This window comes from Streptomyces sp. NPDC055239 (genome assembly GCF_053606205.1).
The window spans coordinates 1-57,671 of record NZ_JBSGRD010000013.1; the positions used below are offsets into that span (position 1 = coordinate 1).

Below are 57,671 nucleotides of genomic sequence, written 5' to 3' on the forward strand. Positions count from 1 at the left end.
GCACACCCCGCACACCCACCAAAAACCGCGCCACCACACCACCCAACACACCCGAACCACCCGACACCAACACCCAACCACCACCACCGTCACCGCCACCGCCACCGCCACCCTCCGACGGAGCAACAACCTCCGACGGGACAACAGCCGGAACACTCAACACCAACTTCCCCACATGCCCCGCCCGACTCATCAACCCAAACGCCTCACCAGCACGCCGCACATCCCATTCCCGCCTCGGCAGCAACTCCAGCGCACCGGCCTCGAACAGCCCCACCACCTCACGCAGCATCTCCCCCAGCCGCTCCGGCGCCACGTCCGCCAAGTCGAACGCCCGGTACATCACGCCCTCGTAGGCGGCAGCAACCTCGCCCGGGTCCCGCACGTCCGCCTTGCCCAACTCCACGAACCGGCCCCCCGGACGCACCAACCCCAACGACGCATCCACCAACTCCCCCGCCAAAGAATCCACCACCACATCCACACCCGACCCAAACACCTCCGCAAACCCCACCGACCGCGACGAAGCAATCCGATCCCCCGAAACACCCAACCCCCGCACCACCGACCACTTCGACTCACTCGCCGTCGCACACACCTCCGCCCCCAACCACCGAGCCAACTGCACCGCAGCCATCCCCACACCACCCGCAGCCGCATGCACCAACACCGACTCACCCGACCGCACACCCGCCACATCCACCAACGCATAAAACGCCGTCACAAACGCCACCGGCACCGAAGCAGCCTCAACAAACGACCACCCCACCGGAACCCCCACCACCACCCGCTCATCCACCACGACGGAGGACCGGAATCCGTCCTGCCAGACGCCCATCACCCGGTCGCCGACCGCCACACCCGTGACGGCGGATCCGACCCCGGTGACCACGCCGGCGCCCTCACTGCCCATCCGCGCGTTCTCCGCGTCCGGATACATGCCCAGGGGAATCAGGACGTCCCGGAAGTTGAGCCCGACGGCGCGGATCTCGATCCGCACCTCGCGCTCGCCCAGAGCGCGGTCTGCGTCGTTCTCCGGCGCCGGACCCCAGACGACCCCTTCCAGCGTGCCGTTCCCGGCGTGAGTGAGCCGCCGTTCCCCGGCCAGGTCCTCGTCGTGCGCCGAGGCGGAATCGTCGTGTCCCCGCGCCGGGGCGAGGCCGTGGTCCGACGTCAGCGGTGCGTCGCCACGCACCAGTCGAGGGGCGAGCAAGTCGCCTCCCCGGAGCGCGAGTTGGGGTTCGTCAGCGGTCAGGGCCCGCAGTACCGTGTCGGATGCCGTGGGGGTGTGGTCGAGTACGTCAAGGAGGACGAAACGTCCGGGGTGCTCGGTCTGCGCCGAGCGCACCATGCCCCATACGGGTGAGGCCGCGAGGTGGTCCATGCGCTCGCCGTCGTGGACCTGGACCGCTCCGCCGGTGACGAGGACCAGCCGGGACTCCGTGAACCGCTCGCAGGCCAGCCACCGCTGCACGAGCTGCAGCGCATGAAGGGCGGTGCGTTCGGCGGCTGCGGCCGTGTCATCGTCGGTGTCCGGGAATGCTTCGGCCCGCAGATCCACCACGACGTGTCCGGGGGCCGACAACTCCTCACGGGTCAGGTGTTCCTCCAGTGCTGCCAGGTCGGCACACCCGTCGTAGGCCGGATCCGTATCGGGCAGTCCGGCGGACGTCTCACCGAGCACCGCGACACACAGGGGTTCCGCGTCCTGGGCCGACGCCGGTACGGAGGTCCAGGCCACCCGGTAGGCGGCGGCGACGCCGTCCTCGGGCGGCGCGGGCAGGCGCGCCACGTCGAGCGGGCGGGTCAGCAGTCCGTCGGCGGACAGGACCGGCAGCCCCGCGCTGTCCGTGGCCCGTACCGAGAAAGCGCCCTCGGCGGTCGGCGTGAGCGTTGCCCGCAGTCGGGTCGCGCCGGTGGCGTGCAGGGTGACGCCGGTCCAGAGGAAGGGCAGCCGACCGACGTGCTCGCCGTCCGCGCAGGCCGGCCAAGCGTGGAGGGCCGCGTCCAGGAGCGCGGGATGGATACCGAAGCCCGTCACGTCCGCCTCGGGAAGGGAGACCTCGGCGAACAGTTCGCCCTCGGACCCGCGCCACACCTTCGTGAGGCCCCGGAACTGCGGTCCATACGTGAGACCTTGCTCGTCCAGTCGCTCGTAGAGCCCCGTGATGTCCACGTGTCGCGCGTCCGCGGGCGGCCAGATTTCCGGGCCGGCGGGGTCTTTGTGCCCGGCGCCGCTCACCAGCGTCGCGCGCGCGTGCCGGACCCAGCCCCCTTCCTGGAACGCGGAACCCTGGAGACGGGCATGGACATCCACCGCGTGGCTGCCGTCCTCCGCCGCCCCGGCCACCAGCACCTGGACATGGGCCGGCCGGGACGCGTCCAGGAGCAGCGGGGTCTCGAGGGTCAGTTCCTCGACCCGGTCGCAGCCGACCGCGTCCCCGGCGCGCAGGACCATGTCCAGCAGCGCCGTGCCAGGCACCAGCACGCGGCCACGTACGGCGTGGTCTCGCAACCAGGGCTGTTCCCGCAGTGACAGGCGCCCGGTGAACAGCATCCCACCGGTCCCGGGCAGTGGCACGGCGCTGCCGAGCAGGGTGTGCCCCGTGACCTCCATGCCGTCCTGGTGCCCGGGCGTACCGCGACGGACGGTGCCGCTGTCGGCCACCCAGTACCGCTTCCGCTGGAAGGCGTACGTGGGAAGCTCGACCCGCCGGACCGGGCGGCCGTCGTAGGCGCGGGCCCACCGCACAGGGACGCCGGTCACGAACGCCTCGGCGAGCGACCGCAGCAGGCGCGGCCGACCGCCGTCGTCACGGCGCAGTGTGCCCGTGACGGTCGCGTCCGTCCCGTGGTCCTCGGCGGTGATCTGGACGCCGGTGGTCAGCACCGGGTGCGCGCTCACCTCGACGAACCTGCGGAATCCCGCGTCGAGCAGGGCCCGTACGGTCTCCTCGAAGCGGACGGTGGACCGCAGATTGCGGTACCAGTACGTGCCGTCCAGTTCCGTATGGGCGAGCTCGCCTCCGGTCACCGTGGAGAAGAACGGCACCCGCCCCGGGCGCGGCACCACGTCGGCTGCCGCCTTTTCGACCTGGGCGCGGATGTTCTCGACCTGAACGCAGTGGGAGGCGTAGTCGACGGGGATGCGGCGGGCCCGTATGCCGTGGGGCTCGCAGTCCGCCATCAGGAGGTCCAGCGCCTCCACGCTGCCGGAAACCACCGTCGTGGCCGGGCTGTTCACGGCGGCGATCGTCGCCACGCCCTCATACGGGGCGATCAGTTGCTCCACCTCCGCGAGGGGCCGTTCCACCGCGACCATGCCACCGTGACCGGCGAGTTCGGCGGCGATCGCCCGACTCCGCAGCGCCACCACCCGCGCACCGTCCTCCAGACTCAGCGCGCCCGCCACCACCGCCGCAGCGATCTCACCCTGCGAATGGCCCACGATCGCGGCCGGACGGACGCCATAGGACTCCCACACCGCGGCCAGCGACACCATCACGGCCCACAACACGGGCTGCACCACATCAACCCGCTCCAACGCCGCTTCGTCCCGCAGCGCTTGCAACAGAGGAACATCCACATACGGCTCCAAAACCGCAGCACACTCCCCCATCCGCTCCGCGAACACCGGCACATCCGCCAACAACTCCACCGCCATACCCACCCACTGCGACCCCTGCCCCGGAAACACGAAGACGACGCGGTCGTCGGAGGTGGTGGCCGTGCCGTGGACGACGGCGGGCGTCTGTCGGCCCTCCGCGAGGTCGGTCAACGCGCTCGCCAACCCGGCGCCGTTCGCGCCGAGGACGACTGCCCGGTGGTCGAGTGCGGCGCGGGTGGTCGCGAGGGCGTGGCCGATGTCGTCGGCCCGGGCGGTGCCGGTGATGCCTTCCGCCAACGGCAACAGGTGCCTGGCCTGGTCACGCAGGGCCGCGTCGGACAGCGCCGACAGTGTCCAGGGTTCGGTCGTGCCGTCGGGACGGGGGGCGTCGTCGTGGGTCTCGGTGTCCGGGCCCTGTTCCAGGATGACGTGGGCGTTCGTTCCGCTGACTCCGAACGAGGAGACTCCGGCGCGCCGGGGCCGTCCCGTCTCGGGCCAGTCGCGCGGCTCGGTGAGGAGGGCCACGGTGCCGGGAGACCAGTCGACGTGCGCGGAGGGCTCTTCGGCGTGCAGGGTCCGGGGCAGGGCACTGTGCCGCAGGGCGAGAACGCTCTTGATGACGCCCGCGACGCCGGCGGCGGCCTGGGTGTGCCCGATGTTCGACTTCACCGACCCCAGCCACAACGGCCGCTCGGCATCACGACCCTGCCCGTACGTGGCCAGCAACGCCCCGGCCTCGATCGGATCACCCAGCCGCGTACCCGTACCGTGCGCCTCCACCACATCCACATCCGACGCATCCACACCCGCATCCGCCAACGCCGCCCGGATCACCCGCTGTTGCGCGGGACCACTGGGCGCGGACAGCCCGTTGGACGCGCCGTCCTGATTGACCGCACTGCCCCGCACGACAGCGAGGACCTGATGCCCGTTGCGCCGCGCGTCTGACAGACGTTCGACGACGAGGATGCCGACTCCCTCGGCGAACCCGGCGCCGTCCGCGCCCGCTCCGAACGCCTTGCTGCGGCCGTCGGGGGCCAGGCCGCCCTGGCGGGTGAACTCGGTGAAGATGCCCGGGGTGGACATGACAGTGACGCCACCGGTGAGGGCGAGGTCGCACTCGCCCTGGCGGAGCGAGCGCACGGCCAGGTGCAGGGCGACCAGCGAGGACGAACAGGCCGTGTCCACGGTGAGAGCCGGTCCCTGAAGTCCGAGCGTGTAGGCGATGCGGCCGGAGAGGACACTGCCGATGTTGCCCGTGGCTACGTATCCGGCGGTCTCCTCGGGGACGTCGGGGCTGACGGTGAGGTAGTCGCCGCCGTTGGTGCCGGTGAACACGGCGGTGCGGGTGCCGTGCAGGCCGGTCGGGTCGATGCCCGCCTGTTCGAGGGCTTCCCAGGAGGTTTCGAGGAGCAGCCGCTGCTGCGGGTCCATCGCCAGTGCCTCACGCGGTGAGATGCCGAAGAACTCCGCGTCGAAGTCGCCCGCGTCGTGCAGGAACCCGCCCTCATGTGCGCTCGACGTGCCGGTGCGCCCACCGGAGTCGCCCGCGCGGAGTGTGTCGAGGTCCCAGCCCCGGTCGCCGGGGAACGGGGTGATGGCGTCGCCACCGTCGCGGAGCAGGCGCCACAGGTCCTGCGGAGAGCGCACGTCCCCGGGGAAGCGACAGCTCATGCCGACGATGGCGATCCGGTCGTCCTTGTCCGCCGGGGTCGGGGCGGGTGCGGGTGCCGGGGCCGGGTCTGCGTTTTTGTCGTCGACGAGTTGGTCGCGCAGGTGGGCTGCGAGGGTCCGGGCGTTGGGGTGGTCGAAGACGACGGTGGAGGGCAGGCGCAGTCCGGTCACCTTGTTCAGCCGGTTGCGCAGTTCGACGGCGGTGACGGAGTCGAAGCCGAGATCCCGGTATGCGGTCGTGGGTTCGACGGCGTCGGGTCCGGAGTGGCCGAGGACCTTGGCGGCCTGTTCGCGGACGAGGGTGAGCAGGGCGGCCTGTTGTTCGGTCCGGTCGCCCAGCGCGGTGATGCGGGCGGCGATCCCGTCGGTGCCCGCGGTCGTGTCCGTGGCCGACCGCGGGGCCGCGGCGGTGAGCTGTCGTGTCTCCGGCAGGTCGGCGAGGAACGGGCTGGGGCGGGTTGCGGTGTAGGCCACGTGGAACCTGTCCCACTCCACGTCCGCGACCAGGACGGTCGGTTCGGTGTCACCGGCCACCGCGAGGAGGGCCGCGGCCGCCAGGTCGGGGTCCATCACGGGCAGGCCGTGGCGGCCGGCGTTCGCCTCGATGTCGCCCTGGCCGGCCATGCCCCGCTCGTCCCAGATGCTCCAGGCGATGGAGGTGGCGGGCAGCCCCAGGGCGTGCCGTTGCTCGGCGAGGGCGTCCAGATAGGCGTTGCCGGGGGCGTAGTTGCCCTGCCCGGAGGCGCCCAGGGTGCCGGCCAGGGAGGAGAAGAGCACGAAGGCGTCGAGGTCGGTGTCCTGGGTCAGCTCGTGCAGGTGCCAGGCGCCGTCGGCCTTGACTCGCAGGACCTGGTCGATCTGCTCGGGGGTGAGGCGTTCGACGACGGAGTCGTCGAGGACGGCCGCGGTGTGGACGACCGCCGTCAGCGGGCAGTCGGCGGACACCGTGGCGAGCAGGTCGGCGAGGGCCGCGCGGTCTCCGACGTCGCAGGCGGCAAGGGTGACGCGTACGCCGGTCTCCTCCAGCTCCGCGCTCAGTTCGGCGGCACCCGGTGCGTCGGGGCCACGTCGGCCGGCCAGCAGGAGGTGTTCGGCGCCCGTCCGGGCGAGGTGGCGGGCCACGCGGGCGCCGAGGCCTCCGGTGCCGCCGGTCACCAGGACGGTGCCACGTGGGCGCCATGCCGGGCGAGTGCCGGGGGCACTGGTGCGGGAGAGGCGGCGGACGAGGGCGCCGGACGGGCGCAGGGCCACTTGGTCCTCGCCGGTGTCGCCGGACAGGACGGCCGCGAGGAGACGGCCCGTGCGCGCGTCGGGCCGTGCGGGCAGGTCGATGAGGCCGCCGAACCGCTCGGGGTGTTCCAGAGCCGCGATCCTGCCGAGGCCCCACACCATGTGCTGGGCAGCGGCGTTGTCCCGGACGGTGCGCAGGTCCTGGGCTCCGACGGTGACGGCGTCGTGGGTCAGGCACCACAGGGGGCCGCCGGTCCCGGCCTCGCCGAGGGCCTGGAGCAGGGCGACCGTCGTGGTGAGGCCGGTGCGCGGGACGCCGTCCGCGGTTGCGGCGCCGTCGGCGGCGGTCAGCAGGGAAAGCACGCCCGCGATCGTTCCGTCGGGCAGCCGGCCCGCGATGTCGTCGCGCGTGGCGTTCGCGGTCAGGGTGAGCGTGGTGACGTCACCGCCGTGGTCGCGTACGGCGGCGGCGACAGCTTCGGCGCAGACGGTCGCCGCGGCGGAGTCGGCGGGCACGGCCAGCAGCCATGTGCCCTTCAGAACCGGGTTGTTAGGCAGGGCGGCGGGGGTCCAGCGCACGTGGTACCGCCAGGAGTCCACGGCGGCCGTGGCCGTACGGTTCCGGCGCCAGGTCCGCAGGGCGGGCAGCACGCCGTCCAGGGTGTCGCCGTCGACGTCGAGGAGCCCGGCCAGGGTTTCGGCGTCGTCGCTCTGCACGGCCTCCCAGAAGCCGCTGTCGTCGGCGGGACGCGAGGTGTCCTGCGCGGTGGCGGGCCTGCGGAGCGTGTCGGAGTCCCACCAGTAGCGCTCGCGCTGGAAGGCGTAGGTGGGCAGATCGACGTGTCCGGTGTCGGCGGCGGCGAGCATCCGCGCCCAGTCCACGGACACTCCGTGCGCGAAGGCTTCGCCGAGCGAGGCGAACAGGCGTCGCGCCCCTCCGTCGTCGCGGCGCAGCGTTCCGGTCACCGCGGCCTCGTGGCCGGCCGCATCGAGCGTGTCCTGCACGGCCGCGGTCAGCACCGGGTGGGCGCTGCATTCCACGAACGCTCCGGCATCCGTCGCGGCGAGAGCGCGTACGGCTTCTTCGAAACGCACCGTACTGCGCAGGTTGCGCACCCAGTAGGCGGCGTCCGGCACGTCGTCGCCGAGCCAGTCGGCGGTGACCGTCGAGAAGAACGGCACCTTAGCGCGGCCCGCCCGGATCGGGGCCAGGTCGGCCAGAATCCGGTCGGTCAGCGCGTCCACCTGCGCCGAGTGCGAGGCGTAGTCGACCGGGATGCGGCGGTAGCGTACTCCGTCGCGCTCACACCGGGTCCTGAGTGCGTCGAGTCCTTCGGGGGTGCCCGAGACGACGGTGGCGGTGGGCCCGTTGACCGCGGCGATGGTCACGGGGGCCGTGATGCCGTCCAGAAGGCGGCGCACGTTCTTCTCGGAGGATGCCACGGATGCCATGCCGCCGTGGCCGGCGAGTTCGGCGGCGATCGCCCGACTCCGCAGCGCCACCACCCGCGCACCGTCCTCCAAACTCAACGCACCCGCCACCACCGCGGCGGCGATCTCACCCTGCGAATGACCCACCACCGCAGCCGGACGCACCCCCACCGACTCCCACACCGCGGCCAGCGACACCATCACGGCCCACAGCGCGGGCTGGACAACCTCCACCCGCTCCAACGCCGCTTCATCCCGCAGCGCTTGCAACAGAGGAACATCCAGATGGGGCGCGAGCGCCGCGGCGCACTCGTCCATCCGCTGCGCGAACACCGGTGAGTCGTCCAGCAGTTCCACCGCCATGCCGGTCCACTGCGAGCCCTGCCCCGGAAACACGAACACCGTCCGCGCCACAGCACCATCGACCCGGACCACACCAACGTCACCCACGCCCCGGGCCAGAGCCCGCACCCCAGCAACCAACTCCTCCCGCGACCCACCCGCAACCACCGCACGATGCCCATGCACCGCCCGCCCGGACGCGAGAGCGGCGCTGACATCCGTGACGGAGGTGTCGGGCCGGGCCTCGACGCAGGCCGCCAGCCGACCGGCCTGCGCACGCAGCGCGTTGTGGCTGCGTGCGGAGATCACCCAGGGCACGACCGGGAGTTCGGTGCGTCGGGCCGCCCCCGACCCGGTCTGAACTGGTGCCTCTTCGAGAACAAGGTGGGCGTTGGTGCCGCTGATGCCGAACGAGGACACACCCGCCCGACGCACCCGCCCCGCCTCCGACCACTCACGCGCCTCGGCAAGCAACCGCACCCCACCAGAAGACCAGTCCACGTGCGCCGACGGCCGACCGGCATACAACGAAGCAGGCAACGCGCCATGCCGCAACGCCTGCACCATCTTGATGACACCGGCCACACCGGCAGCGGCCTGAGTGTGCCCCACATTCGACTTCACCGACCCCAGCCACAACGGCCGCTCCGCACCACGCCCCTGCCCATACGTCGCCAGCAACGCCTCCGCCTCGATCGGATCGCCCAGCCTCGTCCCCGTACCGTGCGCCTCCACCACATCCACATCCGACGCATCCAGACCCGCATCCGCCAACGCCGCCCGAATCACCCGCTGCTGCGCAGGACCACTCGGCGCGGACAGCCCATTGGACGCACCGTCCTGATTGACCGCACTGCCCCGCACCACCGCAAGCACGCGATGCCCATTGCGCCGGGCATCCGACAGACGCTCCAGGACAAGCACGCCGACACCCTCGGACATCCCGATGCCGTCGGCGTCGGCCGAGAAGGGCTTGCACCGGCCGTCGGCCGCCAGCCCCCGCTGTCGCCCGAACTGCACGAAGGGGGCGGGGGTGGCCATGACGGTCACGCCGCCGGCCAGGGCCAGATCGCACTCGCCCGACCGCAGGGCCCTGCCCGCCAGGTGTATCGCCACCAGCGACGACGAGCACGCCGTGTCCACCGTCACCGCGGGACCCTCGAAACCGAACGTGTACGCCACCCGGCCCGACAGGACGCTGCCCGCGCTGCCGGTCATGAGCAAGCCCTCGACGTGCCCCGGGGTCTGGTCCAGCGGCGGTGCGTAGTCGTGGTACACCTGTCCCGCGAAAACGCCGGTGCGGGTGCCGTGCAGGCCGTCCGCGTCGAGTCCCGCCTGTTCGAGGGCTTCCCAGGAGGTCTCGAGAAGCAGCCGCTGCTGCGGGTCCATCGCCAGCGCCTCACGCGGTGAGATGCCGAAGAAGCCGGCGTCGAAGTCGCCCGCGTCGTACAGGAATCCGCCCTCACGGGTGTACGACGTGCCGGTGTGGTCCGGGTCGGGGTGGTAGAGCCCGTCGAGGTCCCAGCCGCGGTCCGCCGGGAAGCGGCCGATGCCGTCCGCGCCGGTGGCCGTCAGCTCCCAGAGCTCTTCGGGACTGGTGACGCCTCCGGGGTAGCGGCAGGCCATGCCGACGATCGCGAGGGGTTCGTCGGTGGGTGCGGTCGGCGCGGCGGACTCCTCCTGCCGACCCGGTCCCACCAACTCGACCAGGTGGGCGGCCAGTTCGGATGGGGTGGGACGGTCGAAGACCAGTCCGGCGGGAAGGCGCAGTCCGGTCGCGTTGTTCAGACGGTTCCGCAGTTCGAGTGCGCTGAGCGAGTCGAAGCCCAAGTCCCGGAAGGCGCGGGTGACGGGGATCCGATCGGCCGAGGCGTGGCCGAGGACAGCGGAGGACAGGTCACGTACGAGTCCGAGTGCCAGGTCCATCCGCTCGTCCGGTGCCAGGGCCGTCAGACGCTCGGTGAACGTCTCGTCGGCACCCGCGGGCCGCGCCGGACGGACGAGTCCGCGCAGCAGCGCGGGTATCCCCTCGCCGGGCGCTTGTTCGCGTACCCGGCGCAGGTCCAGTTTGGTGGGGACGACGAGCGGCCCGCGGTCGGCGACCGCTCGGTCGAACAGCGCGAGGGCCTCGTCCTCGGGCAGGGGCGCCACACCGAGCCGGGCCAGCCTCGTGCGGTCGGTGGTGTCCAGGCCGGAGGCCATGCCGCCGCTGAGGTCGTCCTGTTCCCACAGGCCCCAGACCTGGCTCTGTGCCGGCAGACCGAGGTCGGCGCGGTGGACGGCGAGTGCGTCGAGGAACGCGTTGGCGGCGGCGTAGTTGGCCTGTCCCGCACCGCCGAGGACGCCGGAGACCGAGGACATGAGGACGAAGGCGGTCAGCGGCTCGTCGCGGGTGAGTTCGTGCAGGTTCCAGGCGGCGTCCACCTTGGGGCGCAGCACGGTGGTGAGCTGGTCGGGCGTCAGGGAGGTGACGACTCCGTCGTCGAGGGCGCCCGCCGCGTGCACCACGGCGGTGAGGGTGTGGTCGGCGCGGATGCCCGCGAGCGCGGTCTGCAGGGCGTCGTGGTCCGAAGGATCGCAGCCGAGTGTGGTCACCTCGCAGCCTGCCTCGGCGAGCTCTGAGGTGAGGTCGCCGGTGGCATCGGCTCCGCGTCGGCTGACGAGGACGAGTCGGCGTACGCCGTGCTCCTCGACCAGACGCCGGGCGATCAGGCGGCCGATGTGTCCGGTGGCGCCGGTGAGCAGGACCGTGCTGTCTGGTCCGAAGGGCATGGCGGTGTCGTCGGCCGGGCCCGTGACGCGGGCGAGCCGGAGGGTGTGGGCCTGGCCGGCGCGGAGCGCGACCTGGGGTTCGTCGCCCGCGGCGAGGGCGGGCAGGAGTCGCAGCGAATCGGGGTCCTGGTCGGTGTCGGCCAGGAGGAACCGTCCGGGAGTTTCGGTGTGCGCGGTGCGCAGGAAGCCCCAGACGGTGGCGGCGGCGACACCGGCCGCGGATGTCGTGCCGACGGCGGATGTCGGGCCGACCGCTCCCTCGGTGACGGCGAGGAGACGGGTTCCGGCCAGGCGTTCGTCGAGGAGCAGGGCGCGGGCGGTCTCCAGGGCCGTGGCCGCGTGGCCGTACGCAGCGTTCACCGTGTCGCTGTGCCGGTCGCGCACGGTCCACACGAGGACGTCGGGTGCGTCGGCGCCGACGTCGAGGGCGGCGCGCAGGCCGTCGAGGTCGCGGTAGGTGTCCGGTGCGGCGGCGGCTTTCCGCAGGGCGTCTGGGACCGGTGACGCGTCGTCGTCGGTGAGCACCGCCCAGTGGCCTGTGGCGCGCGCCTCGGCGGGCAGCGGCAGTGGTTCCCACTCCACGGCGAAGAGGGAGCGGCCCGCCGTGCCGTGCGACGCGGTGAGCTGTGTGGTGTCGGCGGGCCGCAGGGTGAGGGAGCCGATGCTCGCTACTGGCCGCCCCGACGGGTCGGCGAGGTCGAGGGCGACGGCGGAGCCGCCGGAGGGGGTGATCCTGGCGCGCAGTGTGCGGGCGCCGGTGGTGTGTACCGAGACCTCGTTGAAGGCGTACGGCAGGTGCAGTTCGCCCTCGGAGCGGCCGGTGGCAACCACGGCGTGCAGGACTGCGTCGAGGAGCGCCGGATGGAGGGCGAATCCCGCGCCCTCCGGGAATGCGGGCTCGTCGTGCTCGGGCAGGCGCGTCTCCGCGTAGACGGTGCCGTCGGGGGCGTTCCAGAGGCCGGTCAGGCGCTGGAAGGCGGGACCGTAGGCGTATCCGTCGTCGGCCAGTTCGTCGTAGAAGCCGGTGAGGTCGGTCCCGGTGGTGCCGGGGGGCGGCCAGGTGGCGGCCCAGTCGGGTGTGGCGGGGTCCGGTGCGGGGGCCGCCGTGCCGAGGGCCGCTGTCGCGTGGTGGGTCCAGGGCAGGTGGGAGTCCGGGGTGCCCGACGGGTCATCGGTTCCGGGGCGGCTGTGCACGGTCGCGGTGGCGCGTTCGGGGCCGTCGGCGGTGACGGTGACCTGGAGGTCCGTGGCGTCGCCGGCGGCGGGCAGCGGCAGCGGGGCGTGCAGGGTGAGTTCGTCGATGTGGGGGGTGCCGTATCGCGCGCCGGCGTGGGCCGCCAGTTCGAGCAGGGCGGTTCCCGGCAGGAGCGGGAGTGTGCCGACAGCGTGGTCGTAGAGCCATCGCTGGTTCTGCTCGGTGAGTCGTCCGGTCAGGACGAGGCTCTCGTCGACGGCGGTGCGCACTGCCGCGCCGAGCAGCGGGTGGCGGACCGGGGTGAGTCCGGCGGACGCGACGTCCGGGGAGCCGGTGCCGGTGTCGGGGGCGAGCCAGAAACGCTCTCGTTGGAAGGCGTACGAGGGCAGCGTGACGTGGCGGGCACCGGTGCCGGTGTAGATCTGGGACCAGTCCACGGGGACGCCGTGGGTGAAGACGGCGCTCAGCGAGGTCAGCAGGCGCCGCAGGCCGCCGTCGCCGAGGAGCAGCGAGCCGACCACGACCGCGTCCCGGTCGGCTTCCTCCAGTGTGTGCGTCACGTTCCCGGCCAGCACCGGGTGGGCGCTGCATTCCACGAAGGCGTCGAACCCGTCGGCGGCCAACTCCCGTACGGCTTCTTCGAAGCGGACCCGGTGACGGAGATTGCGCACCCAGTAGGCGGCGTCCGGCACGTCGTCGCCGAGCCAGTCGGCGGTGACCGTCGAGAAGAACGGCACCTTAGCGCGGCCCGCCCGGATCGGGGCCAGGTCGGCGAGAATCCGGTCGGTCAGCGCGTCCACCTGCGCCGAGTGTGAGGCGTAGTCGACCGGGATGCGGCGGGCCCGTATGCCACGGGGCTCGCAGTCCGCCATGAGGCTGTGGAGCGCGTCGGTGCCACCAGAGACCACGGTGGACGCCTGCCCGTTCACGGCAGCGATCGTCACCTCGCCCGCGTACGGGGCGATCAGCTGCTCCACCTCCGCGAGGGGGCGCTGCACCGCGACCATGCCGCCGTGGCCGGCGAGTTCGGCGGCGATCGCGCGACTGCGCAGCGCCACCACCCGCGCACCGTCCTCCAAACTCAACGCACCCGCCACCACCGCCGCAGCAATCTCACCCTGCGAATGACCCACCACCGCAGCCGGACGCACGCCATAGGACTCCCACACCGCGGCCAACGACACCATCACAGCCCACAACGCAGGCTGCACCACCTCCACCCGACCCAACGCCGCTTCATCCCGCAGCGCTTCCAGCAGGGGAACATCCAGATGGGGCGCGAGGGCCGCGGCGCACTCGTCCATCCGCTGCGCGAACACCGGCGAGTCGTCCAGCAGTTCAACCGCCATGCCGGTCCACTGCGAGCCCTGCCCCGGAAACACGAACACCGTCCGCGCCACAGCACCATCGACCCGCACCCCGCCAACCTCACCCACACCCCGGGCCAGAGCCCGCACCCCAGCAAGCAACTCCTCCCGCGACGCACCCGACACCACCGCACGATGCCCATGCACCGCCCGCCCGGACGCGAGGGAGAGACCCACGTCCGCGGCGGACACGTCCGGTCGGGCGTCCACGAATGCCGCGAGACGCTCCGCCTGGTCCCGGAGCGCGTCGGCACCGCGGGCCGAGAGGACCCACGGCACGACCGAAGGCACATCGCGACGGCTCACGGGCTCGATCGCGGCCGGGGCCTGTTCCACGATCACGTGGGCGTTGGTGCCGCTGATGCCGAACGAGGACACACCCGCCCGACGCTCCCGCCCCGCCTCCGACCACTCACGCGCCTCGGCAAGCAACCGCACCCCACCAGAAGACCAGTCCACGTGCGCCGACGGCCGACCGGCATACAACGAAGCAGGCAACGCGCCATGCCGCAACGCCTGCACCATCTTGATGACACCCGCGACGCCAGCGGCCGCCTGGGTGTGCCCAATGTTCGACTTCACCGAACCCAGCCACAACGGCCCCTCGCCACCACGGCCCTGCCCATACGTGGCCAGCAACGCCTCCGCCTCGATCGGATCACCCAGCCTCGTCCCCGTACCGTGCGCCTCCACCGCATCCACGTCCGACGCATCCAGGCCCGCGTCCGCCAACGCCGATCGGATCACCCGCTGTTGAGCGGAACCACTGGGCGCGGACAGGCCGTTGGACGCGCCGTCCTGATTGACCGCACTGCCCCGCACCACCGCGAGAACCTCGTGCCCGTTGCGTCGGGCGTCCGACAGACGTTCCAGGACAAGCACGCCGACACCCTCGGACCACGCCGTTCCGTCGGCGTCGGCCGAGAAGGGCTTGCACCGGCCGTCGGCCGCCAGCCCCCCTTGCCGGCCGAACTCGCGGAACATGCCGTCCGTCGCCATGACGGCGACGCCACCGGCCAGGGCCAGGTCGCACTCGCCCGACCGCAGGGCCTTGCCGGCCAGGTGCACGGCCACCAGCGACGACGAACACGCCGTGTCCACCGTCACCGCGGGACCCTCGAAACCGAACGTGTACGCCACCCGGCCCGAGATCACGCTGGGAGTGCTGCCGGTGAGGATCTGGCCTGCGAGGTGGTCCGGTGCCTGGTGGGCGCGTGGGCCGTAGTCGTGGGTGGTGGCGCCGACATAGACGCCGGTGGCCGAGCGTCGCAGACCGTCCGGGTCCATCCCGGCCTGTTCGAGGGCTTCCCAGGAGGTCTCGAGGAGCAACCGCTGCTGCGGGTCCATCGCCAGCGCCTCACGCGGCGCGATACCGAAGAACTCCGCGTCGAAGTCCGCCGCCGCGGCGAGGAATCCGCCACCGGGAGCGGTCTCCCCCGTGTCCGTTCCGTGCGAGGCCCAGCCACGGTCCGTGGGCCAGGTCGTGGCAGCATGTGCGCCGTCGGCGACGAGACGCCAGAGATCGTCCGCCGAGCCGACTCCGCCGGGGTACCGGCAGGCCATGCCGACCACGGCGACGGGTTCGTCGTCGGTGTGCCGCAGGCGCTTGTCCTGCTCGTGCGCCGGGCCAGTCGTCTCGCCGTCGGGACGAGCGGCGGGCGTCGTGGAACCCGGGTGGTCCGGGGTTGGGGTCGTCACGTGGGGCGACTTCGCGCGAGCGGCCAGTCCGGTGGCGGGTTCGCGGGAATCGAGGGGTTCGCGGGAATCGAGGGGCTCGTGAGACCCATCCTGCAGACCGGTGGGCCGGTCGACGGTGGTACGTGAGACGTCGATGTGCGCGGCCAGGGCCTGGGGCGTGGGGTGGTCGAACACCGTGCTCGCCTTGACGGGCAGTCCCGTGCACGCCGCGAGTATCGTGCCGAGTTCCTGGATCATGACGGAGTCGAAACCGAGATCCTTGAACGTGAGTGTCGGGTCGACGGGGCTCGTGTCCCGCATGACGAGGGCCGCCTGTTCGCACACGAAGGTGCGCAGGGCCGCCGTCCGTTTCGGTCCGGTGAGCGCGCTCAGCCGGGTGAACTCCTCACGACCGAGGCTCGCGGTGTCCGTGCCGCTGCTGGCCGCTGCGGTGTCGGGTGCCTCCGTGGTGGCCGATACCGGCTCGGCGTCGAGCCAGAAGCGACGGCGCTGGAAGGGGTAGGTCGGCAGGTCGACGCCTCGGGCGCCGACCAGCAGAGGGGCCCAGTCGACGTCGACGCCCGACACCCACAGCTCCGCCAGCGACTTGACCGATACGCGGTTCTCGGTTTCTTCAACCAGCGAGATGACGACGGGCAGGGTCTCGGCATCCGCGCCCGCAGCCAACGACGTGAGAGCCGCGTCCGGGCAGATCTCCACGAAGGCCGACATGTCGCTGTCCCGCAACAGCGCCGCCAGGCCGTCGGCGCATGGAGTCGTCTCACGCGCCTGTCGCACCCAGTGCGCCGGGTCCTGGAGCTGTGCGGGTTCCACCGCCCCTCCCAGCGCCGTCGACGCCACGGGCAGCCGCGGGGCTTCGGACTCGACCGAGGACAGCACCCTGAGGTAGGCCTCCGCCTCATCGGCCGACGAGGTCTCGCTCAGCCAGCCGCGCGCCAGCACCACCCGAGCCGCGTCCCGCAGCGACCACACGCCCGACACGTGCGCGGCCGTCAGCTCGCCCACCGCGTGTCCCACCACGGCCGACGGCACCAGACCCCACGACGCCAGCAGCCGCCACGAGGCCACGCCGAACGCGAAGGCTCGGGCCTGCGCCCGCCCCTCGCTCTCCGGCTCCTCGCCAGTCCCCCTGTCCCTGGCCCGACGCAGCTCCGCGCCGAACACCCCGTCCTCCAGCCCGAGCCGCGCATTCGCCCCCGTCGGCAGACCGAGCGTGTCGACGACCTCTGGGGCCACCTCGTCGAAGGCTTCGTACACCTCCGCCAACGCCTCGGCGAACACGGGGAAGACGGACAGAGCCAGGCCCGCGCCGCCGTCCTTCGGGGCCCGGCCCGAGAACACCACTCCCACCTCGCCCGACGTCGCCGGGCCGGACAACACGACGTCGGGCCCGGGGGTCCCGTCGGCGAGTCCGCGCACTGCGGTCAGCAGCTTTTCGTGCGAGGGCGCCACGACGGCAGCCCGCCGCTCGAAGCCCTTGCGGGACGCGGCGAGGGACCATGCGACATCCGTCGCTGACGCTTCCGTGTCGTTGACCGCGCCGCTGCCTGCCAGCCGGGACGCGGCGTCACGCAGGGCGGCCTCGCTGCGTCCGGACAACAGCCACGGCACTTCGGGAAGAGATGATGCCGACGCGTCGGCGGGCGCGACCGGGCGGGGGTCCCAGCCGGACAGGACCACATGACAGTTGGTGCCGCCCATGCCGAAGGAGCTGACGCCTGCGACGAGTTCGCCGTACTCGCCATCGGGCCCCGTGGAGCTGACGGGCCACGGACTCAGTTCCCGCTGCACACGGATGTTCAGTTCCTCGAAGGGGATCCGGGGGTTGGGGTTCTTGAAGTTGAGGCTGGCGGGCAGTCGGCGATGCTTGAGGGAGAGGACGACCTTGATGAGACCGGCTATACCGGCGGCCCCGCCGAGGTGACCGATGTTGGTCTTCACCGATCCGACGGCGAGGGGCCGGTCCGCCGGGCGGTGACGGCCGAGCGCATCGCCCAGTGCGGCGGCCTCGACGGGGTCCCCGGTGGGAGTGCCGGTGCCGTGCAGTTCGACGTAGCCGACGGCCCCGGGCGCGATGCCGGCGCTCCGGTAGGCGGAGGTGAGGACGTCGGACTGGGCCTCGGCGGTCGGGGCCGTCAGGGTCGCTCCGGCGTAATCGTTGTTGGTCGCGCTGCCGCGGACCAGGCACAGGATGCGGTCGCCATCGGCGAGTGCGGTGTCAAGGCGCTTCAGGACGACGGCGCCGCCGCCCTCGCCCGGTACGTAGCCGTCGGCGCGCTCGTCGAAGGTGTAGCAACCACCGCGTGTGGACAGCGCACCGAGGCGATCGGCGAGCAGCACGCTCTGCGGCAGCAGATGGAGATTGACTCCGCAGACCAGGGCGGCGTCGGACTCGCCCGCGCGCAGGCTCGCACCAGCGAGATGGAGTGCGACCAGGGAGGAGGACTGCGCGGAGTCGACGGTGATGCTCGGTCCGCGGGCACCGAGGAAGCCGGCCAGTCGGTTGGCGAGGACACCGCGTGCCACGCCGGTGAGCGCGTGCTGCGTAGCGAGCGTCTGGGCGTGCGGGGCGAGGAGTTGGGCGTAGTCGTCGCCGGTGACGCCGACGAATGTGCCGAGCCGGGTGCCACGGATCCGGTCCGGCGTGATCCGGGCGTCCTCCAGCGCCTCCCAGCCCAGTTCGAGGGCGAGCCGCTGCTGGGGGTCCACGAACGGGGCCTCCCGGGGCGAGATGCCGAAGAACGCGGCGTCGAACTCGTCGACGTGCTCCAGATAGGCACCGTGGCGAGGAGTCTGGCCGGCTGCGGCTCCCGTCCAGCGCCCGGGCGGCACCTCTCCGACACCGCTCCCGCCTGAGGCAAGGAGCCGCCACAGCTCGTCCGGGTTCTCCGCCCCGGCGAAGCGACACGAGACACCGACGATGGCGAGCGCCGAGTCCCGGCCGTCCGCTGCCCTCATGAGTGCGTCTCCTTAGATGTGCTGGATCACCCAGATTCCCTGGGTTCCCGATACCCCGAAATCTCCGCAAGAGGGGGCCGATAAACAGAATGAAAACCTGCATGCATTCCCCCGAAATCGGGTTACGGAAGAATACGAGCAGCACGCCCTACGAGCGTCCCACGCTTTCACCCGGCAGGTGCGGGACCATCGGCGAACTCCGCCGTTACATCTCCGGGCGATAAAATTCGTCGCGTCGTGGCGCACCGCTTCTCCCTGCACGCGGAAAGGCGGGATTGCCGACGGGCGTGGCAGGCCGGCCGCTCAGTCGAGGTAGTCCTCGGGCCCGCCGTCCCGCACGGTGTCGAGGGTGAAGCAGTGGAACCCGCCGCCGAAGAGGCGGCGGTGCCGGTGCCGTACCGGCACGACGGTGAACTTCGCCTGCTCCAGCGTCCGGATCAGCTCCGGGCTCGACTCGTTGACCAGGACGGTCTCCGGGTCGACGGACAGTACGTTCAGGTCGATGAAGGGGCTGGTCAGGATGAGCGCGTCGTCGTCGTACCGCGGAAAGCTGTTCTGCGTGGGGGTGGGGGCGACGATCCGGTCCCAGCGGCGCAGAGCGGGCGGCAGGGCGTCGGCGACCGCCTCTGAGCGAACGAGCAGCAGGCCGGGGCGCAGGGCGAGCACCATGCTGTCGATGTGACTGTCGCTCAGCCGGTGGACCCGATGGACACGGAACCGGCCTTCCAGGTGGCGCTCCAGCCACGTGACCGCGAGTTCGTGGTTCTCCGTCGAGACGTTCGCGACGATGTCCCGGCCGAGCCGGAGGCACTGGGCAGCGTCGAACATCATCTCCAGACCGACGTCCCAGGGTGAGGGCCGGGGCTCCCCGATGGGCTCGGTCGGTCCGCCGACGGTCGCGGTTCGCACGTAGGACAGGTCGAAGGAAGCGTCCGTCATCAGCGGGCGGGGCATGGTGGTCCAGCGGCAGCCGCGCCGGAAGTACTCCTGGAACAGCGGTTTCAGCAACTGGGTCTCGAAGTAGCGGGAGCGGATCATCGGGGGTGTCTCGATGATCTCGTCGCCGAGGACGAGCGTGTTGTCGCGGATGTTGAGCGGCGGCACGACGGAGGCGGACCAGGCCGGGGTGGTGACCTCGGCGGTCTCGGCGGGCAGGGCGCGGGGGCGGTGGACGGTGACGCCGAGGCCGCGCAGGGTGCCGGCAAGACCTTCGAGGTCCTCGTTCAGCTCGTCGACATAGCGCCGGGCCACCGGCAGCCGCTGCCGGTCGGAGTCCCCGCTCCGCGCGGACAGCCGGGGGTAATACCACTCGGACCGGCCGGGGTTGTCCGCAGCGAGATTGTCGTGGAAGAAGAGATCGAACGAGAGTTCCCGCTCGTGCGAGACGTAGTTCTCGGCGGATCCGACGACGACCTCACGCAGTCGCGACCACTCATCAAAACTGTTCAGAAGCATGCAGTGAACCGCCTACTCGTCGGGGTGGCCGGCCGGCCGCGAACTTCGTAGCGGCCCTCTGATCATCACTCGGCCCGGGCCGCCGCAGGCATCGGCGAGTTCCGCCGTTACGGCACGGAATCCCTTTTCGCCTGCCGGTGCGACACCAAGTGTCAAATATTGAGCACCTGGGATTACGCATACATCTCGGGAACGGTGTCGAGAATAAGGAAGGTCAGGGGTGGACAGTCCCGCGGCCCGCCGGATAGAAAGGCGTGCGGGGCGGGTGGAGGATTGCATCCCACGCCAGCCTTGATGCGGGCCCTCTGTTGATATTCGCTCCCCACGAGCCGTATATTCCGGGCTTTGTCGAATTCGTTCTCTCGCGAGATGAGGAAGGGTCATGGGTGACCCGCTGCACACCGTCTCCACACTGCCCACGTCGCGGCGGCCCGACTGCCCCTTCGACCCTCCGGCGGAGCTGCTCGAAGCCCAGCGCCACGGCCCCCTCAGCCGCTACACGTTCCCCGGCGGACACGTCGGCTGGCTGGTGACGGGGTACGACCTGATCAAGTCGGTACTTTCCGACCCGCGGTTCAGTTCGCGGCGGGAGTTGATGCGTCATCCGACGGTCGACTACGGAGGCCTGGAGCTGCCGCCGGTGCCGCCGGGCGAGTTCCTCCTCATGGACGACCCGCAGCACAGCCGCTACCGGAAGCCGCTGATGGGCAAGTTCACCGTGCGTCGGATGCGGCTGCTCACCGAGCGCGTGGAGCAGATCACCGCCGAACACCTGGACGCCATGGAGGAGTCCGGCCCTCCCGCGGATCTCGTGAGCGCGTTCGCCAATCCGGTCCCGGCCATCATGATCTGTGAGCTCCTCGGCGTTCCGCACGCCGACCGGGCCTCCTTCCAGGCGCAGTTCGAGGCGTTCATGGACGCCGAGGCGCAGGACGAGGACGCGGTCGCCGCCTACACCACGACCCGGCACCGCCTGGGTGAGCTGGTGGCCGCGAAGCGCGCGCACCCTACCGACGACGTGCTCAGTGAGCTCACCGGCAGCGGCCTCACCGACGAGGAACTGCAGGGCATGGCGCTGGTACTGCTCGCGGCCGGCCTCGACACCACGGCGAACATGCTGGCGCTCGGCACGTTCGCGCTGCTGCGCCACCCCGCGCAGCTCGCCGCGCTGCGTGCAGACCCCGGGCTCACGGACCGGGCCGTGGAGGAACTGCTGCGCTACCTCAGCGTCGGCAAGACCTTCATGCGGACGGCGCTGGAGGACGTCCGCCTCGGCGGCCGGACCGTCAGGGCCGGCTCGTCGCTCATCCTGTCCTACAACACGGCGAACCGTGACCCCGAGCGCTTCGCCGACCCGCATGTGCTCGACTTCCAGCGGGAGGGTGGCGGGCACGTGGCCTTCGGGCACGGCATCCACCAGTGCCTGGGCCAGCAACTGGCGCGTGTCGAGATGCGCGTCGGTTTCCCCGCGCTGCTCGCCCGTTTCCCCTCACTGCGGCTCGCCGTACCGGCCGAGGACATCGTCATGCGCACGGAGCTGTCCGACATCCACGGGGTGAAGAGCCTTCCGGTCACGTGGGACGTGTGAACCGTGCGGGCCGCTTGGACGTCGAGCGCCGCATCGGGTCCGGGAGCGAGCGCGCGCCCACAGCGAAGACGTCGCCGTGAACCGTCGCACGCGCCGCGCCCGGCCCGCGCTTCGAAGGTGGCGGTGCCGACTTGACGAGGCGGTGCCGGTTCCTCGTGCGACGGCGCCTCACGTCCGGGGACGGCACTCGCCCCTGCCGCTGCCACGCTTCCCACGCCTGATTCCCGCCGCACGGCCAAGCGCCCACCGGTTCACGCACGCCCCGGCCGCGTGCGGTGCCCCGGGCCGCCGATCAGAACCTCACGGACGGACACAGATCGCGTGACCACCCAGCAGACCACTTCACTCCTTGTCGGCCTGGCCATCATGGTGGTCCTGGCGCGGCTGCTCGGGGCCCTGGCCAGACGTCTGGGCCAGCCTGCGGTGCTCGGTGAGGTCATCGCCGGCATCGCCCTGGGACCCACCCTTTTCCACGGAGCGATATCCGACGCCCTCCTGCCCGACTCGATACGACCCCTGCTCGGCGCCCTGGCAGCGGTCGGTGTCGCCATCTTCATGTTCATCGTCGGACTGGACTGGGATGCGGGCCTGATCCGCGAGAGCGGAGGCATCGCCCCTTGGGTCTCGGTCGGCTCGATCGTGCTGCCCTTCGGCCTGGGCGCTCTCCTGGGGCTCCACCTGGTGCACGACCACGGCACCGGCGACAGGACGGCGTTCATGCTCTTCATGGGCATCGCCATGTCGATCACCGCGTTCCCGGTGCTCGCCCGCATCCTGACCGACCGGGGCATGGCCCGTACCTCGCTGGGCGCCGTGGCCCTGGCCTGCGCCTCCATCGACGACGTCCTCGCCTGGTCCCTGCTCGCCGGTGTGGTCGCACTCAGTGGTGCGGCGGGTACCGACCAGTGGCGGATCCTGCTCACGATCCCCTACCTGCTCGGCATGCTCTTCCTGCTGCGCCCCGCACTACGCCGCATGGCCGACGGCCGGCCCTCGCTGCGGCTCACACCGACCGTCTTCGGCTGCGTTGTGGCGGGCCTGCTGCTGTCGGCCGCCGCAACCGAGTGGATGGGCCTGCACTACATCTTCGGCGCGTTCCTCTTCGGCGTCGTGCTCCCGCGCACCGGCACCGAAGGACTCCGTCGCGAGGTGCACGACCGCCTGGGCCAGATGACCGGCATCCTGCTGCTGCCGTTGTTCTTTTTGGTCACCGGGCTGCAGGTCGATCTCTCCGGGCTCGATGCGAGCATGCTCGGGGATCTCGCGCTCATCCTGTTGGTGGCCGTGGGCGGCAAGTTCGCAGGCGCGTTCGCAGCCGCCCGCCTGAACCGGATGCCGGTGCGGCAGTCAGCCGCGCTGGCCACGCTCATGAACACCCGTGGACTCACCGAACTCATCGTGCTGAACGTGGGACTCCAACTTGGCTTTCTCCGCCAGGAGCTCTACTCGCTCATGGTCGTCATGGCCGTAGTGACGACCGCGATGACCGGTCCGCTGCTGAACTGGCTGCTGGGGCGGCCCACCACCGGCGACATCACCGGTGCCGGTACCGACCCCTCCGTTCAGGCCGCCGAGCGCAGCACCACACGCGAAGGCAGAACAGCCCCCGCCGCATAGACATGCCGGCCGGAAAGCGGCCCCGCACGTCTCTCCGATGAACGCGCACCACCTCCCGCCCGTCGGAACGCGTCGAGTTTCATCGGTGCGCTCGATGCCGCAGTCACAAACGATCGCCCCGGCGTGACTACCGAATAACGGCGGCGGCCTGCGCCGCCGATGCTGGGACTACGCCTGAATTACGGACGGCCGAACACATCGATGAGTCAGTCACACATCATGAGTGAGCCCGCCTAACGCCCACGTGGCCGCCATCATCATGCTCGGCAGCCTCCTCGAAGGCGTCCTGGTTCACGTGGTCCAAGAACGTGATGCATCACTGCTCGGATACAGGTCCCCGGACAACGTGCACTTGGACGCGTTGATCAAGACGTGCCACGACGCAGGCTGGATCGGCTCCGCCGTCGAGCGCGCCTGCATCCGCTACCTCACCGGCCACCTCGCCCAACTCCACTACGACACCGCCCTCGCCCGCGGCTGGCCGATCGCGACCGGTGCACTCGAGGGCGCCTGCCGCCACCTCATCGGCGACCGCCTGGAGATCACCGACCCCCGCTGGCCTGACCGGAGCCGAAGCCATCCTCAAACTCCGCGCCCTCCACGACAACGGCGACTTCGACGCCTACTGGCGCTACCACCTCGCCCGCGAACACCACCGCATCTACGGGGGCCTTGCCCCGGCCGGATCACCCTCGCCGCCTGATCTTCATGCCCGCACTCTGCTGACAGGCGCCGCAGACCTGCCTGCGGCCGCCAACAGACGCGACGGCGTCCATCACTCCCTGACCACGCAGAAGGGATGCCCAACAGGATCGATGAGGACCCGCGCCCTGGCCTCATTATGCGGCTGACGATCCGGCTTGCTCGCGCCCAGCTCCAGCAACCGGGCCTGAGCCTCGTCCAGCTCTTCGTCGACCTTGAAGCAGATGTGAAGCTGCTGGGGGACGGTCTGATCGGGCCAGCTCGGAGCCCGGTAGTCATCGACGCGCTGGAAGCCGATCAAGAGACCATCCCCCCGTTGAGACCGGCGAGGTCGGCATCGGATTTCGGGTGGAGTTCGAGGTCGGTGACCCGCTGATAGAACGCCACCAGGGCCAGCGGATCAGGGCAGTCGAGTGTTATCGCACTCAACTTCATCTGCGGGGACATCGCACCTCCGCGCCGATCATTGGACTTCGCGATGCCCACCCAGAAGCCGCCGCCCGCCTGCTTCGCGACCATCCCTCCAGAGGAGCTACACCCCCGGCAAACAGTCGAGACTTCCGCGTCCAAGGAACGCTCTCGCTCCTACCCTGGCGGTCCGCCGCATCTTCCGATTCGCTCTCTTGGACGGGCTTGGCCCACTCGCGATGGCGCGCGGCCAGGGCCAGCGACAACAGGACCGGGCGGCGCGCCGACCTCCACCACGGCCTCCTCGAACTCGCCTGTGGCATCGTCTGCCTCCGACGACTCCGAACGGCATCTTGAAACGCTCAGTGAGCCGGTGTCAGTGGGGCCGCATAGGGTCCGGCCCATGGCTGACACTGAACTGACGACTCTACTCGGCGTCCTGAACAGCAAGCGCAAGCACGTCCTGGGCATCTTGGAGGGCCTGGACGAGGAGGCGCTGCGGCGCCCGGTTCTACCGTCCGGCTGGACATGCCTTGGGCTGGTGCACCATCTCGCTCTGGACGACGAGAAGTTCTGGTTCCGCGCGGTTGCTGCCGGGGAGCAAGCAGCGATCGAAGAGATCCTCGGGTCCGGGGGGAACGCGTGGCAGCCCGCCCCGGAGAAGACAGCTGAGGAGGTCTTCGCTCTCTACCGCAAGGAAGGGGAGCTCGCCGACGCCTTCCTTGCCGGCGCCGACCTGGAGGCGGCTCCGAGCTGGTGGCCGGACTTCTTCGGTAACTGGCGCCTGGACAACCTGCGCGAGGTCATCCTGCACGTGATCACCGAGACCGCCACCCACGCCGGCCACTTGGACGCCGTGCGCGAACTCATCGACGGCAGGCAGAGGTTGGTCCTCCCTTGACGGGCAAGTCACTCCGCTACGCCCACCAAGATCGTCGGAGGCGAGGTCCAGAGCTCAATTCATTCTGAAACGATCAGTAAGACCGTGCTGGCCAAGAGCACGGCACGAACAACTCAGGTTCCGACTGGGGCAGCTACTTGTTCTTCGGGGGCCCGGGCGGGAACTCCTGCTGAATACCGCTCGGAGTGGTCAGACGCCGGTGTGCAGATGAGCGGCCCAGGTGCTGACCAGCCGCGGGTAACGATCGCGCTGCTCCCGGAGGGCCTTGTCCAGGGCAAGGGCCGCGTCATCTGGGCCGGTGTCGGATTCGTAGAGATGACCGTAGAAGGCCACGGCGACCCGGAGGTCGGCGCTGTCGTTCACCGCCCACAACGTGCCGATGACGTGCGGGAAACCAGTGAGCTGGAACGCTGAGGTGAGATGAATGGCCTCGTCGAGCAGCAAGTCGGCCGCGGTGGCGGCGGTGCTGCAGGCGGACAGATAGGCGAGTCGGCCCTGCGCAAGCGTGAGGGTGTTGGCGGCGGGGTGCGTTGCGGCGGGCGGGCGCGGCTCGTGGCAGAGGGGCGGTCAGTTGCGGAAGGGGCCTGTGACTTCGTAGGTGATGCCGCCGGACGAGCTGCCGCTCGTACCACGCTGGCTGGAGAAGTACAGGCGCTTGCCGTCCGGAGAGAAGGCCGGGCCGCAGATCTCTGAGGAGGACTGGCCGGTGATCCGCAGGAACGTCGCGACCACGTCGTCCGGCGTGATGACGCAGATCTCCATGTTCCCGCCGTCTTCCGCGACGTAAAGGTCGCCGGAGGACGAGCCGGTGACGTTGTCGACGCCGGTCAGCGGGGCTCCGCCACCGACGACCAGGGAGTCGTCATAGGCCAGCTCATAGGTGCTGGCAGCCACGTTGAGCTGCCAGACGCGGCCATCGCCCTTGGTGGTGAACCAGACGGTGTCGTTGGCGTAGTGGCAGCCCTCTCCGCCGTTGAACAGCTTGGCGCCGGAGACCTGGTCGCGGGTGGGGGTGGGCGAGCCGTCCGGGTCGGGCACGGTCGCCCAGGTGAAGCTGCCGGAGGCGGCTGTTCCGGCTTTGAGGACCTGGAGCGTGCCCGCCGACAGGTTGCCCCATGTGGACGGGACGAACCGGTAGAAGCAGCCGTCCGACGCGTCCTCGGTCAGGTAGATCACCTTGCGGACCGGGTCGGCGGCCGCCGCCTCGTGGTTGAAGCGGCCCATGGCATCGCGGCGCACGGCGGCGTTCACGCCCCACGGGTCGGTTTCGTAGACGTAGCCGGTGCTGACCTCCTCGCAGGACAGCCAGGTGTTCCAGGGGGTCGCCCCGCCGGCGCAGTTGCGATTGGTGTTGGACAGGATCCGATACGAGCCGGTGACGGAGCCGGCCGAGTTGAGTTTGATCGCGCCCGCGCCGCCGGTGGAGGAAATCTCCGAGTTGGAGACGTAGATCCAGCCCGTGCCGTCGGCGAAACAGGCACCGCCGTCGGGGGCGTCGTGCCAGGTGTAGGTGGTGGAGCCGACCTTCTGGCCGGATCGGGCGATCACCCGGCTGGTGAAGCCGCCGGGCAGCTGGATGCCGTTGGAGTCTGCCGCGCCGAGCGCGCCGTACGGGCCGGGGCCTTTCTGCGCCGGCGCGGCGTAGGCCGCGCCCTGCATGAGCGTGTACCCGAATGCCGCTGCCGTGCCGCCGACGACTGCTCCACGCAGGAAACTACGACGTTCCACTTGATCACTCCAGGGGTTCGTGACCGTCCCTGCCGCACCGGTCGGGCGGCGGGGTCGCGAGGGGCGCTTGCGGAACCTAAGAGACCCGGATTGACGGTGCATCAACAATCGATGACGTGGAAACGTCTGCTGTAGGCCTGTTGCGCCGCACCCTTTGCCCGAACCTGCCGCCTCGCCGGTGATCGACCTTGACGGCGGCACGGCTGATCTCGGTGCCCCGCGCGTTCCTCGACGCGGCCGCCCGTACCCTCACGGACGACAGCGGGATCGCCGCCGGCGGGGACGACGAACCCCGTATTGAACCCGACCGGCCCGGCTGGTTGCGCGCCCGGGAGCCGATCACGGACGCCGTCCCGGCCGCCGCCACACCCGAGCGCCACGTGCCGGTTCAGGACGTGAGAAAGCGATTTCCTCGTTCACCGTGCTCCGTTCTGTGCGGGCGGCGGTGCGCGGCGAATTCAGGTCAGCCGTACACCAAAATTGGTCCAGACCTTGACAGGTCCAGACCATTTCGCTTGAGTCACCGACACCCCCGTGGCGGAGTGCAGCCAGCCTCCAGCCCGCCCGATAGGAGATGCCGCGTGATCAAACGTCTCATCAGTTTCGCAGCAGCGTTAGGTGCGCTCTGCGCGATGATCGTCCTTGGCCCGGCCGCCGCCACGGCGTCCGCCGCCGCGTGCGCAACCCCCTGGAACTCCTCCTCCGTCTACACGGGCGGCAACACCGCCTCGTACAACGGGCACAACTGGACCGCCAAGTGGTGGACCCAGAACGAGACGCCGGGCCGCACCGACGTCTGGACGGACGCGGGCACCTGCGGCGGTGGCACCGACCCGGGCAACCCCGACCCGTCAGGCTTCGTGGTCAGCGAGGCGCAGTTCAACCAGATGTTCCCGGGCCGGAACTCATTCTACACATACAAGGGCCTGACCGACGCACTCAAGGCGTACCCGGCCTTCGCCAACACCGGCAGCGACACCATCAAGCGCCAGGAGGCGGCGGCGTTCCTCGCCAACGTCCACCACGAGACCGGCGGTCTGGTCCACATCGTCGAGCAGAACCAGGCCAACTACCCGCACTACTGCGACGCCAACCAGCCCTACGGCTGCCCCGCGGGACAGGCCGCGTACTACGGCCGCGGTCCGATCCAGCTCAGCTGGAACTTCAACTACAAGGCCGCGGGCGACGCGCTCGGCATCGATCTCCTGCGCAACCCCTACCTGGTGGAGCGCGACCCGGCGGTCGCCTGGAAGACCGGTCTTTGGTACTGGAACACGCAGTCGGGTCCGGGCACCATGACGCCGCACAACGCCATGGTCAACAGCCGCGGTTTCGGTGAGACCATCCGCGCCATCAACGGCAGCCTGGAGTGCAACGGCGGCAACCCCGGCCAGGTCCAGAGCCGGGTCGACCGCTACAAGCAGTTCACCCAGGTCCTCGGCACCACGCCGGGCTCCAACCTGAGCTGCTGACCTTCCTTCTCCGCTCCTTCTCCGCGCACGACGGTCGGGCGGCCCTGATCCCGTATCAGGTCCGTCCGGCTCCGCGCGTCGCGCCCTGCTCCGGTGGCAGCAGCCAGAACGGAACACCGGATGCCGGGCCCACTCGGCCGCGAACTCGGTGACACCCATTCCCCAGCACGCGCCAGGCGCCGCTCCTTCTCTCCGGGGCACGTAGGCAAGCACCGGTCCAGGTGGCGATGCGGTGTCGCAGGAGGTCCAGCACCCGGGCGCGGCCCTCCACCACGCCGCTTGCGGCATCAGCCGATGCGGACAGGTCGAGCCCTGGTGGCCAGAGGATCCCCCGTCGGTTCCGCCAACAGATCCGCGTCGTTTCGTGAGGTACCCGAGTGCGAACTCCCGTTCCCGAAGGAGGTACATTGCGTAGCGACCACCGCGGGAGCTCGGGAGTAGCCGGGCTGAGAGGGCGGACGGGACTTGCTCCCCTTTCCGCCGACCGCATGAACCTGGACCGGGTAATGCCGGCGTAGGAAGAGTGTTGACGATGGATACTGCCTCCATACCTGCCCGGCACGGCACTGCCGTTTCCCGTGATGCCGTGGCGAATGTGATCGCGTCTCTGCGGACCTCCGCACCCCTTGTGCACTGCCTGACCAACGTCGTGGTGTCGCAGTTCACCGCGAACGTGCTGCTCGCGGCGGGGGCTGCCCCCGCGATGGTGCACAGCGCGGAGGAGGCCGGAGCGCTGGCCCGGGTGGCCGGGGGTGTCCTGGTCAACCTGGGAACGGTGACGTCCGTGACGGCGGCGGCGATGCGCGTCGCGGTCACAGAAGCGGCCGGGGCCGGACAGCCATGGGTGCTCGACCCGGTGGCGGTCGGCCCGCTGCCCTGGCGCACCGAGCTCGCCCACGAACTGCTGGAGAGCGCACCCCCAGCGGTCGTTCGCGGCAATGCTTCCGAGATCCTGGCACTGGACGGCGGCACGGGCGGGCGCGGCGTGGACAGCACGGACGCCCCCGAGGCGGCGCTGGCCGCGGCGGGCGCGCTGGCCCGGCGCTACGGCTGCGCGGTCGCGGTGAGCGGTCCCCAGGACGTTCTCACGGACGGGACGCGAGTGGTGCGCCTGGCCAACGGGCACCCGCTGCTGACTCTGGTGACGGGAACGGGCTGCTCACTCGGCGCCCTGGTGGCCGCCTGCACAGCCGTCACCGGCGACGCGCTGCTGGCCGCCACCGCCGCGACCGGTCTGCTCACCGTGGCCGCGGAGGACGCCGCCACCCGCTCTGCGGGGCCCGGCACGTTCGCGGTCGCCCTGATCGACGCGCTGTACGAGCTCAGCCCTGAGCGGCTCGCCGAGGCTCTCAGCCTGCGCTGAGCATGCGCGTACTGCGGGGTCCTGCGTGAGCAGTGGCCCGGACGCCACCCACTGCACCATGCCCGCCCGCCCCGGGGCGGCGGCCCCAACACCGAGTCGGGCTGCCCTGTCCCCCCTCTCGCCCCTGTGAACAACTCACGGTCCCTGCACGGCAGGGCCTGCCTTCCCCCGTACCTCCGATGCGTTTCCCACGCCTTTCCCCGGCCGGGAGCCCCCAAGGAGTAACCCATGCGACCTCCTCTGGACCTGTCCCTGTATCTCGTGACCGACACCAGGCTCTGCGGCCGCCGCGGTGTCGGCCCTACCGTTGCGGCGGCTGTCAAGGGCGGCGTGACCGCCGTCCAGTTGCGCGATCCGGACGCGGACGCCCGCACGCTGTTCTCGCTCGGCCGGGCGATCCAGGCCGAACTCGCGGGCACGGGGCTCCCCTTGATCGTCAACGATCGTCTGGACGTGGCGGTCTGGTTGGACGCGGACGGCGTCCACCTCGGGCAGCGGGACGTCTCCCCCGAGAGCGCCCGGCGCCAGCTCGGTCCCCATGCGCACATCGGCCTGTCCGTCAGCCGTCCCGAGCAGCTGGCGCACGTGCCGGACGCCGTCGACCACCTCGGTGTCGGTCCGGTGTTCGCGCAGTCCACCAAGCCGGACGCGGACGCCCCGCTCGGTCTGGGCGGCCTGGCCCGGATCGTGAGGGAGAGCACGCTGCCCTGCGTGGCCATAGGCGGGATCGGCGTGTCCGAGGCCGCCGCGGTCATGAGAAGCGGCGTGGCCGGGATCGCTGTCGTCAGCGCGGTCTGCGGGCAGCCCGACCCCGAGGCCGCAGCCCATTCCCTCGTACGCACCCTGCGACAGGAGATCCCCGCGTGACCAGCCCGCCCATCGCCCTCACCATCGCTGCCAGCGACCCCTCCGGCGGCGCCGGGATACAAGCGGACTTGAAGGCGTTCTCCGCCAACGGCGCCTACGGAACAGCAGTTCTGACCGCCCTGACCGCACAGAACACTTTGGGCGTCACCGGCATCCATGCCGTTCCCCCGGCGTTCGTCACCGAGCAGCTCGACACGCTGTTCGCCGACGTCCCGGTGGACGCCGTCAAGATCGGAATGCTGGCCGACGCCGCCATCGCCGCAGCCGTCGCAGAAGCCCTGGAGCGGCACCGCCCCCGGTGCGTCGTCCTCGACCCCGTCATGGTCTCGACCAGCGGCCACCGCCTCCTCGAGACCGATGCGGTGACGGTGCTGCGCGAGCGTCTCCTGCCTCTCGCCGACCTCATCACCCCCAACCTCCCCGAGGCCGGCGACCTCCTGGGCACCGCCGCCGCAACCAACCGCGCAGAAGCCATCGAGCAGGCCCACGCACTCCTCGAAACCGGCGCCCGGCGCGTCCTCCTCAAGGGCGGCCACCACACGCACGACACACAATCCGTGGACATCCTCGTCGACGCCACGCACGCCACAGGCGCCGGTGCCGCGGGCGTCACCGAGCTGTCCGCACCTCGCGTCAACACGCGCAACACCCATGGCACCGGCTGCACCCTCTCCGCCGCGATCGCCGCCCTGCGCCCGCAGCACGACGACTGGCACACCACCGTCAGTGCCGCGAAGGCGTACCTGACCGGGGCCCTGCGCGCGGCCGACACCCTGCACATCGGCCGCGGCCACGGACCCGTCCACCACTTCCACCAGTACTGGAGCTGAGCCCCATGACCAACACGTTCTGCGACGAGCTGTGGACGGCCACGGCCGAGATACGTGCGGCCATCGACAAGCTGCCGTTCGTCATTGCCCTCGGCGACGGCACCCTGGACCGGGAGAAGTTCGTCTACTACCTGGCCCAGGACGCCCACTACCTGCGCGGCTATGCCCGCGCGCTGGCCAGCGCCGCCGCGAAGGCGGACCGGCCCCAGGACATCGCGTTCTTCGCGAAGTCCGCCCACGACGCCGTGGTGGTCGAAAGCTCCCTGCACGAGAGCAACGTCGTCGACGTCGACGCCTGGACGCCCTCCCCCACCGGCACCGGATACACCTCCTACCTGCTCTCCGTGGCTCACACCCAGGGCTATCCGGAGCTGGCCGCCGCGGTCCTGCCCTGCTTCTGGATCTACGCCGAGGTGGGCCGGGCGCTCCTCGATGTGACCGGCGACCTTTCCACCCACCCCTACGGCGACTGGATCGGCACGTACGCCGACGAGGAGTTCGAAGCCGCCACCGAACACGCCCGGCAGATCGTCAACCGGCTTGCGGACCAGGCCGACCCGGCCACCCGCGCACGGATGCGTACGGTCTTCACCACCGCGTCCACCTGGGAGTGGATGTTCTGGGACGCCGCCTGGCGCATGGAGTCCTGGCCCGTCGGCGCCGCTCCTGTCCAGGTTTCGGAGCCCGCGAAGTGACGACCACCACCGAACCCACCACCCCGGGACCGGGCCCGGCGAACGAGGCGCCCCTCACCCTCGACCAGCCCACACCCAAGGTCCTCAGCGGCCTGGACCAAGGCACCTTCTGGGCCAACCTGGGCGTCAGCCTGCTCGGCTTCAGCGGCATGCTGGTCGTCCTCGACCCCCTTGGCACCGGCAGTCCGACCCTGTCGTTCGCCGCGGCCGTCACCGCGTCCGTCGTCGGCACCCTGATCGGCACCCTCGCCCTGGGCCTCGCCGCCATCACCGGGGCCCGTACCGGCGCGCCCTCGATGGTCCTGCTGCGCGGCCTGTTCGGCGCGAAGGCGTCCTACCTGCCCACCGTCCTCAACGTGCTGCAGATGGTCGGCTGGGCCGTCTTCGAGCTGGTGGTCATCTCCACCGGCCTGAAGATCCTGGCCCGCCAGGCCTTCGGCGAGCCAGGACCCGGCTGGCTGTACGTACTCGTCGCGGGCGCGGTGACGACAGCGCTCACCCTGCGCCCGCTCGGCGCCCTGCGCCTCATCCGCCGCTACGTCACCATCGCCGTCGTCCTGGCCATCTGCTACCTGGGCTGGGACCTGGCCGGCCGCGGCATTCCGATGGAGGGCGGCTCATGGAAGGACTTCTGGTTCGCCACCGACAGCGTGATCGCCGTGTCAATCTCCTGGCTGCCGTTGGTCGCCGACTACTCGCGGCACTCCCGCAGCGAGAAGGAGGCATTCGGCGGCCTGGTCATCGGCCAGACCCTCGCGGGCGTCGCGGGCTCGGTCCTCGGCGTGGCCGCCCTCGCCATGATCGCGTTCGACACCACCGACCCGTACAAGGTCTTCGACCCTTTCACCGCCACCAGCGTCGGCGTGATCTGCTTCGGTGTCCTGGTCCTGCGCGAGGTCGACCAGTCCTTCGCCAACGTCTACTCCACCGCCGTCTCCGCCCAGAACCTGCTGCCCCGGGCCGACCGCCGCGTCCTGTGCCTGATCAGCGGCACCCTGGCCACCGCCCTCGCCCTTCTGGTGAACATGGACAGCTACGCCAGCTTCCTCTACCTGATCGGCGCGGTCTTCATCCCGATGTTCGCCGTCCTCGTCGTGGACTTCTTCGTCCTCGGCGGCCACCGCACCTGGGACGTCTCCGAACAGGCCCCCACCCGCCGGATCATGCTGCTGCCCTGGGCACTCGGCTTCGCCACCTACCAACTGATCGCACCGACGAACATCGCCGGCTGGTCCGACTTCTGGGCCTGGCTGCAGGACGCCGTAGGCTTCACCGTCCAGCCTTGGATGAGCGCCTCCCTGCTCTCCTTCGCGGTAGCTGCCCTCACCACCCTCGCCGTGGGCCACAGGCGCCGACACGTTTCAACTTCGCCCGGGCGGCACCCCGGGTAGTGACACGTAGCACCACGGGTGCTACCGGCCAGGGACACCTCGGGGCACGCCGCCGCATGCACGGCCGCCCCACCCGATGCCATCCGGCAACCGGGGCAGGCGACGTGTGGCGGCCACCCAACGCGCCCGCGGGGGCTGATCTAGGAACACACTGAGACCGAAAGATGCCCTCCTTCTCGCCCCACGGTCCGGTCGACCGACTCAGCCAGGACCTGGACGTGGCCGCCGAGAATCCGGTGCCTACGGCGCGCCGTAGGCCGCGTCCAGGCCGATCAGGGAGACGACCAGGCCAGGACGTCACGGCTATCCGTTGATGATTGCCATCAATGCTGCAGTGAAGGGCGCGGGGTCCAGGTCGCCACGGATGGCTAGTTGCTGGCTGTAGCTGATGCAGACGGCCGCGAACCCTTCGGCGATCTGCTCGGCGTACTGCCTTCGATGGTCAGGCACCAATTCGGCCACCGTGGCCCTCATGGCGGCGAGCTGCTGTCGGACGACGGCCGCCAGCTGCGGCGACACCGCTGCTTCGGCGTAGATCTGGGCTACCAACCGGGCGTGGCCTGTCTCGCGCGCACGGGCGCGTACGTGTTCGAGGAAGCCCGCGACAGCCTCGACGGTGAGCGCCTTCGGCAGGGCTTCGCCGCCCTGTTCGCAGACTGCGACGACGATGTCGTCCTTGCTGGTGAAGTAGCGGTAGATGGCCCCGTTGGAGAGTCCGGACTCGGTGACGATGTCGGCCATGGACGTGCGGGCGAAACCGTGACTGGTGAACCGGGCCCGGGCGGCGTCCACGATCTGCCGACGGCGGGCGTCCATGTATTCCTGACTTACCTTCGGCATAAAAAAGAGTGACCCCTCGTTTTTCTTTGCTACGGTGGATGAGCCTACCGCACCACCGCACACCAGGAGCTTTCATGCGCTACCGGACCTTTGGCCGACTGACCGGACTGCGCGTGTCGGAGTACGCACTCGGGACGGCGAACTTCAGTACCTCGAACACCGGCGCCGGCCCTGAGGGCTCGCGGCAGATCTTCGAGGCTTTCGTCGCCGCAGGCGGCACCACGTTCGATACCTCCAACCTCTACCAGGGCGGACAAGCCGAAACCATGCTCGGCGGACTGCTCGGCGGCCAACGGGACGACTTTGTCGTCATCACCAAGTACAGCGGAACGCGGCAGCAGCATCCCCGCCCGGGCACCACCGGCAACAGCCGCAAGACCATGGTCCGCTCTCTGGAGGCGAGCCTGCGCCGACTCGACACCGACTACGTAGATGTCTTCATGCCGCACTTCCCCGACGGAACCACCCCGATCGAGGAGATCCTGGCCGGGTTCGACGACCTGATCCGCTCCGGCAAGGTCCTTCACGGCGCCCTGTCCAACTTCCCCGCCTGGCGGGTCGCCGGCGCCGCAGTGCAGGCGGACGTCCAGGGCCTGGCCCCGTTGGTCGGCATCCAGACCCAGTACAGCCTGGCCGAACGCTCCGCCGAACGGGAACTGCTGCCGATGGCGCAGGCACACGGCCTGGGCGCGTTCCTCTACTCACCTCTTGCCGGAGGACTGCTCACCGGCAAGTACCGACAGGGCGAACAGGGCCGGTTGAGCGCTCGCGGCGACACGATCGAGGGCAGCGCGCAGCGCACCGCCGTCGTGGACTCCGTACTCGCAATCGCCGACGAGAACGGCACAAGCCCCATCCAGGTCGCCCTGGCCTGGCTCCGCCGCCGAGCCGCACAAGCCCACACCGCCATGATCCCGATCGTCGGCCCCCGCACCCTGACACAGTTGGAGGACTACCTGCGGTCGCTCCAACTCGAACTCAGCGACCAGCACTACCAGCATCTGGACCAGATCAGCGCAGTCCGCATGGGAACCCCGCACGAGGACGTCGCGGCCGCCCTGGAACACGGCTTCGACGGCGATCGCACACTTCTCGAACCTCTCACCGTTCCCGTCGCGTGACCATCACAGGACTTATGTCGCACCCTCCACTTCGTTCGCGGCACCACCTTCGCCGAGGGCGCCTTGAAGATCTGCACCAGCTACTCGGTTCCGGGTCAAGGGCGGCATCATTCCCGCGGTCTGAGCCGCATCCCCACACAAGAATCGAGGAGAGACACCATGAACTTCACCCTGACATCACTGATCGTGGACGCCGCGGACCTGGAGAGCGAGAGTTCGTTCTGGCACCGGCTTCTCGGCGGCTCGATCACGAGGACGGCAACGCACAGTTTTCTGCAGATCGACGGCTTCCCCGTGATCGTGATCCAGCACGCTCCGCAGCATGTGCCACCGCAGTGGCTCGAAGGCGCCTCCCCCCAGATGCACTTCGACCTCACTACGGACGACGCGGGGACTGCGGACAAGAGCGTGCTTGACGCTGGCGGCCGACGGCTGCGGCCGACAGACGATGTCGTCGCCTCAGCACAGCAGGGCTCCCGGGTGTATGCCAGCCCGGCCGGACACCCCTTCTGTCTCCGCTCGGCCTGACCCTGAAACCGAGCATGAAGCCAACACGGCGGCGCCATTTCGACGAACGGCACGACAGGTCTGGTGCGCCGACCGTCAGTCCTCATCGTCCTCGACGTCCTCTGGGGCACGGAAGGGGCGCAGGCCCTGGCCGGGGCCGCTGGCCTTGACCCTGAACAGGCAGCGGCCCAGGAAGCTGATGTGCCGGTGCTTGAGCGGGAAGAGTGGTGACGCCGGGTCCGTACATATGGAGCGTCCGTGCTCAGTACCATCAGCGTCCCAGAGCAGTGCGGTGGATGTCGGCTATCTGCTTGCCGAAACCGGGCGAACAGAATGAGGCCGAACAGCTCTACCGCCAAGCCGCAGAGGCCGGGGACAGAGACGCCGCAGACAACCTCGGAGTCCTGCTCGCCCAAGCCGGGCTGACCGACGAAGCCGAGTAGATGCTCCGCCGAGCTGCGGAGGCCGGACACCCCGGCGCCGTGTACAACCTCGGTCTCCTGCTCGACAAAGCCGGTCGAATCCAGGAAGCCGAAGGGTTCTACTGTCTAGCTGCAGACGCCGGAAATACCAACGCCACCGCCAACCTCGGCAACTTGCTTGCTCGGGTCGGGCGGGCCGACGAAGCCGTACGTCTGTTCCGCCGAGCCGCGAACGCCGGAAACGCTGCCGCCGCGGTCAACCTGCGACTACTGCTCGACGAGGAGAGGCAAGCAGAGGAGGGATGAGCAAGATCCCCTCGAACCCGTAGTGCTTCAGAATGGCTTCACACTTCTGACCTCGGATACTGCCGAGTGATCAGGTCGTGCGGCGGTGTCATCGCCGTCGACGCGAAGACCGGTACCGTGCGCTGGACGTTCAACGACAAGTCCGGTGGCCATCGTGCATGACTGGTGGCCACGGAGGGCACGCACGCCGTCGCCCTGCACGGCAAGAAGCTGCACGCGCTGCCCGTGTAGCGGTTACGCCCTTCGTCCTCGGGGCTCAGCTCTTCGGGGTGGTGTCCACCTTGAAGTCCATGTCGACCTTGCCGTTGACGACCGACGCCGCAGTGACCGTCACGCCGTACCGCTGGCCCTCCGCGGTCAGTTCGCAGCGGATGACTGCCTTCACCTGGGCCGGCAGGTCCTGGGGGCAGGTGAATGCGTCGGGCTCCCGACCCACCTGCGCCGCCAGGGCCGCCTTGCCCTGGCGGGCGACCTCCGCCTTGTCCACCGACTGCGCGTCGCCACCGGCACCGGTGCTCGCGGAGTCGGTGGGCTCGGCGGAGTCGCCGGCGCCGGGGGCATCGTCGACCTTGAAGTCCATCTTGACGTTGCCGCCGTCGACCGACTTCGCGGTGACCGTCATGCCCTGCTTCTCGCCGTTCGCGGTCAGGTCGCAGCGTACGGTCGCGCCGACCTCGGCCTTGAGGTCCTTCTCGCAGGTGACGTCGTCGGGCTCCCGGCCGATCTTCTTGCCCAGGGCGGCCGAGCCCTTCTCCGCGACCTCGTCCTTGCTCACGGCCGTGGAGCCGCCAATCTCGGCCGAGCACCCCACACAGAGCAGTGCCGTCAGCACACCCACCGCCGTCCCGGCCACCATCCGGCTCCGTGCTGCCTGCTGCATTGGTCCCCCCGGACAAGTGCGTGTGCCAGGCATCTGGACGGGGGAACTTATCATCCGCGTCCGGAGGCCCGGCATCCGAGGCAGGCGGCCGGGCCCGAGAGGGCCCGGGGGGGCCGGGCCGGTCAGGCGGTGGCGATGGCCGGGTCGCTCACGCCCGGCCTGCCGGTCTCGACGTGCCCGGCCAGGCGGCGCAGGTATGTGTCGTCGCCTTCGGCGAGGATCCGCAGGTCGTACCAGCGTTTGGTACGGGCAAGACTGACAGTGTGGGTGAGCTTCGCGCCCGGACGCACCGTGAGCTTCTCGCTGCGTCCGCCGTATCCGTTGGTGAGGCGCAGGGTCACCTTGGAAGAGCCGGAGTTGGTGATCGCCAACTCGATGCCGCCGCTGTGGGCCAGGTGCCGCGCGGTGACCTCGGGCCCCGCCTCCTTCGCCTTGCCCTGGAAGGTACGCAGGAACCCGTTGGGCCCGTGGACCGTGAGGTCGTACGCGTCGTCGGTCCGTTCCGTCGACCAGGTGGCCGACAGCGTCCTACCGGCGGCGGTCGAGTACACCCAGGGGCCGTCCGTGCGGTTGCCGGAGGTCACGTGGAAATGCGCGCCGGCCTTCCTGCCGCCGCCGAACGTCAGCTTCACCTCGCCCTTCGCGGCGTCCAGTTCGCTGTCGACCAGCGGGGCATAGGGCAGCGGCCGGGTGGGGCGTGCGCCCTTCTCCTGCTTGAGCGCCTGCGGGGTGTCGGGGCGCACCGGGACGTAGGAGTCGTGGCGGTCGTTGTCGGTGGGCTCGTAGGCATCGACGTCCGGGAGTCCGGGGCGGCCGGTGTGCTTGAGCGAGAAGTCGAAGGCCGACGTGAGGTCACCGCAGACGGCGCGGCGCCACGGTGAGATCTTGGGCTCGTGGACGCCGAAGCGCTGCTCCATGAAGCGGATGATCGAGGTGTGGTCGAAGGTCTCCGAGCACACGTAGCCTCCGGTCGACCACGGCGAGACGACGAGCATCGGCACGCGCGGACCCAGACCGTAGGGGCCGGCCTGGTTCTCGGAGTCGCCCTTGTAGTAGTCGGCGGAGGTATCCATCGTCGCGTCGCCCTGCTCCGTCGTGGCGGGCACGTAGGGCGGGACCACGTGGTCGAAGTAGCCGTCGTTCTCGTCGTAGGTGATGAACAGAGCCGTCCGGCTCCACACCTCCGGATTGGAGGTCAGCACATCCAGTACCTGCGCGATGTACCAGGCGCCGTAGTTCGTCGGCCAGTTGGGGTGCTCGTCGAACGCCTCGGGCGCAGTGATGTACGAGATCTGGGGCAGCTTGCCCGCACGAACGTCGGCGCGCAGGTCGTCGAGCAGCTCACCGCTCTTCTTGATCTCGGTGCCGCGCCGCGCCTTCTCGTACAGTGCGTCACCCGGCTTCGCCTTGCGGAAGTTCTCGTTGTAGAGCAGCGTGTTGCAGCCGTAGCACCCGATGTAGGCGTCCTCGGTCCAGCCCCATTCACCTTCGCCGTTCAGGCCGTTGCCGATGTCCTGGTAGTACTTCCAGGAGACCCCGGCCTCCTCAAGCCGCTCGGGGTAGCTGGTGCCGACGTTGCCCGGCTTGTCGCCGGAGACGACCTGGCCCCCAATGCCGGTTTCGTCGCCGCCCTGGTAGCCCGTCCACATGTAGTAGCGGTTGGGTTCGGTGTTGCCGATGTACGAGCAGTGGTAGGCGTCGCACACGGTGAACTTATCCGCGAGGGCGTAGAAGAACGGGATGTCGTCCCGGGTCATGTACGCCATCGTCTCCTCGGACTTGGCGGCGATCCAGCCGTCGTACGCGCCGTCGTTGAGCGCCTTGTGGCTGCCGTTCCAGCTGTGGTCGAGGCCCGCGAGGAACTTCATGCCGAGGTCCTCGTCGTCCGCCCGGTAGGGCAGCACTTCGGTCGCGGAGCCCGGTTCCTTGGGCTGGTGGAAGACGGACTTTCCGTTCGGGAGCGTCACGGGACGGGGGTCGCCGTGGCCGCGTACCCCCTTCATCGCGCCGAAGTACTGGTCGAAGGAGCGGTTCTCCTGCATAAGGACCACGATGTGTTCGACGTCCTTGAGGGAACCGGTACGGCGCGCCGCCGGGATCGCCGCGGCCCGGTCGATACTGCTGGAGAGGGCCGCAAAGCCCGCAGTTGCTCCCGTTATTTGAAGGAAGCGGCGCCGATTGAGTTCGGGCATGGCTGAAGACCTCATAAGGATGCGCGAGACAGCAGAGACGCGCGAAGTCTGCCAAGGTCACAGCTATCGCGGAAGCCTTGTGTCGACTAAGTGGCGCTACATCCTCTTTGGTCGGAAAAAGAACGAACCATGCCCGCCTGCTCCCTGCATTCACCTGCCCGTATTCCCTTTTGTGGACAAGCGAATACGTGCCCGGACACCGTGTCAGCGCGGCCCCACCCCTGCGTGACCTGCTGGTTTCTCTGCCGATGCCGCGATTCGGCAATCGGATCGTGCTCGCCGTAGACGTCTCCCCGTGGCTGCGCTCGGACACGGCCTGCTCGCCGGAGCGGCTGTTCTGCCACGTCCATGGCCGTTCTCGGGAGGCCGCGCAGATCATTCCAGGCTGGCCGTACTCGTTCATCGTCACGCTGACGCCGGACCGTACTTCGTGGACGCAGGCCCTGGACGTGGTCCGGCTGGGGCCTGTCGACGATGCCGCGGCCGTCACCGCCGACCAGCTACGGGCCGGGCACAACGGAAGTGGCGTCGGTGCCGTCCGTGGTGCGGTTTGCGCTCGGAGTTGCGTCCCAAGCTTTCTGAAGGGCGACATCAGTGTCATGGCATGCGAACAAGAATGCCGTGTAGGCCGCGCGTCGTGGTTCGAGCCGGCCGGTTCGTCGCTGTTCCCGAAGTTGGCGTCGCTCGTGCATCAAGGTGAAGCCACCGGCAACCGCGGCTCCTGCGATGGCGCTGAGTGCCCCGATAAGGGTCCCCCATGGCACAACATGGAACGTATTGAAGCACCGTCAATTAGATCAAACCATCCCCAGCAGGGAGAAGCCGACGGGCTGCCGGATTTCATAGCGTCCGCGTCCGTGTACTCGTTGAAGCTCAGCCAAGTGTGAATCAGGGCCACGCCGACCGCGACCGCGTCGCGATCTGCGGAAGTTCCTACGGCGGCTATTCGGCACTGGTCGGCATCACCTTCACCCCTGACGTGTTCGCCGCAGCAGTCAACCTGTGCGGCATCTCCGACCTGGCCAACTTCATACGTACGCTGCCCACGTTCGCTCGGAGCCTGATCGGCAACAACTTCCTCGCCTACGTCGGCGACCCCGACGTCCCCGAGCAGGAGGCCGACATGCGGGCCCGTTCGCCCATCACCAAGGTGAACCAGGTCCGTACCCCGTTGATGGTGGTGCAGGGCGCCAACGACGTGCGCGTGGTGCAGGCGGAGTCGGACCTCATGGTGAAGGCGCTGCGCGGCCGCGGAGTGGAGGTCGAGTACCTGGTCAAGGAAGACGAGGGCCACCGCTTCCAGAAACCTGAGAACCTCGTCGAGATCCACTACCTGCTGGAACGCTTCCTCGCCCGCCACCTGGGCGGTCGAAGGGCCTGACGGTGCGCCGCCGCGACGTAGAAAACACCCCGTAGTCGCGCGGACCGGACCAGGCAATCGCATGCCCGCGCCGACCGGGACAGGCGTGCTGTTCAAGGGCGACGAGCCGGTGCTCGGCTTCGCCTCGATGGGCACGGGCCTGCATCAACGCACACTGCAAGCACTGCTGAACTACGCCGCGTTCGGCATGAGTGTTGAAGAGGCCGTGAGCACAGCCGACTTCTACCTGCCCCAGGTCGACTCCGAGCCGGGACAGGCCACCGTCGTCGTCCCGGACGGCCGCTTCGATCCTGCCGTCCTGGACGGCACCGGACTCGACTGGCGCGAGGTGGACGGCGAGGACGCCCGCCTCGGCGGCGAGGGGCTCTGGGCGGCGGTGGAGCGGGACCCTGCAACTGGCCGCTTGAGCGCGGCGTCCCCCAACCGCAACAACAGCGGAGCCCGCGCCTATCGATCCGACTCCGATTGTTGATCGGACTCCGCCCACGCCTTCTCGCCAGTGCACGGGCGGGTTCGTGGTGCTCGTTCCACGCTCACGCTGTGGCCGCCCGACGACTTCGCGCTGCCGCCGTTGACGACGACGGATGTCGGGCGGGCGGGCGGCGGCGTCGTAGGCGGCGTGCGCGCCGGTGGCTCCCATACCGCTGTCGCCGGCCGGTTCCCAGACCATCTCGGGGCTGCCGCCCTGCCACTGGTTGACCCACACGATGCCCACAGGCAGCCGGGCTGCGGCGTCGACGTGTGCCGGGTCGTCGGTGTAGACCGTCGCGGCCAGGCCGTGGCGCGACCGGACCGAAGGTCTCCTCCGTCATCACCAGCATCGTGTCGTCCACGCCGGTGAGCACCGTCGGCGGGTGGAAGAAGCCCTTGCCGGTCGGCTCCTCGCTCCCGGTCCGCACCTTGGCATCGCGCTCGACTGCGTCGGCGACGTGTAGGCGCACGATGTCCCGCTGCCGCTCGTCGACCAGCGGGCCGAGCACCTCACCGGGAGCGTACGTCTCCGCCGCGGCCACCAGGGCCCCGGTGAACTCCTCGGCGACATCCTGATGGATGTAGATCCGCTCCATGGAGGCGCAGATCTGCCCGGTGTTGAGGAAGGCGCCGTGGGCGACAGCCTCCGCCGTGTTCTGGACGTCGATGCCCGCGTCGACCACCACCGCGTCCTTGCCGCCGAGTTCAAGCATCGCCCAGGACCAGGTTCATCACTCCGTCCGGCAATGTCAGCAATGCAGACTCCGGCCGAACTGTCCAAGTGGGGTTGGATAGACCCATCCCCGCGACACGCGTGACAGCTTCCCCCGCCTCGGCCATGACGGGGACGGATGCCTCACCCGCGCCGAGTTCGCGGCCCTGTGGACCCAGTTCTGGATCAGCGACAATGCCGCAGAACCCGGCAACCTGATGTGCGGCCGACTTCCCGGCCCGCCCTCCCCCTCCGGGAGCCCGGCCCGGGCCGCGGGTCCGGACAGTCGCCCGGATCCGCAGCTCTTTTGCCCTCCTCCTGCCTCGAGCAGCTCGAGCGGGCGCGGTGAGGTCGATGCCTGTCCCATGGCCACCCACACGGCCGCCCACATAGCCACCAGGTCGGCCCGATCACTCTCCTGACACGGGCCGGACGTGAGAGCAACGGCCCCAGCGTGGATCAGAGGTGCGACGGCCCGGCCCTGCGGACGTGCAGCACACTTCCGTCCAGAGGCAGCGGTGCCACGTCGACCAGGGTGAGGCCCGCCTCGGCGAACAGCCGGGCGTAGTGGTCGGCCCGCCTCTCTCGGCCGCCGACGTTGCACATCATGTGCAGGTCCCAGGCCGTGGCCAACGAGGCCGAGCCGTCGGCGGGCAGGACACGTTCGACGACGAGCAGATCGGCGGTGGCGGGCATGGCGCGGGCACAGTGGCGCAGGATCTCGCGGCAGCGCTCGTCGTCCCAGTCATGCAGGACGCGGGACAGTACGTACACCTCGCCGCCCGCGGGCACATCGGCGAAGTCGCCCGCCCTAAAGCCGCACCGCTGCGTGTGCCCGGCCGCGCCGAGAAGGCGGCGGGCGGCTTCGACCGTGTGCGGGCGTTCCAGTAGGAGGCCCTGCAGGCGAGGGTGAGCGGAAAGGATTCGGCAGAGCAGTTCGCCGTTGCCGCCCGCGATGTCGACCACGGTGGCCCCGTCGGCCGCCGCGGCCAGGACCGGATGGGCGGGCAGCGGGTCGAACATCCTTGAACCAGCGGCCATCGACTGGTCGAAGAGTTCCGCGAGTCGTGGATCACGGGCGAAGTGGTCGAAGTGGTTGTCGCGGAAGCGCTGCTCGAAGGCGACCTGCCCGGTGCGCACGGTGTGGTCGAGCCCGGCGAAGGACTCGTAGAACACTCCTCCGTACATCAGCGCCAGAGCCCGCATCGACCCTTCGGTGTCCGAACGCAGCAGCCCGCCGGTTTCCGTCAGACGGTAACCGTCACCCTCCTCGCTGACCACACCGAGCATCGTGAGATAGCGCAGCAGGGTGGCCAGGTTCGGCTCGAACGCATCGACGTCCCGCGCCAGCTCCGCGACGGCCATGCTCCGCTCCGCATCCATCGCGTCGGCCACCCCCAACCGTGCGAACGCGGCCAGGGCCTGCGTCGTCCACGCCCCTGTCAGCAGGCGCAGCAGGCTCTCGGCAGGCTGCCGCCTGCGGTATTCGTCGAGGTGCGCGGCAAGGAGGTCACGGTGGTCACCGGGGACATACAGCTCTACGCGCCGGTACCCCGCCTTGGCCTGCGCGGGCGCGGCGAAGTAGAACACCGTGCCGTTCTCATGCGGGTTGTAGCCACCGCCGTCGGGCGTGGCGCCGTACCGTCCCAAGGCCGCGCACAGGCCGCGCAAGACCAACGGGTCCGCCGCCTTGACCTCGAAGGCGACATGCGCCTCGTGCTGCTGTTCCCGCTCGTGCGCGGCGAGCGTGTCAAGGGACGACCCCGGCGGCACGGTCAGCGTGAACACCTCGACCATGCGCCGCGCGCCGTCCGCGCAATCCACCTCGGGGCGCAGGATTTCGACGGTGAGGTCCGCCGCACACCGCTGGTGCCGTACGGCCAGACGTTCGCGCACGATGACGCTCGGCTGGGGCGGCGCCTCCACGACGAGACCGCAGTCGGTGAACATGGCGTGCAGCGCCGCCTCGTCCGGCGGGAAGACCAGGAGCGCAGCGTGCGAGAAGTCGCAGCGCTCCGCCAACGCCCGCAGCTCCGGGCCGTCGAGCCCGGGCAGCAGGAGCGCAAGCAGTGCGGCGGTGTCCTGCTCCTTGACGAAGTCGACCGCCGCGCGCAGGCGAGACGTATCGCCCGACAATGTCGTGATCATTGCGGGAGGTTCCTCATTCCGGGTTCAACGCATGCGCACGGACGTACGCACACGGACATACGCGCACGGATGTACGCGAGTGAAGGGGTTCGGGGAAGAGAGGGGGCTACACGCCCACGTAGTGCTCCGCGAACCAGTCCTGCTGGCTGCGCGAGGTGCGCAACGAGGCAAGACGCGAGCGCCGCAGGGAGTTGTGGAACAGCGATTCACCGTCCGTACCGGACGGGCCGTGCAACAGGCCGATCATCCAGTGGGAGAACTCCTGTGCACGCCAGATGTGTGTCAGGCATCGCGCCGAGTAGGCGTCGAGGCCGGCGGTGTCCCCCAAAGTGAGGGCGTCGATCAGGGCACGAGCCAGGAGCGCCGCTTCGAGCACCGCGAGATTGGCGCCCTTCGCCGCGGACGGACTGATCAGCCCGGCGGCGTCACCCGCGAGGAACAGCGCGCCGTGACGCAGCGGTTCGAGCACGTCGGACTCCAGGTCGAGGACTGACCGCTGCAGGATGGGCCCGCGGCGCAGCGGGCCGTACTCGCGTGCCCGCATGCGCAGTTCCAGTTCGTCCCAGATCCGCTCCTCGGACCATGCGCCGGCCGGGGTGCCGCGCTCGCACTGCAGGTAGTAGCGGGTGACCTCGCTGGTGCGGGCCATGTGCCCGGCGAAGCCCCGCTCGTGCACCGCGTACCCGACGGCATCCAGGCTGGGCGGCGCCTGGGCGAGCAGCCCCAGCCAGGTCACGCCGTGATCACGGTGGTGACGGACCGTTCCGGCAGGCAGGGAGCGCCGGGCCGCGCCGTGACGCCCGTCGCAACCGGCCACGTACCGGGCACGCCACAGACCGGGCCGCCCGTCGGCCTCGCGTACGGCTACCGCAGGCCGTTCGCTGTCGGCATCGCGCACGGCTACGGCCTCGGCGGCGAAACGAATCTGCCCGCCGCGTGCCAGGAAGCGCGACAGCAGGTCGGACACCAAGTCCTGCTGCGGGTAGACGGTATGGCTCTCTCCCCGGCCGAGCCCGCTGTAGTCCAGCCGGAAACGGCCGTCCCCGGTGCGGAACTCACAGGTGCCGTGCGTCCGTCCGCGCCGGTGCAGGCCGTCGGCAAGACCATGCTCGTCGAGGATCCGCACAGTGTTGGCGGCCAGGAACCCTGCGCGTGACCGCGTCTCGACATGGGCGCGCTCGGCCCGCTCCAGGACGACGCAGTCGATCCCGCTGTCCATGAGGATGTTGCCGAGCACAAGCCCGGCCGGACCGGACCCCAGAACAATCACACCGGTCGCATGGTCAGCCTGCCGCGGCCGACTCTTCCCGTCTGTCACGAGGCCAGATACTAAGGAGGCCAAACTCATCCTTCGCACCCAGATCACCCAAATGCCTGTATCCAATGGGAAAAACAGTCACGCGGATTCATCCACCGGCGCGCGGACCCCGGCGCGCGCCCGCCGGTGCCATAGCCATCCACTCACGCGGCTCACTCATCGCCATCCCGGCCATCGCTCCCCCGCCGCCGGGTACCGCACGCAATGGGCCACCCACCACCGGTACACGCGCCAGCACCCCGCGACCGACCACGACGAGGCCGGGTATCCGCGGCCCCGCACCCCAGACACCCGGCTCCGTCAACACCGGCCCCGACCCATCACTGGTTACCCAATCCGGGTACCCGACACAAACAGCGCCCCACACCCGCAGACCAGACCACAGTCCTCAGAACCGCTCCCGGACACAGAACCGGCACCGACACCCCGCAGACGCCAGGACATCGGCGAGTTCCACGAAGGCCATCGGCCACGGCCCGCAGCCCGTGGCCGATGGCCGATCCGGTCGCATCGGCCAACTCATCACCGGATCTGCGACACCCGATCAGAGTGGTCACACGCTGACCGATTAATTGAACCTGAGACCAACCGGCCACCGGCAACCGACCCTTGACGCCGACCCGGCACCAACCCCAGCGGCCGGTACCGAAACCGCTCCCGGCCGTCCCCGCGCGTGCAGGAAGCACCCGTACAGCCCCTACGCCGACCCCGAGGGTCCATCCCCGCGCGTGCAGGGAGGAGAGGGAGGACTCCATGGCGCTCATGCCGTAGGCGGGTCCATCCCTGCACGTACAGGGAGCAGGGTGAGAGCTCGTGCTCAGACTTCCGAGGTAGTACCACGCTGAGCACCGTGACCTCCTGGAGGGCAAGCACTTTCGGAGCCAACCGAAACTTCTTGCCCACGCTCCGGACGCTCTGCAAGCCTTACAGAGACACCACGCACAGACAACGACGAATATCCGAGACCACTTCGAGATCAGCACCCTCATCAGCGGCTTCTTACGGATCATGGACGAGCGGCGGTTCGACGAGGGCTGGGCCGGGGCCTACTTCACCGACGATCTACGGACGACGCCGCCGCTCGGTGTGGCCGAGGGCGCCGACGCGGTACGCCACGTAGAGGAGGCCGCCGGCCGGTTCGCCGCCACCCTGCACGTCTCCTCCGACGTCCTCGTCCGGGCAGAACCGGGCGCGCGGACGGCCGATTCCTCCTGGAACGCCCACATGACCCACGTCCACCTGGACTCCACCCTCCAAGCACGGGGCGAGGGCGCCAACCCCCTATTCACGGTGGGCGGCATCTACGAGGGGAAACTCCGACGCACCGACAGCGGCTGGCGCATCAGCCGCATGTCCGTACGCGCCGTCTGGACCACGGGCGAGCCGCCTGTCCTGCCGGAGGAGACCGCCACTCGCGTCGCGGAACTGACCGGCGCCCAGGCATCGAGCTGAGCCCGACGGCTCATGGGCGGAGCCAGAGTCGGATCGAGGCGATGGTGACGGTGCCGTGGAAGATGTAGACGCGCTTGTCGTATCTCGTCGCGACCGCCCGGGAGTTCTTCAGCGCGTTGATCGTCCGCTCTACTTCGTTCCTGCGCTTGTAGATCGACTTGTCGAAACCGGTGGGCCGACCGCCCTTGCTGCCGCGGTGCTTGCGGTTGGCCCGCTGGTTCAGTGGTTCAGGGATGGTGTGCTTGATCTGGCGTCGGCGCAGGTAGAGGCGGTTGCGGCGGGAGGAGTACGCCTTGTCGCCGCCGAGATGGCAGGCGCGGCGGCCTCTTGCGGGCCCCGGCGGCGTGCTGGTGGGCCCGGCAGGAGGTGGAGTCCACGCTCACCATCGACCAGTCGATGCGGCCTTCCGCGTCGGCGTCGGACAGGACAGCCGCGAAGACCTGGTCCCATGTGCCGTCCGCCGACCAGTGCCTGTGTCGCTCGTACACGGTCTTCCACGGACCGAATCGCGCAGGCAGATCCCGCCAAGGCGCCCCGGTGCGCTGCCGGTACAGGATCCCGTTGATGATCCTGCGGTGGCTTGCCCAACGCCCGCCACGCTGGCCGGAAGTCGGCAGATATGGCTTGAGCCGTGCCCACTCCGCGTTCGTTAGATCTCCCCGTCCCATGGCCATGCCAACGACCCGCGACGGCGACAGTCACATGATCCGCCGAACAGGCCCTAGGACGTTTCGTTCGGATCTTGCGAGGCTTGTCATACTTCCCGAGTGGAGATGCAAGCCGAGGAGGCAGCACGGCGTTGGCTGGCTGATCAAGGCGTCAGCCGGGTGCGCGACGGGTGGGTGAGCGACGAGGAACCGGACGCGTTGCTCACCGCCAACCAGGTGGCGCAATCCTGGGCCGGTGATGTGTTCGCCGAAGACCTGGATGCAGCCGACCAGGTGCGGTTGGCTTTCGGGTTGCTGGATCTCCTCGACGAGTACTGGGTCACGTGCGAGATCCGGTTCGCGAACGAGGGTGCGGAGGGTCCCCTGCCGGTCGACGTACTGTGGGACGGCTACCGTCAGCGGCTGGAGGCGGACCGGGACGCCGAAGCCGTCACCTACTCGCTGTGGGTGGACTGGTTCGAGGATCACGCCACTTCCGCGACGGCCTTCGCCGAGGTTCTCGGTAACGAAGTCGACCGGGTGGTGGCCGAGCGATCGGAAGCCCTGCTCCGCCGAGCCCGTCGGGTTCTGGAGTGTTCGGGCCCGGTGCGCTGGTCGGTGAAGGAGCTGACATATCGCACCGCCATGCGGCTTCCTGCCCTGCACTCGGCTGTCTTCCGCGGCCTTCTGGCGTGCTTCCACGACGTCTACGGCGACGTGGAGCCGACTGCCGCACTGGCCTTCCTCTGCCGGCTGGATCTTCCCGCGAACACCCCGCACTTTGCCGAACTGCGCCACGTGCTTGCCGCGGGGCACAAGAATCACTACCGCAGCCCTGGCGCCTGGGACGATGCGGTTCGCTCCTGCTCCTGAGTCGTTGGCCTGGCAGACCAAAGAAAGATGCTGGCGACGTGGAGTCCGGCCAGGTAGATGGTTGCGGTCTTTTCGTAGCGGGTGGCGAGGCCCCGCCACTGCTTCAGGCGGTTGCTGCAGCGTTCGACGCTGTTGCGCTGCTTGTATGCCTCGCGGTCGAAGGCGGGTGGGCTGCCACCTCGGCTGCCGCGCCGCAGCCGGTGGCCGCGTTGATCGGCCGGAATGGGAATGACCGCCCGGATTCCGCGCTTGCGCAGATGCTCGCGGATCGCGCGGGAGGAGTACGCCTTGTCGGCCAGGACCACGTCCGGCCTGGTACGGGGACGTCCTCGCTGCCGAGGCACGCGGAGGCGGGCCATGACGTGAGCGAAGGAGGGTGCGTCACCGGCCTGTCCGGCGGTGAGCACGAAGGCCAGTGGTCGGCAGTGGACATCGGAGGCGAGGTGGACCTTCGTGGTCAGTCCGCCGCGAGACCGGCCTATGGCATTGTCATCGGGCTCACCGGCCGGGGCCCCTTTTTGCGGGCCCCGGCTGCGTGCTGGTGAGCGGGCACGACAACGGAGTCGACTGAGACGGCCCAGCTGAGGTCTTCCTCGGCGTCGGCCTGTGCGATGAGCGCGGTGAACACCCGTTTCCAGGTTCCGTCGATGGCCCACATCCGCAGCCTGTTGTAGACGCCCTTCCAGTTCCCGTATTTCTCGGGCAGATGGACCCACTGCGATCCGGTCTGGAACTTCCAGGCGATCGCATCGATCACCTCACGATGATCCCGCCACCGGCCACCCCGCTGCGGCGTCCGGTCTGGCAACAACGGCTCGATCCGCGCCCACTGCGTGTCAGTCAACGGGACACCCAGGCCAACGATCAGATGATCCAAACGAAACGGCCTAGGTCCCCCTGCGTGTACCCGTGTTGAGCCCGGTGTTGGGGATGGGGCTGGCTGCAGCATTGCTGTAAGGGAACGAGCTTTGCTGGTAGGGCAGTTGACGATTCTGTCGGTGTGGGCTTCGCTGGCAAGGACCTAGATCCCCTCGCCGATAGGTAGACGCCTATGTCCCCCGATTACGCCAAGAAGCTGAAGCGCGCTGACGAGGACGTTGCGCGGTCGAAGAAGGCGAAAGAGATTGCGGCCAGTGACCCTGACCGGGCTGAGCATCTGGCCAAGTCCATCACCACCGATCCCGCGCTCAGGGACTACACGCTGTTCAGAGTGACGGAGCGAGTGGCCGCCACTGACCCCGACCGGGCTGAGCTCATTGCGAAGTCCATCGAGGACGAAGAACTCAAAACGCAGGCGAAGGAGGGCATAGCGTATGAGCGGCGTAAGTAGCTCGCGGGATCGTCGGTAGCGCCGGACCGTGGCGTCGCCCTGGAGGCCCTGGAAGCGGCCTGTTCGCGGTCGAGGCGGATTGGGTCGGAACCGGGTGTGACGGTCACGGCTGCTGCTGTTCGAGGAACTGGGCTTCGAGATCTGCGATGCGTTTGTCGGAAAACCGCAGGGTGGGGCGGGGCGCTTTCGAGTCGTTCCTGGAGCTTGCAGTGTTCCTGCGTGATCACGTCGACGCGGTGCTTGAGGGTGGATTTCTCGCTGATCAGGGCCTGAACTGACTCGCTGGGAACCATCTGGTCAAAGTCGCGGATCTGTCCCATCAGCTCGCCGATACGTTGGCACTGGGTGAGGATCTCTTTCTGGGCTCGCCCCAGTTCTTCCTCGGCGTTCAGCGCGCGCTCGCGCCAGGTCGCTTCGATCCGATCACGTTCCTCCCGGTTCTCGCGGTCGTGGCGGCTGCGGCTTTCGGCGACCGCGTTCTTGACGAGGGTGCGAGCGTCGCTGTTCTCGTAGAGGAACGTGGCTGAGACTCCGGCCCGCATGTCAGTGGCGCGGTCGGGCATACCTTCCACACTTCGCCCCACGACCGCTCGCATCCGAGATCGGGCAGGTGCGTGAAGACGGTCCCCCACTGCGCCTATACGGCTCTGAACGCCACCCACATCCCCCTGCTCCTCGGCGTGAGCCCAGTTTGGCCTGACCGGCCCCGGGGCCCCGTACTCGGCCTCCGCCATTCCCCCGCGCACGCGGGAAGCAGAACGGGTAGCCGGAGGAACCCCTCCTCAAAGCGGGTCCATCCCCGCGCGTGCGGGGAGGAGCGGGACCGGCAGCAGCAAGCCACCGACGACCTGGATGCCGCCCAGCACGACCTGCTGGCCTTCACCGCGTTCCCACGGGAAATCTGGCGGCAGATCTGGTCCAACAATCCGAAAGAGCGGCTGAACAAGGAGATCCGCCGCCGCACCGACGTGGTCGGCATCTTTCCCGACCGCACCGCCGTCATCCGCCTGGTCGGAGCCGTGCTGGCCGAGCAGAACGACGAGTGGACCGAGGCCCGCCGCTACATGGCCCGCGAACTCCTGGCCAAAGCCCGCCTCCACCCCATCGAGTCAGAAACCGAGGAGACCACCATCCCGACCGAACTGACCGCATAACCTCAAAACGAGATCACCGAGTGGCCATCAATACACCACTCCAGCGGACGTGATCCCGCCCTCACGGCACGGGGCGTACAGCCAGGGTTTACCCGCCTGCGCCCCTGGGTTGAGTCTCACTTCAATCCTGCGGTTGACGCGACAGGGCAACAACTTCCCCTAGTTTCAGGGGATATCGGAGCCGGCTGACCACCGGAGCCGAAGGCCACATGCCTACTCAGGTACCCAATCGGGGAATCCGGTGCGTGGCCGGAAGGAGCAAACTGACATGCCAATACGCACTCAACGTGGCAAAGTCCTGGCCGCCACCGTCCTTCTCGGCGCATCCCTCCTCGCGGTCTCACCCGCGGCCGCATCGCCGGGGCGTGAACCGGCTGCTGCCGCCTCCTGCCTGGGCGGCGCATGGAAGTACGACAAGGTGTCCGGGGAGATCGACGCGCCGCCGGGCACCCTCTACTACCGCACGACCTCCCGGTGTGCTGACATCCAGGTCAAGCCGAGCAACGGCACGGTGCTCAAGCTGTGTTACCTGAAGAACCACGACCAGAATCAGATGGTCTGCAAGAGCGAGGTCAACGCACCGGGCGGCCGGTGGACGATCCTGGGGACCGACTTCAAGGACGGCGTCGAGTTCTGGCTCCGATTCAGCAACGCCGGCGCCCACAAGACCGGCCTGGTCGCGGCCTGACAGCTCCACGGCCCGCGCCGTTCGATCGTGCCCCTCCCCCGTTATGTTTTCCGCGGTCCTGCAAGAGGGCCGCGGAAAACATAACGGGGGCTGAGTAGTGCCCCGCTCGGCCGAGAATTGACAGTTTGTTACTCGCTACTACTGGGTTCTCTGGTACGGCTGGCCGAAACTGTCAAAACCTGACAGGGCGCGCATGCTCCACGCCTCCGCACTTGTGTTAGAGCGCACTCCAATTCCTAGGTTCGGAAGCATGCGATACATCAACTCGGAACGACCGGAGTGGAAGTCTCCGCCATCACCCTCGGCTGCATGAGCTTCGGCGAGCCGGACCGGGGCGGCGAGTCCTGGGCGCTGGGCGCGGACGCCAGCCGGGACATCATCAAGCAGGCCCTCGAGAGCGGCGTCAACTTCCTCGACACGGCCAATGGGTACAGCGCCGGAAGCAGCGAGGAGATCGTCGGCCAGGCGGTCAAGGACTTCACCCGGCGCAAAGAGGTCGTTCTCTCCGCCAAGGTCTGGATGCCGATGCGCCCCGGCCCGAACGGCGCCGGGCTGTCCCGCAAGGCGATCTTCGCCGAGCTCGACGCCTCCCTGAAGCGGGCGTGGATCTGGCCGACGGTGCCGCACTGGGGATCGCCGGAGTCACCGCGCTGCGGGTGCTGCGCAAGCGTTCCCTGCTGGCGCGCGACGTGCTGGTCACCGGCGCCAGCGGGGGCGTGGGGCACTTCGCCGTCCAGTTGGCGGCGCTGGCGGGCGCCCGGGTGACGGCACTGGTGGGTTCGCCGGACCGGGCCGCCGGGCTCCGCGAACTCGGGGCCGACAAGGTCCTGACCGACCTGGCCGAGACCGAGTGCCGGTTCGACCTCGTCCTGGACACGGTCGGTGGGCCGCTGATGGCCCAGGCGTGGAATTCCCTCGCCGAGGGCGGCACCATCCACGTGGTCGGGTACTCCTCGGGGCAGGACACCACGTTCCCGTCAGGGGTCCTGTTCGGCTTCGGCGAACCCCGCAGCATCGCCACCTACGGCGACATGACGCCTCCACTCCCTCTTGCACGCCTACGTCAACGACATCACCACCCGCCGCGGCTGCACCCACGTCACCTACCCCACCGCCACGGACTCCCCCGGCCCGTGATGGCCCCGCATCTCGGGCGCGCTGGCCTGGGCGGTCCGCCTTGGAAGGGGCCGGTCCGCCACAGAGTGCCGTCCCACGGCGTCTGCTGCAATGTCTCCGGAGCAGCACGGCCCAGGAGAAGGCGGCGCACAGTGCGGAGCCTCAGGCGCCCGGATCTGGCCATGTGCAGCGGAACGGGAGCCGAGCAAGCACGCGCCCGTTGGTGGCTCAGCCCTGCGCAGTTACTCTCACGCCCGCTCGGCCTGTTCGGCCACAGGTTCCGTCACCCCGGCCCGGCGTCGCCGTAGCGGATGGGTCGCCCTGTCCCTGACGAGGAACAGGTGCACTCCCAGCGGAAGCAGGAAGAGGGGCAGGGACGCCCACGCCAGTCCGGGCAGGCGGTACCTGCCCATGGGCGTCCAGGAGCCGGCCTGGTAGCCGAGGGTTACATACGCGTCGCCTCCGACGGCCCGGGTGTCCAGGGAAACCCCCGTCGGGTCGTTGCCGTCTCCAGGCCTGTAGAGACCGCCCAGCGCGTAGTAACGCCCGTAACGGGCCCGGCCCTCCTCGCTGAAGTGGACGGTGACTTGCTGACCGTAGGAGAAGACGGAAGACGGCCCGCGGTCCGGCCGGTCCCACGTGATCACACACCCCATGCCCCTGCCCTGCACACAACTGCCGGGCAACTCCATACGCACAGGATGTCCGTAGCGCATGGCGTAACCGGGCGTGTCGTACTGGGACGATGAGACCGCACCGAACACAGCCACCAAAACAGCGACAGCGACCGGCAACACGGTAAGCGTCACCCGGGCCCGGACCAGAGACAGGACGGACACGGTCGCCGCACCCACGACGGCGACGGCAAGCAGCATCAACCCCAGTCCGTGAGCCCGCGGCTCGGTGACGAAAGCACCAACGCCCAGACACCCCGCTGCCACCGCCAGCGCGCCCGACACGTGCACTGCCAGCGGCAGACCGCGTACCCCCATGTCGTACCGCACGATCGGGACCGCCGACACCATCAGCGCGAAGAGGCCAGCGATCGCCCACGCACAGCCGTTGTCGGAGATCACTTCAGCCACCGCCAGTTCCAACAGGACAATGGTCGCCACGACGGTGAGGAGGTTGAAGCGGTACAAGGGCGAGATGTCATCCCAGTCGCCGGGCGTGTCTTTCGCGCCCTTCGCGCCCTTCTTCAGGGGGACGCCCCCGGCGTCCGTGCCGGGCCGGACGGCAGGGTCGGGCCGTGACGGTTTCTCCGCTGTTTTCACACCCCCGTCTCCCCAGGCGGCAAGTACAGCCGCGAAGGGCACGCCCACTACGGCTGCTGCAATCGCCGCCAAGATGCCCTGGACCACTGTCATGCGCGCCCTCTGTTCGTCGTGTGTGTGGACCACCGAAGGCCCCAGCCTGTCAAGGGCCGGACGCCGGGATGGGTCAAGAGGCAAAGACAACCGGTTCGAGGCAACGGAACCGCAAGCCGCCACTCGCGTACCGCATCCGCCCACGCGTCGCCTCGCACGGCGCCGACGGATCAACAACCTCAGCACCACTACCCCGATCAGCGCGGCCCGCCGACACAAACCACCGCCGCACCACGGCCGTCAAGCCCCCGCCGCCCTCATCCCACGCGGAGAGCAGGCCGGCCGCCCACGCGCGAATCCGGTTGGCGAGGGGTCGTCCCCGCGCGCACGGGGACCTCGGGGATCCCAATCGGGCGGTCAAGGAGTTCCAGCGGTCCGTCCGGACCCGAGGAGCACAGTTCTGCCGCACCCACGCGGTCACACTTGGGTATATGGGGGCCACACAGATCAAGCAGGGCAGTGTTGAGGAGGCCTGCGCGACCTGGACCAACGTCCTGGACGCGATGGAGGACGGCATCTACTCGGGCCGGGCTCGCGGAACCGTAGATGACATGCGCCGACTCCTATCGCGCGCGTGGGATTCCAGCCGTTGGGGTTCTCAATGCGCGCGCGACCGCGTACCTGGCCCACGTAGATTGACCACTCCGATTTGGGTCCTAGCGGAGGGCAGGAGCATGACGTTGGAGATCGAGCCCATCGGAGAAGTCGTTGAGGGCCGAACCGAGGTCGCCGACGACTTCTGGGGTGGCGTCGAGTCCGTGATTCAGCTTGATGAGGGGAAGTTCCCCCTCGAATCCGTGCAGGGCCTTGAGGAGTTTTCCCACCTGTTGGTGGTGTGGCACTTCAACCAGGCGTCGCCAGAGGACGTCGAGTATCACGCGCGGAGCCCCCGCGGGAATCCCGCGTGGCCGGCCACAGGCACCTTGGCACACCGCAACCACAGACGTCCCAACCAGCTTGCCCAGAGCTTTCCGCGGTTGCTGAAGATCGAAGGTCTTCGGCTACGCGTGACCGATCTGGACGCAGTAGTCGGGTCGACGATTTACGACCTGTCGCCGTACTTCCAGGCGATGGGGCCGCGCGGCCCCGTGCGGGAACCAGCTTGGCCGAACGAGATGCTCGCCGACTACTGGTCCACCAAGTCGTGAAGTGGACCAGAGCCCGCTCAGACCTCCACAGCCGCCAATGGGCAATGGGCAATGGACAGCGTCAAACCCTGTCCATAACCGCCGACCCCGGCAGCAGCGCAGGGTCGGACACAGGGGCGGCGAGCATCGGTGCCGGCAGTGTCCGCGTCACAGCCCATCCCTTCCACTCCGGCCCGCCCGTCGGCAAACCGAGTGCGAGTACGCACCCGGCTACCGGCTCGACCACGGCAGGTCAGCGCACTACAACACCTCGCCGGGGGGCTGTGTGCTGAGCTCCCGGCGCACGTAAAGGCAGCGCAGCCGGACACCGGGCTGCCCGGATCCCGTGTCGTACGGTCTGATATCGCGGCCGCCCACCGTCCGCAACGGATCTCACTGGACCCGGGGTGCCGCCGGTAGGGCCGAAAGATCTGAACCAAGACCGGGAATCAGGCCGCGACGAGCTCCTGCTCGCGGTCCGGCGTCTTGACCTTGGGCTTCTTGTTCGGCAGCGAGAGCCGGAAGACCTTGTGCCACGCGGAGAACACCTGCTTGGGCAGCGGCCCGGTGACGTACTCCAGCTCGTACTTTTCGAACAGCGCGCGCACCTTCACCGCGACCTCGGCGTACCGGTTGCTGGGCAGGTCCGGGAACAGGTGGTGCTCGATCTGGTGCGACAGGTTGCCGGTCATGAAGTGCATGGCTTTGCTGCCGCTGATGTTCGCCGAGCCCATCATCTGGCGCAGGTACCACTGGCCGCGCGTCTCGCCCTTGATCGACCGGCGCTCGAAGACCTGCACGCCCTCGGGGAAGTGCCCGCACATGATCACCGAGTGGGTCCAGATGTTGCGGACCAGGTTCGCGGTGAACGTGGCGCCGAGCGTGGGGAGGAACGACGGACCCGAAAGCAGCGGGTGGATCACGTAGTCCTTGAGCACCTGCTTGCGGATCTTGCGGCCCACGGCCTTGGCCCGCGCGCGGAACTCCGGGTTGTTGCGGCGGCGCTTGTGGAGGTTCTTGGCGAGCTCCAGGTCGTACGCCGCGATGCCGTACTCGAAGAAGCAGGCGTTGATGAAGTTCCACACCGGCTGGCCGAGGTGGAACGGGTGCCACTTCTGGTCCTCGTCGACGCGCATGATGCCGTAGCCGAGGTCGTTGTCCTTGCCGATCACGTTGGTGTACGTGTGGTGCAGCTCGTTGTGCGAGTGCTTCCACTGCTCGGACGGCGAGACGTGATCCCACTCCCAGGTGGTGGAGTGGATCTTCGGGTCCCGCATCCAGTCCCACTGGCCGTGCAGGATGTTGTGGCCGATCTCCATGTTGTCCATGATCTTCGCCACGGACAGACCGGCGGTTCCGATCAGCCACGCGGGCGGGAAGATCGAGAACAACAGCACACCCCGGCTGACCAGCTCGAGCTTGCGCTGCGCCGAGATGACCTTACGGATGTAGGCGGCGTCTTTCTCGCCGCGGTCGGCGATCACCTCGTCGCGGATCGCGTCCAGCTCGCGGCCGAGCTCCTCGATCTGCTCCGCGGTCAGGTGGTCGGTGGGGTCGATGGCGGTCAAGGTGCTCCTACCGTTCGATGTCGCAAGGGCCCGCCGCGGCGGACACACAGGTCTGGATGAGGACGCCCGGCTCGGCCTCGGTGATCTCGCCGGTGCGCAGGTCACGGACGGCGCCCGCCTTGAGCGGCGTGACGCAGCCGAAGCAGATGCCCATGCGGCACCCGGAGGGCATGAGCACGCCGGTCTCCTCGCCGATGTCCAGCAACGGCGTGGCGCCGTCCGCGTCGACGGTCTTGCCGGTGACGCTGAACGTGACCTCGCCGCCGTCGCCTGCGACGACGATGCTGGGGCGGAAGCGTTCGGTGTGCAGGCGCTCTTGGACGCCGTGCTCACTCCAGTGCTCTTCGGCGGCGTCGAGCAGGCCCGCGGGGCCGCAAGCCCAGGTCTCGCGCTCGGCCCAGTCGGGCACGAGTTCGTCGAGACGGGCGATGTCGAGCATGCCGTCCGTGTCGGTGTGCACCTCGGTGAGCCGCAGTTCCTTGTCCGCGACCAGGTCGTGCAGTTCGGTGCGGAAGATCACGTCTTGCGGCTGTGGCGCGCAGTGGACCATGACGACGTCGTCGAACTCGCTGTCGCGCAGCATGCCCATCACGGGCGTGATGCCGCTGCCGGCCGTCAGGTAGAGCACCTTGGCGGGCGTGGCCCGCGGCAGCACGAAGTCGCCGGTCGGCTGGTCGAGCTGGATCAGCGTGCCCGGTTTCGCCCTGCGGACCAGGTGGTTGCTGACCTTGCCGTCCGGGATCGCCTTCACGGTGATCGT

33 protein-coding genes, 9 pseudogenes and 1 riboswitch (1 of these 43 running past the window's edge) are annotated in these 57,671 nt (G+C 69.4%); of the genes and pseudogenes, 25 read left to right on the forward strand and 17 right to left on the reverse strand.

Annotation, left to right across the window (positions count from 1 at the left end; translation table 11 throughout):
* Together ACWFRJ_RS33320 and ACWFRJ_RS33325 are read right to left on the reverse strand one after the other, a co-directional pair.
* On the reverse strand, positions 1–18,274 hold an 18,274-nt coding region (locus tag ACWFRJ_RS33320), incomplete at its 3' end, for a type I polyketide synthase (RefSeq protein ID WP_453539459.1).
* A gap of 303 nt (positions 18,275–18,577) precedes the next feature.
* Positions 18,578–19,729, reverse strand: coding sequence for a glycine amidinotransferase (locus ACWFRJ_RS33325; RefSeq protein ID WP_453539462.1), 1,152 nt, complete (start codon positions 19,727–19,729; stop codon positions 18,578–18,580).
* 382 nt (positions 19,730–20,111) lie between these two features.
* On the opposite strand from ACWFRJ_RS33325, the gene ACWFRJ_RS33330 reads away from it, so the two are divergent.
* The 3 genes and pseudogenes from ACWFRJ_RS33330 to ACWFRJ_RS33340 all read left to right on the forward strand — a co-directional run.
* Positions 20,112–21,317, forward strand: coding sequence for a cytochrome P450 (locus tag ACWFRJ_RS33330; protein WP_453539465.1), 1,206 nt, complete (start codon positions 20,112–20,114; stop codon positions 21,315–21,317).
* A 321-nt stretch (positions 21,318–21,638) separates the two neighbouring features.
* On the forward strand, positions 21,639–22,934 hold the full coding sequence (locus ACWFRJ_RS33335) for a cation:proton antiporter (RefSeq protein WP_453539468.1): 1,296 nt from the start codon (positions 21,639–21,641) through the stop codon (positions 22,932–22,934).
* A 415-nt stretch (positions 22,935–23,349) separates the two neighbouring features.
* Positions 23,350–23,599 (forward strand): annotated as a pseudogene (locus ACWFRJ_RS33340) (ISKra4 family transposase); the annotation flags it as partial.
* 110 nt (positions 23,600–23,709) lie between these two features.
* Here the strand turns inward: ACWFRJ_RS33340 and ACWFRJ_RS33345 are convergent.
* Positions 23,710–24,083, reverse strand: a pseudogene (locus ACWFRJ_RS33345) (VOC family protein).
* A gap of 364 nt (positions 24,084–24,447) precedes the next feature.
* Between ACWFRJ_RS33345 and ACWFRJ_RS33350 the strand changes: the two are divergent.
* A complete protein-coding gene (locus ACWFRJ_RS33350; protein WP_453539471.1) occupies positions 24,448–24,945 on the forward strand; it encodes a DinB family protein in 498 nt (165 codons plus the stop codon).
* A gap of 189 nt (positions 24,946–25,134) precedes the next feature.
* Here the strand turns inward: ACWFRJ_RS33350 and ACWFRJ_RS33355 are convergent.
* A pseudogene (locus ACWFRJ_RS33355) lies at positions 25,135–25,443 on the reverse strand (CHAT domain-containing protein); the annotation flags it as partial.
* 69 nt (positions 25,444–25,512) lie between these two features.
* The gene (locus tag ACWFRJ_RS33360) at positions 25,513–26,673 is read right to left on the reverse strand and encodes an alkaline phosphatase PhoX (protein WP_453539474.1); all 1,161 of its coding nucleotides are present in this window, start codon (positions 26,671–26,673) and stop codon (positions 25,513–25,515) included.
* Positions 26,674–27,305: 632 nt separating this feature from the next.
* On the opposite strand from ACWFRJ_RS33360, the gene ACWFRJ_RS33365 reads away from it, so the two are divergent.
* The 6 genes from ACWFRJ_RS33365 to ACWFRJ_RS33390 all read left to right on the forward strand — a co-directional run bounded on the left by ACWFRJ_RS33365 (position 27,306) and on the right by ACWFRJ_RS33390 (position 33,291).
* The gene (locus tag ACWFRJ_RS33365; RefSeq protein ID WP_453540231.1) at positions 27,306–28,145 is read left to right on the forward strand and encodes a glycoside hydrolase family 19 protein; all 840 of its coding nucleotides are present in this window, start codon (positions 27,306–27,308) and stop codon (positions 28,143–28,145) included.
* Between the two features lie 413 nt (positions 28,146–28,558).
* A riboswitch (TPP riboswitch) is annotated at positions 28,559–28,684 on the forward strand.
* A gap of 47 nt (positions 28,685–28,731) precedes the next feature.
* A complete protein-coding gene (gene thiM, locus ACWFRJ_RS33370) occupies positions 28,732–29,508 on the forward strand; it encodes a hydroxyethylthiazole kinase (protein WP_453539477.1) in 777 nt (258 codons plus the stop codon).
* Between the two features lie 228 nt (positions 29,509–29,736).
* Positions 29,737–30,375, forward strand: a complete 639-nt coding sequence (gene thiE, locus ACWFRJ_RS33375; RefSeq protein ID WP_453539480.1) for a thiamine phosphate synthase — start codon at positions 29,737–29,739, stop codon at positions 30,373–30,375.
* Complete coding sequence (thiD, locus tag ACWFRJ_RS33380; RefSeq protein WP_453539483.1) at positions 30,372–31,205, forward strand: bifunctional hydroxymethylpyrimidine kinase/phosphomethylpyrimidine kinase; 834 nt, start codon at positions 30,372–30,374, stop codon at positions 31,203–31,205. Before thiE ends, thiD begins: the two co-directional genes overlap by 4 nt.
* Before the next feature lie 5 nt (positions 31,206–31,210).
* A complete protein-coding gene (tenA, locus tag ACWFRJ_RS33385; protein ID WP_453539486.1) occupies positions 31,211–31,900 on the forward strand; it encodes a thiaminase II in 690 nt (229 codons plus the stop codon).
* Positions 31,897–33,291 (forward strand): purine-cytosine permease family protein, encoded by a 1,395-nt coding sequence (locus ACWFRJ_RS33390; protein WP_453539489.1) that lies wholly within the window; start codon positions 31,897–31,899, stop codon positions 33,289–33,291. Before tenA ends, ACWFRJ_RS33390 begins: the two co-directional genes overlap by 4 nt.
* Before the next feature lie 303 nt (positions 33,292–33,594).
* Here ACWFRJ_RS33390 and ACWFRJ_RS33395 read toward each other — a convergent pair whose 3' ends face one another.
* Complete coding sequence (locus tag ACWFRJ_RS33395) at positions 33,595–34,131, reverse strand: TetR/AcrR family transcriptional regulator (protein WP_453539492.1); 537 nt, start codon at positions 34,129–34,131, stop codon at positions 33,595–33,597.
* 74 nt (positions 34,132–34,205) lie between these two features.
* Between ACWFRJ_RS33395 and ACWFRJ_RS33400 the strand changes: the two genes are divergently transcribed.
* The 5 genes and pseudogenes from ACWFRJ_RS33400 to ACWFRJ_RS33420 all read left to right on the forward strand — a co-directional run.
* Positions 34,206–35,252 (forward strand): aldo/keto reductase, encoded by a 1,047-nt coding sequence (locus tag ACWFRJ_RS33400; protein ID WP_453539495.1) that lies wholly within the window; start codon positions 34,206–34,208, stop codon positions 35,250–35,252.
* 159 nt (positions 35,253–35,411) lie between these two features.
* Positions 35,412–35,780, forward strand: coding sequence for a VOC family protein (locus ACWFRJ_RS33405; protein ID WP_453539498.1), 369 nt, complete (start codon positions 35,412–35,414; stop codon positions 35,778–35,780).
* Positions 35,781–35,843: 63 nt separating this feature from the next.
* A complete protein-coding gene (locus ACWFRJ_RS33410; protein ID WP_453539501.1) occupies positions 35,844–35,990 on the forward strand; it encodes a hypothetical protein in 147 nt (48 codons plus the stop codon).
* 251 nt (positions 35,991–36,241) lie between these two features.
* Entirely contained in the window at positions 36,242–36,487 is a 246-nt protein-coding gene (locus ACWFRJ_RS33415) for a tetratricopeptide repeat protein (RefSeq protein ID WP_453539504.1), read from the forward strand.
* A gap of 81 nt (positions 36,488–36,568) precedes the next feature.
* Positions 36,569–36,718, forward strand: a pseudogene (locus ACWFRJ_RS33420) (PQQ-binding-like beta-propeller repeat protein); the annotation flags it as partial.
* Between the two features lie 25 nt (positions 36,719–36,743).
* Here the strand turns inward: ACWFRJ_RS33420 and ACWFRJ_RS33425 are convergent.
* A complete protein-coding gene (locus ACWFRJ_RS33425; protein WP_453539507.1) occupies positions 36,744–37,367 on the reverse strand; it encodes a DUF4333 domain-containing protein in 624 nt (207 codons plus the stop codon).
* Between the two features lie 122 nt (positions 37,368–37,489).
* Complete coding sequence (locus ACWFRJ_RS33430; protein WP_453539510.1) at positions 37,490–39,559, reverse strand: phosphocholine-specific phospholipase C; 2,070 nt, start codon at positions 39,557–39,559, stop codon at positions 37,490–37,492.
* Positions 39,560–39,729: 170 nt separating this feature from the next.
* On the opposite strand from ACWFRJ_RS33430, the pseudogene ACWFRJ_RS33435 reads away from it, so the two are divergent.
* The 3 genes and pseudogenes from ACWFRJ_RS33435 to ACWFRJ_RS33445 form a co-directional block, all read left to right on the forward strand.
* A pseudogene (locus ACWFRJ_RS33435) lies at positions 39,730–40,068 on the forward strand (transposase); the annotation flags it as partial.
* Between the two features lie 374 nt (positions 40,069–40,442).
* Positions 40,443–40,940: an alpha/beta hydrolase family protein gene (locus tag ACWFRJ_RS33440; RefSeq protein WP_453539513.1), complete on the forward strand. Its 498-nt coding sequence runs from the start codon at positions 40,443–40,445 to the stop codon at positions 40,938–40,940.
* A gap of 61 nt (positions 40,941–41,001) precedes the next feature.
* Positions 41,002–41,412, forward strand: a complete 411-nt coding sequence (locus tag ACWFRJ_RS33445; RefSeq protein WP_453539516.1) for a hypothetical protein — start codon at positions 41,002–41,004, stop codon at positions 41,410–41,412.
* 61 nt (positions 41,413–41,473) lie between these two features.
* On the opposite strand, the gene ACWFRJ_RS33450 is transcribed toward ACWFRJ_RS33445, so the two are convergent.
* The 3 genes from ACWFRJ_RS33450 to ACWFRJ_RS33460 form a co-directional block, all read right to left on the reverse strand.
* Positions 41,474–42,124, reverse strand: coding sequence for an aldehyde dehydrogenase family protein (locus ACWFRJ_RS33450; RefSeq protein WP_453539519.1), 651 nt, complete (start codon positions 42,122–42,124; stop codon positions 41,474–41,476).
* 458 nt (positions 42,125–42,582) lie between these two features.
* Entirely contained in the window at positions 42,583–44,271 is a 1,689-nt protein-coding gene (locus ACWFRJ_RS33455) for a methyltransferase (RefSeq protein WP_453539522.1), read from the reverse strand.
* A gap of 106 nt (positions 44,272–44,377) precedes the next feature.
* A complete protein-coding gene (locus ACWFRJ_RS33460) occupies positions 44,378–45,541 on the reverse strand; it encodes a 4-hydroxybenzoate 3-monooxygenase (RefSeq protein WP_453539525.1) in 1,164 nt (387 codons plus the stop codon).
* 1,005 nt (positions 45,542–46,546) lie between these two features.
* On the opposite strand from ACWFRJ_RS33460, the gene ACWFRJ_RS33465 reads away from it, so the two are divergent.
* Entirely contained in the window at positions 46,547–47,041 is a 495-nt protein-coding gene (locus tag ACWFRJ_RS33465; protein ID WP_453540234.1) for a nuclear transport factor 2 family protein, read from the forward strand.
* 10 nt (positions 47,042–47,051) lie between these two features.
* Here ACWFRJ_RS33465 and ACWFRJ_RS33470 read toward each other — a convergent pair.
* Positions 47,052–47,709, reverse strand: a pseudogene (locus ACWFRJ_RS33470) (IS5 family transposase).
* Between the two features lie 105 nt (positions 47,710–47,814).
* On the opposite strand from ACWFRJ_RS33470, the gene ACWFRJ_RS33475 reads away from it, so the two are divergent.
* Positions 47,815–48,561, forward strand: a complete 747-nt coding sequence (locus ACWFRJ_RS33475; RefSeq protein ID WP_453540237.1) for a hypothetical protein — start codon at positions 47,815–47,817, stop codon at positions 48,559–48,561.
* Here the strand turns inward: ACWFRJ_RS33475 and ACWFRJ_RS33480 are convergent.
* Both ACWFRJ_RS33480 and ACWFRJ_RS33485 read right to left on the reverse strand, forming a co-directional pair.
* A protein-coding gene (locus ACWFRJ_RS33480) for an IS5 family transposase (protein WP_453540240.1) occupies positions 48,513–49,426 on the reverse strand; the annotation gives its coding sequence in 2 pieces (ribosomal slippage) (positions 48,513–49,072 and positions 49,072–49,426; 915 coding nt in all). The two genes, ACWFRJ_RS33475 and ACWFRJ_RS33480, sit on opposite strands and share 49 nt — an antisense overlap.
* Before the next feature lie 329 nt (positions 49,427–49,755).
* Complete coding sequence (locus tag ACWFRJ_RS33485; RefSeq protein ID WP_453539528.1) at positions 49,756–50,454, reverse strand: hypothetical protein; 699 nt, start codon at positions 50,452–50,454, stop codon at positions 49,756–49,758.
* Between the two features lie 258 nt (positions 50,455–50,712).
* On the opposite strand from ACWFRJ_RS33485, the pseudogene ACWFRJ_RS33490 reads away from it, so the two are divergent.
* From ACWFRJ_RS33490 to ACWFRJ_RS33505, 4 genes and pseudogenes are all read left to right on the forward strand, one after another.
* Positions 50,713–51,045 (forward strand): annotated as a pseudogene (locus ACWFRJ_RS33490) (transposase); the annotation flags it as partial.
* 268 nt (positions 51,046–51,313) lie between these two features.
* Positions 51,314–51,733, forward strand: a complete 420-nt coding sequence (locus ACWFRJ_RS33495) for a hypothetical protein (protein WP_453539530.1) — start codon at positions 51,314–51,316, stop codon at positions 51,731–51,733.
* A gap of 250 nt (positions 51,734–51,983) precedes the next feature.
* A pseudogene (locus ACWFRJ_RS33500) lies at positions 51,984–52,333 on the forward strand (aldo/keto reductase); the annotation flags it as partial.
* A pseudogene (locus tag ACWFRJ_RS33505) lies at positions 52,321–52,773 on the forward strand (zinc-binding dehydrogenase); the annotation flags it as partial. The pseudogenes ACWFRJ_RS33500 and ACWFRJ_RS33505, both read left to right, overlap by 13 nt.
* A gap of 324 nt (positions 52,774–53,097) precedes the next feature.
* Here ACWFRJ_RS33505 and ACWFRJ_RS33510 read toward each other — a convergent pair.
* The gene (locus ACWFRJ_RS33510; protein ID WP_453539533.1) at positions 53,098–54,123 is read right to left on the reverse strand and encodes a hypothetical protein; all 1,026 of its coding nucleotides are present in this window, start codon (positions 54,121–54,123) and stop codon (positions 53,098–53,100) included.
* 767 nt (positions 54,124–54,890) lie between these two features.
* Between ACWFRJ_RS33510 and ACWFRJ_RS33515 the strand changes: the two genes are divergently transcribed.
* Positions 54,891–55,364 (forward strand): TrmO family methyltransferase domain-containing protein, encoded by a 474-nt coding sequence (locus ACWFRJ_RS33515; protein ID WP_453539536.1) that lies wholly within the window; start codon positions 54,891–54,893, stop codon positions 55,362–55,364.
* Between the two features lie 428 nt (positions 55,365–55,792).
* On the opposite strand, the gene ACWFRJ_RS33520 is transcribed toward ACWFRJ_RS33515, so the two are convergent.
* Together ACWFRJ_RS33520 and ACWFRJ_RS33525 are read right to left on the reverse strand one after the other, a co-directional pair.
* A complete protein-coding gene (locus ACWFRJ_RS33520) occupies positions 55,793–56,911 on the reverse strand; it encodes a fatty acid desaturase family protein (protein ID WP_453539538.1) in 1,119 nt (372 codons plus the stop codon).
* Positions 56,912–56,918: 7 nt separating this feature from the next.
* A protein-coding gene (locus tag ACWFRJ_RS33525) for a ferredoxin reductase (RefSeq protein WP_453539541.1) crosses the window boundary here: on the reverse strand, positions 56,919–57,671 show its 3' portion. Its footprint extends 303 nt past the window's final position; only the last 753 of its 1,056 coding nucleotides appear in the window; the start codon falls outside the window, past its right edge — the gene reads right to left on this strand; its stop codon occupies positions 56,919–56,921.

What these genes read in the sequence shown, in the direction of transcription:
- ACWFRJ_RS33475 (WP_453540237.1), top strand. Translation starts at nt 47,815, where the DNA reads ATGCAAGCCGAGGAGGCAGCACGGCGTTGGCTGGCTGATCAAGGCGTC.
- ACWFRJ_RS33350 (WP_453539471.1), top strand. Translation starts at nt 24,448, where the DNA reads ATGGCTGACACTGAACTGACGACTCTACTCGGCGTCCTGAACAGCAAG.
- ACWFRJ_RS33485 (WP_453539528.1), bottom strand. Translation starts at nt 50,454, where the DNA reads ATGCCCGACCGCGCCACTGACATGCGGGCCGGAGTCTCAGCCACGTTC.
- ACWFRJ_RS33515 (WP_453539536.1), top strand. Translation starts at nt 54,891, where the DNA reads ATGACGTTGGAGATCGAGCCCATCGGAGAAGTCGTTGAGGGCCGAACC.
- ACWFRJ_RS33430 (WP_453539510.1), bottom strand. Translation starts at nt 39,559, where the DNA reads ATGCCCGAACTCAATCGGCGCCGCTTCCTTCAAATAACGGGAGCAACT.
- thiE (WP_453539480.1), top strand. Translation starts at nt 29,737, where the DNA reads ATGCGACCTCCTCTGGACCTGTCCCTGTATCTCGTGACCGACACCAGG.
- ACWFRJ_RS33395 (WP_453539492.1), bottom strand. Translation starts at nt 34,131, where the DNA reads ATGCCGAAGGTAAGTCAGGAATACATGGACGCCCGCCGTCGGCAGATC.
- ACWFRJ_RS33400 (WP_453539495.1), top strand. Translation starts at nt 34,206, where the DNA reads ATGCGCTACCGGACCTTTGGCCGACTGACCGGACTGCGCGTGTCGGAG.
- ACWFRJ_RS33365 (WP_453540231.1), top strand. Translation starts at nt 27,306, where the DNA reads ATGATCGTCCTTGGCCCGGCCGCCGCCACGGCGTCCGCCGCCGCGTGC.
- ACWFRJ_RS33405 (WP_453539498.1), top strand. Translation starts at nt 35,412, where the DNA reads ATGAACTTCACCCTGACATCACTGATCGTGGACGCCGCGGACCTGGAG.
- tenA (WP_453539486.1), top strand. Translation starts at nt 31,211, where the DNA reads ATGACCAACACGTTCTGCGACGAGCTGTGGACGGCCACGGCCGAGATA.
- ACWFRJ_RS33495 (WP_453539530.1), top strand. Translation starts at nt 51,314, where the DNA reads ATGCCAATACGCACTCAACGTGGCAAAGTCCTGGCCGCCACCGTCCTT.
- ACWFRJ_RS33330 (WP_453539465.1), top strand. Translation starts at nt 20,112, where the DNA reads ATGGGTGACCCGCTGCACACCGTCTCCACACTGCCCACGTCGCGGCGG.
- ACWFRJ_RS33455 (WP_453539522.1), bottom strand. Translation starts at nt 44,271, where the DNA reads ATGATCACGACATTGTCGGGCGATACGTCTCGCCTGCGCGCGGCGGTC.
- ACWFRJ_RS33445 (WP_453539516.1), top strand. Translation starts at nt 41,002, where the DNA reads ATGCCCGCGCCGACCGGGACAGGCGTGCTGTTCAAGGGCGACGAGCCG.
- ACWFRJ_RS33325 (WP_453539462.1), bottom strand. Translation starts at nt 19,729, where the DNA reads ATGCTTCTGAACAGTTTTGATGAGTGGTCGCGACTGCGTGAGGTCGTC.
- ACWFRJ_RS33450 (WP_453539519.1), bottom strand. Translation starts at nt 42,124, where the DNA reads ATGCTTGAACTCGGCGGCAAGGACGCGGTGGTGGTCGACGCGGGCATC.
- ACWFRJ_RS33425 (WP_453539507.1), bottom strand. Translation starts at nt 37,367, where the DNA reads ATGCAGCAGGCAGCACGGAGCCGGATGGTGGCCGGGACGGCGGTGGGT.